Source organism: Pseudomonas sp. NPDC088444 (assembly GCF_044900175.1).
Taxonomy (GTDB): domain Bacteria; phylum Pseudomonadota; class Gammaproteobacteria; order Pseudomonadales; family Pseudomonadaceae; genus Aquipseudomonas.
Map to the genome: position 1 here is coordinate 180,077 of NZ_JBJDNK010000001.1, position 57,671 is coordinate 237,747.

At 61.9% G+C, this 57,671-nt stretch carries 30 protein-coding genes and 3 pseudogenes (1 of these 33 cut by a window edge); 10 read left to right on the forward strand and 23 right to left on the reverse strand.

Annotation, left to right across the window (positions count from 1 at the left end; translation table 11 throughout):
* Positions 1-487 precede the first annotated feature (487 nt).
* Complete coding sequence (locus ACI2KB_RS01160; protein ID WP_404631696.1) at positions 488-1,813, forward strand: MFS transporter; 1,326 nt, start codon at positions 488-490, stop codon at positions 1,811-1,813.
* Positions 1,814-2,081: 268 nt separating this feature from the next.
* Positions 2,082-2,915 (forward strand): oxidoreductase, encoded by an 834-nt coding sequence (locus ACI2KB_RS01165; protein ID WP_404630580.1) that lies wholly within the window; start codon positions 2,082-2,084, stop codon positions 2,913-2,915.
* 136 nt (positions 2,916-3,051) lie between these two features.
* Here ACI2KB_RS01165 and ACI2KB_RS01170 read toward each other — a convergent pair whose 3' ends face one another.
* From ACI2KB_RS01170 to nudK, 17 genes and pseudogenes are all read right to left on the reverse strand, one after another.
* Positions 3,052-4,401 (reverse strand): c-type cytochrome, encoded by a 1,350-nt coding sequence (locus ACI2KB_RS01170; protein WP_404630582.1) that lies wholly within the window; start codon positions 4,399-4,401, stop codon positions 3,052-3,054.
* A gap of 12 nt (positions 4,402-4,413) precedes the next feature.
* The gene (locus tag ACI2KB_RS01175; RefSeq protein WP_404630584.1) at positions 4,414-6,189 is read right to left on the reverse strand and encodes a GMC family oxidoreductase; all 1,776 of its coding nucleotides are present in this window, start codon (positions 6,187-6,189) and stop codon (positions 4,414-4,416) included.
* 2 nt (positions 6,190-6,191) lie between these two features.
* A complete protein-coding gene (locus ACI2KB_RS01180; protein ID WP_404630586.1) occupies positions 6,192-6,941 on the reverse strand; it encodes a gluconate 2-dehydrogenase subunit 3 family protein in 750 nt (249 codons plus the stop codon).
* Between the two features lie 202 nt (positions 6,942-7,143).
* Complete coding sequence (locus ACI2KB_RS01185; RefSeq protein WP_404631698.1) at positions 7,144-7,986, reverse strand: methyl-accepting chemotaxis protein; 843 nt, start codon at positions 7,984-7,986, stop codon at positions 7,144-7,146.
* A 15-nt stretch (positions 7,987-8,001) separates the two neighbouring features.
* Positions 8,002-8,826, reverse strand: a pseudogene (locus ACI2KB_RS01190) (cache domain-containing protein); the annotation flags it as partial.
* 146 nt (positions 8,827-8,972) lie between these two features.
* Complete coding sequence (gene fhuF, locus ACI2KB_RS01195; RefSeq protein WP_404630588.1) at positions 8,973-9,725, reverse strand: siderophore-iron reductase FhuF; 753 nt, start codon at positions 9,723-9,725, stop codon at positions 8,973-8,975.
* Positions 9,726-9,767: 42 nt separating this feature from the next.
* On the reverse strand, positions 9,768-10,601 hold the full coding sequence (locus ACI2KB_RS01200) for a formyltransferase family protein (RefSeq protein ID WP_404630590.1): 834 nt from the start codon (positions 10,599-10,601) through the stop codon (positions 9,768-9,770).
* 11 nt (positions 10,602-10,612) lie between these two features.
* Positions 10,613-11,599, reverse strand: coding sequence for a TauD/TfdA family dioxygenase (locus tag ACI2KB_RS01205; protein ID WP_404631700.1), 987 nt, complete (start codon positions 11,597-11,599; stop codon positions 10,613-10,615).
* A 46-nt stretch (positions 11,600-11,645) separates the two neighbouring features.
* Entirely contained in the window at positions 11,646-11,846 is a 201-nt protein-coding gene (locus tag ACI2KB_RS01210) for an MbtH family protein (RefSeq protein WP_404630592.1), read from the reverse strand.
* A gap of 354 nt (positions 11,847-12,200) precedes the next feature.
* The gene (locus ACI2KB_RS01215) at positions 12,201-14,399 is read right to left on the reverse strand and encodes a TonB-dependent siderophore receptor (RefSeq protein WP_404630594.1); all 2,199 of its coding nucleotides are present in this window, start codon (positions 14,397-14,399) and stop codon (positions 12,201-12,203) included.
* Positions 14,400-14,577: 178 nt separating this feature from the next.
* Entirely contained in the window at positions 14,578-15,987 is a 1,410-nt protein-coding gene (locus ACI2KB_RS01220) for an aspartate aminotransferase family protein (RefSeq protein WP_404630596.1), read from the reverse strand.
* Positions 15,980-32,146 carry a non-ribosomal peptide synthase/polyketide synthase gene (locus ACI2KB_RS01225; protein WP_404630598.1) on the reverse strand — a complete coding sequence of 5,389 codons (16,167 nt, stop codon included), beginning with the start codon at positions 32,144-32,146 and terminating at the stop codon, positions 15,980-15,982. The genes ACI2KB_RS01220 and ACI2KB_RS01225 overlap by 8 nt, the downstream gene beginning before the upstream one ends.
* Positions 32,146-41,877: an amino acid adenylation domain-containing protein gene (locus ACI2KB_RS01230; protein WP_404630600.1), complete on the reverse strand. Its 9,732-nt coding sequence runs from the start codon at positions 41,875-41,877 to the stop codon at positions 32,146-32,148. Before ACI2KB_RS01230 ends, ACI2KB_RS01225 begins: the two co-directional genes overlap by 1 nt.
* Before the next feature lie 118 nt (positions 41,878-41,995).
* Positions 41,996-43,321, reverse strand: coding sequence for a lysine N(6)-hydroxylase/L-ornithine N(5)-oxygenase family protein (locus tag ACI2KB_RS01235; protein WP_404630602.1), 1,326 nt, complete (start codon positions 43,319-43,321; stop codon positions 41,996-41,998).
* Positions 43,322-43,482: 161 nt separating this feature from the next.
* Positions 43,483-45,177 (reverse strand): multidrug ABC transporter permease/ATP-binding protein, encoded by a 1,695-nt coding sequence (locus ACI2KB_RS01240; RefSeq protein WP_404630604.1) that lies wholly within the window; start codon positions 45,175-45,177, stop codon positions 43,483-43,485.
* A gap of 47 nt (positions 45,178-45,224) precedes the next feature.
* Complete coding sequence (locus ACI2KB_RS01245; protein ID WP_404630606.1) at positions 45,225-45,776, reverse strand: sigma-70 family RNA polymerase sigma factor; 552 nt, start codon at positions 45,774-45,776, stop codon at positions 45,225-45,227.
* Between the two features lie 366 nt (positions 45,777-46,142).
* Complete coding sequence (gene nudK, locus ACI2KB_RS01250) at positions 46,143-46,721, reverse strand: GDP-mannose pyrophosphatase NudK (protein ID WP_404630608.1); 579 nt, start codon at positions 46,719-46,721, stop codon at positions 46,143-46,145.
* 144 nt (positions 46,722-46,865) lie between these two features.
* Here nudK and ACI2KB_RS01255 point away from each other — a divergent pair, with 144 nt between their 5' ends.
* Both ACI2KB_RS01255 and ACI2KB_RS01260 read left to right on the forward strand, forming a co-directional pair.
* A complete protein-coding gene (locus tag ACI2KB_RS01255; RefSeq protein WP_404630610.1) occupies positions 46,866-47,036 on the forward strand; it encodes a hypothetical protein in 171 nt (56 codons plus the stop codon).
* Between the two features lie 184 nt (positions 47,037-47,220).
* Positions 47,221-48,174: an alpha/beta hydrolase gene (locus ACI2KB_RS01260; RefSeq protein ID WP_404630612.1), complete on the forward strand. Its 954-nt coding sequence runs from the start codon at positions 47,221-47,223 to the stop codon at positions 48,172-48,174.
* A gap of 157 nt (positions 48,175-48,331) precedes the next feature.
* Here ACI2KB_RS01260 and ACI2KB_RS01265 read toward each other — a convergent pair whose 3' ends face one another.
* Positions 48,332-49,258: a Gfo/Idh/MocA family protein gene (locus tag ACI2KB_RS01265; RefSeq protein ID WP_404630614.1), complete on the reverse strand. Its 927-nt coding sequence runs from the start codon at positions 49,256-49,258 to the stop codon at positions 48,332-48,334.
* Between the two features lie 225 nt (positions 49,259-49,483).
* Between ACI2KB_RS01265 and ACI2KB_RS01270 the strand changes: the two genes are divergently transcribed.
* The 4 genes from ACI2KB_RS01270 to ACI2KB_RS01285 all read left to right on the forward strand — a co-directional run bounded on the left by ACI2KB_RS01270 (position 49,484) and on the right by ACI2KB_RS01285 (position 52,342).
* Positions 49,484-50,083: a DUF4157 domain-containing protein gene (locus ACI2KB_RS01270; RefSeq protein ID WP_404631702.1), complete on the forward strand. Its 600-nt coding sequence runs from the start codon at positions 49,484-49,486 to the stop codon at positions 50,081-50,083.
* Positions 50,084-50,207: 124 nt separating this feature from the next.
* Positions 50,208-50,651, forward strand: coding sequence for a hypothetical protein (locus ACI2KB_RS01275; RefSeq protein ID WP_404630616.1), 444 nt, complete (start codon positions 50,208-50,210; stop codon positions 50,649-50,651).
* A 150-nt stretch (positions 50,652-50,801) separates the two neighbouring features.
* Entirely contained in the window at positions 50,802-51,122 is a 321-nt protein-coding gene (locus ACI2KB_RS01280) for a transcriptional regulator (protein ID WP_404630618.1), read from the forward strand.
* Positions 51,123-51,166: 44 nt separating this feature from the next.
* Complete coding sequence (locus tag ACI2KB_RS01285; RefSeq protein ID WP_404630620.1) at positions 51,167-52,342, forward strand: type II toxin-antitoxin system HipA family toxin; 1,176 nt, start codon at positions 51,167-51,169, stop codon at positions 52,340-52,342.
* A 27-nt stretch (positions 52,343-52,369) separates the two neighbouring features.
* On the opposite strand, the gene dusA is transcribed toward ACI2KB_RS01285, so the two are convergent.
* The 3 genes and pseudogenes from dusA to ACI2KB_RS01300 all read right to left on the reverse strand — a co-directional run.
* The gene (gene dusA, locus ACI2KB_RS01290; protein ID WP_404630622.1) at positions 52,370-53,380 is read right to left on the reverse strand and encodes a tRNA dihydrouridine(20/20a) synthase DusA; all 1,011 of its coding nucleotides are present in this window, start codon (positions 53,378-53,380) and stop codon (positions 52,370-52,372) included.
* 40 nt (positions 53,381-53,420) lie between these two features.
* Positions 53,421-53,645, reverse strand: a complete 225-nt coding sequence (locus tag ACI2KB_RS01295; protein ID WP_404630624.1) for a hypothetical protein — start codon at positions 53,643-53,645, stop codon at positions 53,421-53,423.
* Between the two features lie 71 nt (positions 53,646-53,716).
* A pseudogene (locus tag ACI2KB_RS01300) lies at positions 53,717-54,083 on the reverse strand (Rieske 2Fe-2S domain-containing protein); the annotation flags it as partial.
* A 47-nt stretch (positions 54,084-54,130) separates the two neighbouring features.
* On the opposite strand from ACI2KB_RS01300, the pseudogene ACI2KB_RS01305 reads away from it, so the two are divergent.
* Positions 54,131-54,460 (forward strand): annotated as a pseudogene (locus tag ACI2KB_RS01305) (helix-turn-helix transcriptional regulator); the annotation flags it as partial.
* 512 nt (positions 54,461-54,972) lie between these two features.
* Positions 54,973-55,899 carry a transaldolase gene (gene tal / locus ACI2KB_RS01310; protein ID WP_404630626.1) on the forward strand — a complete coding sequence of 309 codons (927 nt, stop codon included), beginning with the start codon at positions 54,973-54,975 and terminating at the stop codon, positions 55,897-55,899.
* A gap of 211 nt (positions 55,900-56,110) precedes the next feature.
* Here tal and rssC read toward each other — a convergent pair whose 3' ends face one another.
* Together rssC and rssB are read right to left on the reverse strand one after the other, a co-directional pair.
* Positions 56,111-56,593 carry an anti-sigma factor antagonist RssC gene (gene rssC, locus ACI2KB_RS01315; protein WP_404630628.1) on the reverse strand — a complete coding sequence of 161 codons (483 nt, stop codon included), beginning with the start codon at positions 56,591-56,593 and terminating at the stop codon, positions 56,111-56,113.
* A protein-coding gene (gene rssB, locus ACI2KB_RS01320; protein WP_404630630.1) for a two-component system response regulator RssB crosses the window boundary here: on the reverse strand, positions 56,593-57,671 show its 3' portion. 103 nt of this gene lie beyond the right edge of the window; only the last 1,079 of its 1,182 coding nucleotides appear in the window; its start codon lies beyond the right edge, outside the window; its stop codon occupies positions 56,593-56,595. The genes rssC and rssB overlap by 1 nt, the downstream gene beginning before the upstream one ends.

Consider the following 57,671-nt stretch of genomic DNA (forward strand, 5'->3'; position numbering starts at 1 on the left):
ACAGAATCGGCGCCAATCAAACATCCATGGTTCGACACGCATCACTGTGGTAGCCGGCTTGCTGGCGAAAGCGTTGTGTCATTCAGCGTTGATGTGGCGGGTCCGACGCTTTCGCCACCAAGGCGGCTCCCACAGAATCGGCGCCAATCAAACATCCATGGTTCGACACGCATCACTGTGGTAGCCGGCTTGCTGGCGAAAGCGTTGTGTCATTCAGCGTTGATGTGACGGGTCCGACGCTTTCGCCAGCAAGGCGGCTCCCACAATCAACTGCCCGCCAAACGGTTCCGTTCGCCCGCCAAAATCAGCCCATTTCCCATTGCATAGCCCCCTAACGAACCGGCACTATCAGCCTTTCGCCTGCCCACGCAGACCTGCCTGCTGCTTTCCCGGAGCGTTGTCGATAATGGTCCAGCCCGCTAATCAACCCACCCCTCAAGATCCCCCGCGCGTCAACGACAAGCTCACCCCTCGCGAATTTCGCGGGATGGTGGCGATTCTGCTGTCCATCGCCCTGGCCACCCTCGACACGGCCATCGCCAATACCGCCCTGCCCGCCATCGCCGCCGATCTCAACGCCTCGCCTGCGGCCTCGGTATGGATCATCAACGCCTACCAACTGGCCGCCGTCGCCACGCTGCTGCCGTTCGCCGCATTGGGCGGGGTGTTGGGGCAACGCAAGGTGTACCTCGGTGGCTTGATCCTGTTCGTGGTCTCTTCAGCGCTGTGCACGTTTTCCTGGTCGCTGCCGACCCTGACCATCGCCCGCGTGCTGCAAGGCATCGGAGCGAGCGCGATCATGAGCGTGAACGCCGGGCTGATCAGCTCGATCTTTCCCCATGAACGCCTTGGCCGCGGCCTGGGCATGAATGCGCTGGTGGTCGGCACTTCGTTTTCCATCGGCCCGACCATCGCGTCGCTGGTGCTGTCGGTCGCTAGCTGGCCATGGCTGTTCGCGATCAACCTGCCGATTGGCGTGTTCGCGCTGGTGTTCGCCTGGAACTCCCTGCCGATGACCAAACCCGGCAGCCTGACCTTCGACCGCGTGACCGCGATCCTCAATGTCATCACCTTCGGCGCGCTGATCTTTGCCTTGAGCCAGGCCGCGCAACTGGGTTCGATGACCAGCGTGCTGATTGCGCTGGCGATCTTTCTGGTGGGCGGCGCGGCGATGCTCAAACGCGAAGCCGGGCACCCGGCGCCGATGTTTCCGCTGGATTTGCTCAGGCGGCCCATGTTTGCCCTGTCGGCCTTGACCGCGTTTTGCTCGTTCGCCACTCAAGGCTTGGCTTTCGTCTCCCTGCCGTTCTTCTTCGAAACCACGCTGGGCCGTGATCCGGTGCAGACCGGCTTTCTGATGACGCCATGGTCGGTGGTCGTGGCAATGATCGCGCCGGTGGCCGGGCGCCTGTCCGACCGCTACCCACCGGGCCTGCTGGGCGGGATCGGTCTGGCGATGCTGTGCATCGGCATGATCTCGCTGGCGACCATGCCTGCGGACGCCAGCGTGCTGTCCATTGGCGCGCGGATGATTCTGTGTGGCATCGGTTTTGGTTTCTTCCAGGCGCCGAACCAGAAAGCCCTGATGACCAGCGCCCCGAAACACCGCGCCAGCGGCGCCAGTGGCACCATTGCCACAGCTCGGTTGATTGGTCAGGCCACGGGGGCGGCGTTGGTGGCGTTGAGCTTCGGGATTTCCAGCGAGCACGGGCCGGTGTTGGCGTTGAGCATCGGTGCGGGGTTTGCGGCAGTGGGCAGTATTGCCAGTGGGTTGAGGTTGGTGACGAAAAACACCGCGAATACTTCTGTCTGAATGAGATTCTGGCATCAGACACCAAACCCTGTGGGAGCCGGCTTGCTGGCGAATGAGGTTCCTCAAGCGCAGCATCTGTCACTGACCCACCGCTTTCGCCAGCAAGCCGGCTCCCACACGAACAACGGCAGACCGAAGCTCTTCGATGCACGCACCCTCCCGACAGAATCAGGCAAGCATTGCGTAGAACCAGGCCATCGTTTTCCGGTCTGCAGTTCCTACCATGGGGGCTTCAAGTAACGGCATCACGCTTCGTGAGGAAAACGACATGAGCACGACAAAAACCCTGTTCATCACTGGCGTCAGCAGCGGCTTTGGCAAAGCCCTCGCCGCTCAGGCACTGGCCGCGGACCACAAGGTCATCGGCACCTTGCGTAATCAGCAGGCCATTGAGGCATTCGAAGCTCAGGCACCGGGTCGCGCCCATGGCGTGCTGCTGGATGTCACAGAATTCGCCGCCATCGACAACGTGGTCAACGACGTCGACACGGCTTTTGGCCCGGTGGACGTGTTGGTCAACAACGCCGGTTACGGCCACGAAGGGGTGTTCGAAGAATCGACGCTGGACGAGCTGCGTCATCAGTTCGACGTCAACGTGTTCGGTGCCGTGGCGATCACCAAGGCCTTCGTGCCACTGTTCCGTCAGCGTCGCAGCGGCCACATCATCAACATCACGTCGATGGGCGGGTTCATGACCATGCCCGGCATCTCGTTCTACCACGGCAGCAAGTTTGCGTTGGAAGGGATTTCCGAGTCGTTGGGCAAGGAGTTGAAACCGTTCAACGTGTTCGTCACCGCCGTTGCACCGGGTGGTTTCCGCACTGACTGGGCAGGCCGCTCGATGCAGCGTTCGCCACGGCAGATTGCTGATTACGACGAGAGCTTCGACCCGATCCGCAAAGCCCGCGAGGAACGCAGCGGCAAGCAGCCGGGGGATCCGGTGAAGGCGGCGGATGCGATGCTGAAACTGATCGCCAGCGACAACCCGCCTGCGCATTTGTTGTTGGGCAGTGATGCGTTGAAGTTGGTGCGCGAGAAGTTGGCGCAGTTGCAGGCAGAAATCACCGCGTGGGAAGACGTGACCCAATCAACGGATATTTGATTGGCACTGTAATTCGTCAACCGTGCGCGAAACCTGTGGGAGCCGGCTTGCTGGCGAATGCGCTGGCTCAGTCGACATTGAGGTGACTGAATGGACGCTTTCGCCAGCGAGCCGGCTCCCACAAGGGGTGTTTACATCACGGCTTGGCAATGACCGCTGGCGATGCCTTCGGCAACGTCGCCCGCAATTGCGCCACTTGCCCGGCATTCACCGCCGGGGCGTGGTTGCCCCAACTGCTGCGAATGAAGGTCAGCAGTTGCGCCACTTCTTCATCCGACATCCGCCAGGCAAAACCCGGCATGCCCAGTTGCGAAGGCGCAGTAGCCGTCGCAGGCAGTTTGCTGCCCGCCAGCACCAGACGAATCATCGACACCGGGTCTTCCGAGAGCACCGACGAGTTGCCCGCGATCTTCGGGAACACCCGCTGATAACCCTGACCGTCGGTGCGGTGACAAGCCGCGCAGTTGTCGACGTACAGCTCGGCACCCCGGCTGCCCTCCTGCCCCGCTTGCAGCGCTTTGGCGGTCGCCGGATCAGCCTTGAAGGTCGAGACCTGACGCGCCGTCGCAGGCAAGGTTTTCAGGTAAGCCGCGACGGCCTGAAGGTCGGCGTCGTTGAGGTGTTGCGTGCTGTGCACCACCACATCGCTCATCGCCCCGCCCAGCACCGCGTGGGTTTCACTGCGCGCGCTGCGCAGGGTCGCCACGATGTCGTCCGCGCTCCAGTTGCCCAGCCCGTCCGCCGGGTTGCCGCGCAGGTTCACCGCCAGCCAGCCGTCGATCACGGGGCCGCCTGACAGGAACGCCTCACCCGACTCATCCAGCGCCTTCTCCTGCAAGGTCACCGCCCGAGGTGTGTGACAACTGCCGCAATGCCCCAAGCCCTGCACCAGATAGGCGCCGCGGGCCACGTGCGGATCCTTGTAGCGCGAGGCGTCGAACGCCACCGCTTCGGGTGCAGGCGCGAAGACCTTGCGCCACACCGCCAGCGGCCAACGCATCGACAACGGCCACGGCACGTCATTGGCGCGGTTTTCGGCGTAGACCGGCGCGACGCCGTGCATGAAGTACGCATACAGCGCCCGTACGTCGTCATCGCGGGTGCGCGCATAGGCTGGATACGGCATGGCCGGGTACAGGCTGTTGCCGTTGGCGGCGATACCGTGACGCAGCGCGCGGTCGAAGTCATCCAGCGTGTAGCTGCCAATGCCGGAGGCCTTGTCGGGGGTGATGTTGCTGCTGTACAGCGTGCCAATCGGCGAGGCGATCGGCAGGCCACCCGCAAACGGCTTGCCACCCTTGGCGGTGTGGCAGGCCGTGCAATCCCCGGCGTCGGCCAGGTAGCGGCCTTTCTCGATCAACGCCGCTTGATCGGTTGAGGTATCCGCCGCGATTTTTGGCGTTGAAGTCGGCCAGAAGGCGCCCCCCAACACCACACCCAGCACAACCACGGCAATGACGAACAGGCCTGAGAGAAGCTTTTTCATGGTCGTCTCTCCTTATGCCTGAACCAGTGGGCCGGGGTTTTTCAGGTACTGCTCGCGAATCGCCTTGGCCGACCAGTACGCCAGCGCGCCGACCATGCCGGTCGGGTTGTAGCCGTTGTTCTGCGGGAAGGCGTTGGCGCCGATGGCGAACACGTTGTGCACGTCCCAGCTTTGCAAGTAGCGATTGAGCGCCGAGGTTTTCGGATCGCTGCCCATGATCGCGCCGCCACAGGTGTGGGTGCTCTGGTACTTGGTGATGTTGTAATGCTCGCCCGGCTTCTTGGCGTCGCCGGACAGGGCAGTCGGGTTGAGAATCTTCGACATCTCCATGGCCTTGCCGACGAGGAACTGCGAGGCCTTGATCTCGTTGTCGTGCCAGTCGAAGGTCATGCGCAGCAGCGGACGACCGAAGCCGTCTTTATAGGTCGGGTCGAGGCTCAGGTAATGCTGTTTGTACGACATGCATGCGCCTTGCACTTCGAAATAGAACGAGTGGCGGAACGCTTCACTGGCCGCCTGTTTCCACGCAGTGCCCCAGTTCGGCGTGCCCGGCGGCACGTTGATGCCGCGTACCGGACCTGCCCCCGGTTGACGCGCCCAGACGATGCCGCCGCCAACGAAGCCGGCCTTGGCGTTGTCCAGTTGGTTGCCGTTGAGGTTGTCCATGGTCGTGCCCGCGCCACCGATACCGATGAACTGATTGGCCTGTATGTCTTTGTTGAAAAACAGCACCACGCGGTTGAGGTTCTGATAGGAGTAGTTGCGGCCCACGGTGCCTTCGCCGGTCTGCGGGTCGTAAGGCTTGCCGATCCCGGACAGCAGCATCAGGTGCACGTTGTACAGCGAGAACGCGCAGAGCAGCACCAGGTCGGCTTCTTGCACGACTTCACGCCCCTGAGCGTCAAGGTAAGTCACGCCGGTGGCTTTCTTGCCGTCGCTGTCCAGATTGACTTTGAGCACCTGCGCATGGGTGCGCAGTTCGAAGTTCTTACGCTGACGCAGCACCGGCAGAATGCTGATGTTGGGGCTGGCCTTGGAATAGTTCAGGCAGCCGTAGTCGCTACAAAAACCACAGGCGTTGCACGGCCCCATCTGACAGCCGTACGGGTTGACGTATGGCCCCGAAGCGTTGGACGCCGGGATCGGATACGGGTCCCAGCCCATCTCGCGGGCGCCTTTGTAGAACAGCTCGGCGCCGAGGTAATTGGGGTTCGGACCCAGCGGGAATTCCCGCGAGCGGGAACCTTCGAACGGGTTGCCGCCGACCTGCTTCACGCCCTTGATGACCCCGGCCTTGCCCGAGGTGCCGCAGACGTATTCGAAGTGATCGAAGTGCGGCTCCAGGTCTTCATAGGTAACCGGGAAATCCTGAATGGTCATGTCCTGCGGGATGAATGTCGCGCCGTAGCGCTGCTCGACGTTACTGCGCAGTTTGAAGTCTTCCGGCAGCGCACGGAAATGGCAGCCCGACCAGTGACTGCCCGCACCGCCCACGCCGGTGCCCGGCTTGAACGAGCCCATTTGCCGATACGGCACAGCGGTCGAGGTGAGGTTGTGTCGCGCGGTCACGGTTTCTTGCGCCAGGCTTTGCAGGTAGCGGCGATGCACCGAACCTTCCAGTTCATCCACCACTTTCGGGTAGGCGAAATCCGGTTGCGTGTCGCGGTCCGCGCCGCGCTCCAACACCACTACATTGAGACCGGCATCGGTCAGTTCCTTGGCCAGAATCGCACCCGTCCAGCCCATGCCGACGATCACGGCGTCCACTTTCGGTTTTGCGTTCGCCATATTCAGCCCCTCCGTCCGGCCAGATCAACAGGTGGGAACGGGTATGGTTTGTCGCGCACGGTGACCCAGTCCATGTAATCGGCGCGCATGCCGGGGTAGCCGATCATCTTCCACGCGCCCATGTTTTTGTTGCCGCCATGGGACGGGTCGGCGAAATAGCCGTTGCGCACTTCGTTGAGCAGGTTGCTGAAAAACAGCTTCGAGGAGATGTCCTCCAGCGCCAGCTTGCCGCTCTCGGCGGACTTGAGCAGGTCTTCCTGTTGCGCGGTGCTCAGCTCGGCGAATGCTTTGCCGGAGAAGGTTTTCTTGCTGTACGCGTCCATGGCCTTGATGCCGATACGCAGGGTTTCCTTGAGATTCAGACGGCCCTGATAGCCAAACTCGGGCGCGGCCTCCAGAAACGGCCCCTGCATGTACCAGATACCGCCGTTGGCGTAAGGGGTCTGCATGTGGCGGTCGAGAAACTCCGGAACGCCCAGCTCGACGGCGCCCGGGCCGACGTGGTCGGACGGAATCAGCCGGTCACAGGCGGCGATCACGAACGCCCATTCTTGCGGGGTGAAAAACGTGGGTTTGTAATCGCCTGCCGAGAGCGGCGTAACGGCGGAAGGTTGGGGGGCGGCATCGCTGGCCGGGGTCTGGGCGAAGGTGCTGGAAGGAAGGCCGGTACTGGCCAGTGTTACGACGGGAATTAGCGTTAACGATTTGCGTAGAAAATCGCGACGCGCCGGGGAGGTGTCGTCATCGTACATCGTTCACTTCTCCTGAGACTGAACACGGGTGTGCTTCGTTTTTCTTGTGTTTTCTTTTTATGGCTCACCGACACTTTCCATTCATTCGGGGAAAGCATCGGCGATTGATTGCCAGCTAATCATTACCAAGCTAAGCATTCGGGCGTTACTAAAACAGCTTCCGACCCTGGGGACTACCCGTGAGATCGGGTTAAACGATTCATCAAATCTTGAACTGCCCGACCAACGCGCTGAGGTTGCCACCCAGTGCCGAGACGTCACGCATGGTGCGCGCGCTCTGTTCGGTTTCTTCGGCGAGGTTTTCCACGGCACCGGCGATCTGGTGCACGCTGCGGTTGATCTCTTCGGCCACGGAGGTCTGCTCTTCGGCGGCGCTGGCGATCTGCGCGTTCATCGCGTTGATGGTGCCGATGAGGCCCGAGATGGAATCCAGCGACACACCGACTTCGTTGGTCTGCTGGTTGGCGCCCTCGCCCGCTTCGGTGGAACGGCGCATGGCCGCGACCGAGGCATGAGTGCCGGTTTCAAGGCGGGTGATCATGCCCTGAATTTCCTGGGTGCTTTGCTGCGTGCGACTGGCCAGCGCCCGCACTTCGTCCGCGACCACCGCGAACCCGCGACCGGCTTTACCGGCACGGGCCGCTTCGATGGCGGCGTTGAGCGCCAGCAGGTTGGTCTGCTCGGCAATCGAGCGAATCACGTCGAGCACCGACACGATGGAGCGCACGTCCTGTTGCAGGCTGTCCAGGCTGGTGCCGCTCAGACGGATGTCCTCCACCAGCGAACTCATGCCGGTGATGCTGTTGCCCACGACCTTGCGCGCGGCCTGACCTTGCTGATCGGTTTCCGATGCGGCTTCGGCGGCACGTTGTGCAGAAAGGGCCACTTCTTGCGCCGCCGCCGACATTTCGTGAATGGCCGTGGCCACCTGATCGGTCTCTTCACGTTGACGCTGCATGGCCTGTTCGGAACGCAGGGTCTGTTGCGTGGCTTGCTCCACCAGGCCTGCGAGGTCGCGGGTCATCTGGGCGATCTGGCGGACCATGGCGTGAATCTTGTCGACGAACAGGTTGAACGAGGTGGCCAGGTCGCCCAACTCGTCACGGCTGGTCACGACCAGACGGTGAGTGAGGTCTCCATCACCGGCCGCGATGTCATCCAGATTGGTCTTGAGAATGCGCAACGGACGCACGATGCCATTAGCGGTCCAGATCCCGGCGGCAGCGGTCACCAGCAACAGAACGAGGGTCACGACGAACACGCTGACGAGAATCCCCCGCATACGCCGGGTGACGGCCTGCTGCTCCAGCACCATGGCCGCGTCGATGTCGTCCATGTTGATGGCACTGCCAAGCACCATGTTCCACTTGTCGAGGTACACGGTGTAACCGAGCTTGGGCACCTGCACCGCTTCGTCACCCGGCTTGGGGGCGGCGTAGTCGATGTAATGCTTGCCGTTTTTGGCGACCTCGACAAAGGTCTGGTAGTGGTAGGAGCCATCGGGGTCGCGAGTGTCCCAGAAGCTTTTGCCGATGCCTGCCGGGCTGTCACCACGGAAAACCCGCACACCCTTGGTGTCGTAGCCGAAGAAGTATCCGTCGTCGCCATACTTCATCGGCTTGAGCAGTTCCAGCGCCTTGTCCCGCGCAGCCATGTCACCCTGGGCGGAGGCATCGTGCAGTGGCTTGATCGTGGTCAGTGCCACGTCGACGTAGTTCTTCAGCACCTGGCGATTGCGCTCCACCAGTTGCTCGCGGGTGTCCTTCATTTCCTGAACAGCGCTGCTCTGCAACATCCACGCTGCCACGCCACTGAGAATCAGGGCAAAGAGCAACGCGGGGATGATGGCCAAACAGAGCAGTTTGCTCTTCACGGTAAGCTTCATGAGACGAATCACCTCCTGGTCGTGTGGTCATTCCCTATCGGCCGGTGATCGTACATCTTGAAATATTTTGATGGCAATTTGACGCCAATTATTTGGCTGTATCGTTTCACCTACTGTGAATACAGGGGTTCGCGCTCAGAATTTTTTTACTTGCGCACCGACGCGGAGCGCTTGCGCCCCGGTCTTTCAGCCAACGGGCAGTTCCCGCAGACCTCCAACCCGCCCACCCGATAACGCACGCAGCAGATGCGACGCTGGCGTTTCAATTCGGCTTGGCCGTCCACCTTTAAGTAGCGCACTGGCTGGTACAGCGGATTGCGGGTGCCGTCGGGCAGATTCAAGGCGTTGATCAGCCCGTGGCCGTGGCGCAGGTCCGCGTGAGGCAGAGCACTGGTGAGCACACCCAGCAGCCATTCGAAGTAGTTGCCCGCGTTGCTCCACAGCACTTTCGGGGAGACGCGAGACAGCTCGGCAACGCTGTCGATGAAAGGCCGCAGATGGCCTTCGAGCAGGTCGTTGAAGCGCTGAAAGGTGTCGAGGGGTTTGGATGCCCAGTGCGCGCCCGGACCGGGGAGTTTGAACGCCACGGGCATGGCGTTTTCGTCGAGCACCAGTTGCAGGTGATCGAGCTGAACGGGCAACCGGTAATCAAGGATCAGCGAAGCGGCGACCACCGGGGGAATCAGTTTGATGAAGTAATACTGGGTCCAGATCGAGGCCAGACCACGCCGGTCGCTGGCGGGGTATTGCGCGGCGAACCGGGTCAGGACGTCATCGAAGGTTTCGGGGGTCAAGAAGGCGCGCAGCGGCATGCCCGGACGCAAGTCGTCATCGAGCACGAACACGTCGCGGTAATGGGCGAAGTCGGCAATGAACAACGGCGCCAGCGCGGGGATCACGAGGCTACTCCCCCGGCTGACGCCGTCCAGGCGCAGGCGATGTCAATGAGGCTGACGCCGCGCCAGCACCCACAGGCCCTGCTCCAGCGCCGGGAACAGGCTGTTGTTGAAGTTGTTCCAGCGCAGTTCAAGGATGGTGTCGTCCGGGGCGATTGGCGTGTCGAGCACGTCGAAGATCACTTCGCCGGAATCGATGCCGTTGTCGACGTAATGGAACGACGCGCCGGTCATGTCCACCACCGGGATGTCGACGGTTTCGCGGGTCGTCCAGTCGATCACCTTCTTGCCCTTGGCGCCATAGAGCGCATCGAGAGTGGCATAGGCGCCTCGCCGTTCGTACGGCGATTCCAGGCGAGTGATGCCCGGATGAATATTGACGATGCGGCGATGGAAATCCGCCCCCGGACGCACCAGTTCGTCGAGGATCACCAACAGACCGTCGAGCACCACGACTTCGGCTTCCAGCGCGTGCAGACGCTCGCCCAGACGACGCTCGAAATCCGACTTGCCCGCTGGCCGCTGGCTGTCGCCCAGTGGCAGCGCACGGTAAGTCGACGGCACGTTTTCCAGTAGGTCAGTGACCAGACGGCCCTGCACTTTCAGGTCCGCCGGGTAGAGCCAGTGCTCGCCCTGCCCCGGACCGAAGCCGTATTCCTTGATGCTCTCGCGGTCCCGGGCCGACTCGGGGTTGTCGTCGAAAATGACGCCTTCCAGCGAGTAATGATCGCCCAGCGGCGTGTCGTTGAGCGCCTGAACCAGATGCTCCAGTGGCGATTTCATGTAGCGCTTTTCGCCGTGGTAATCGACGTACTGGCCGGCCTTGTCAGCGGCGCCGTTACGCAGCGACCAGACGTACACAAGCTTGGTTTTTTGCATGGGTTTCGAACTCATGGGGTATTGAGCAGCGTCTCGCCGCTGACGCCTTCGGCCATCGCCACGACCACTTTGCGTTCACCACTGAACGGCTTGCGCGAGTGGGCGGTGAGCATGTTGTCGAGCATCAGGACGTCGCCGGTGTTCCAGGGGAACACCACTTCACATTCATTGAGCACGCCGCGGATTTCCGCCAGCGCGTCCTCTTCCAGCGGGCTGCCATCGCCGTAATAGACGTTGCGCGGCAGACCCTCCTCGCCCACGGTGTCCAGCAGGATCTCCTGCATTTCCGGGTCAAGGTTGGAAAGGTGGAACAGATGCGCCTGATTGAACCAGACCCAGTCCTGGGTGCGCGGGTGTTGAGCCACGCCTTGTACCAGTTGGCGGGTGCGCAGGTCGCCGTCTTCGTTCCATTCGCACTGAATGCCCCGCTTGCGGCAGTAGTCTTCGACGTCACTGTGGCGCTCGGTGTTGAACACCTGTTCCCAGGTCAGGTCCAGACCGTTGCCGTAGTTGCGCACGTACATCAGACGCTTCTCTTCGAAGCGTTTGCGCAGCGTTGGGTTGATGCGACGGAACACTTCGCGGCTATCGGCAATTGGCGTTTCGCCGCCGCTGGCCGCCGCTTTGGCGCAGTAGAACCAGATGCGCATCGGCCATTCGGTGGTGTAGGCCTGTTCGTTGTGCAGCGGAATCGAGCGGTGTGCGGGGTATTCGGTGGAGGTGTACACCCCCTTGCCGTCGACCTTGCTGCGCGGGGTCGAGCCGAATTCATAGTTGAGCAGCGGATGGCCGAACGCAGCGGCAAACCGCTGAAAGCCTTCGACGCCATCGCTGTCGAAACCGCTGAACAGAATCGCGCCATCGCGTTCCAGGCACTGGTCGACGACGCCGCGCAGGGTGACGAACTCAGCCGCCAGCGTGGCGCCCGGCTGGCCGGGATAGACGCGCAGCGGGAAGCCGGTTTCGAGGTGCAGTTGTTGTGGCGTAAGCATGCGCATGTTCATGGGCAAGACGCTCCGCAAGCGTTGAAAAATGAGAGATGAATCAGGCCATGGCCTTGCGCAGGCTCAGGGGACGCATGTCAGTCCAGGTGGCTTCGATGTAGTTGAGGCAGGTTTGTTTGTCGCCTTCGACACCGACGCTTTTCCAGCCTTCGGGGATGGCCTTGTAATCGGGCCAGATGGAGTACTGTTCTTCGTGGTTGATGACTACGCGGAACTGGGTGTTTTCGCCGTCAAAACTCATGTGCAAAACCTCGTCATGTTGATTCGCCCGGTGCAGCACGGGGCCTTATCTAGAAGACGAATGAGGGGCGGGGATGATTAGTGATTCTGCTAAAAATCCGGATTGAGGGGGTCTGGTGATCTGTGGCCAAGTGCTTTTGTCGGAACGCCGCTCATGCCCATTCGCCAGCAAGCCGTCTTCCACAAAAGTCGCGTCGAATCCAAATTTTCAGTTCGACGCTGAACCTGTGGGAGCCGCCTTGGTGCGGGCGGCGTTCCGACGAATACGGTGGGGCGTCTCTTATTGGGGGCGCGTCAAACCACAAAAAAAGGGCAGTCACGTCGCCGTGCCTGCCCTTTCTTCACACCCGATCGATTACCAGCGGAAAGCCACGGTACCCAGCACGGTACGCTCTTCACCCCAGTAGCAACGGCCCGCGTTGTTGCAACCGCTGACGTATTCCTTGTCGAACAGGTTTTTCGCGTTGACGTCCACCGACCAGTGTTTGTCGATGTCGTAACCGATCAGCGCGTCGACCAGCGTCACGTCGCCGGTTTTCAGCTTGCCGTACAGGGTCGGCGACGTGTACGCGAAGGTATTGTCGAAGTAACGCACGCCCCCCCCGATCCGGAAGCCGCTCAGCGGGCCATCGAGGAAGCGGTAGGTTGCCCAACCGGACGCCTGGTTACGCGGAATACCGGTCAACTGGTGATCTTCGAACAGCGAACCTGGCGCATCCTTGGTCACCCGTGCATCGGTGTAGGTGTACGACGCTGTCAGGCTGAGGTTCTTGGTGATGTCGCTGTTGGCTTCAAGTTCGATACCCTTGGACTCGCTCTCCCCCACCTGCTGGCTGAAACCATTGGAACCCGCCACCACGTCGTGGGTCTTGGTCAACTGGAAGACAGCCGCGCTAAAGGTGGTATTCCAGCCCTTCGGCTCAAACTTCAGACCCGCCTCGTATTGATGGCTCAGGATCGGATCGAGCAGGTCACCGTTCGGCTGCGACGACTGCTGCACCGGTGTGAAGGCGGTCGAGTAGCTGACGTAAGGCGAGATACCGTTTTCGAACTGGTACATCAAACCGGTCTGCCAGCTGAAGCGATGATCCCAGCCGTCCAGATCCGCAAAGCCACTGGTGGTGCCCGCACGGTTGCGGTACATGCTGTGGACGAAGTCCTGACGACCACCCAACAGGAAGATCCAGTTGTTGTACTTGCTCTGCAACTGGCTGTAGAGCCCATACATTTGTTGGTCGAGCTGAGAGTTCTGCACGGTGAACGGTGTGGTCGGTTTCGTCGCCGGGTACACCGGATTGAACACGTTGATGGAGCCACTGAAGCCCGCGGCCCAGTCCTGGTTGAACGAGGTGCGGTCGTAGCTGGCGCCCAACAGCACGGTGTTTTCCAGCGCGCCGGAGGTGAAGTGACCTTCGAACTGGTTGTCCACCGAGTAGGCGATGGATTTGTTGTCGCGGTCGTAGTAAGTGGCCGTCAGGTTGCTGCCGAAACCGCCGTTGTTCAGGTTGTTCGGCCAGGTCTCATGACGGTCCAGACGCGATTCCATATAGCGCGAGTTCTGGCGGAACTGCCAGTTTTCGTTCAACTGGTGACTGAACTCGTAACCCAGGGTCCAGGTTTCGCGCTCGAAGTCGTCCCAGTTCGGGTTGCCGTTGAACTGGCTCTTGCCGATCTTGCCGTTGACGTTGTCCAGCAACGTACCGGCCGCCGGGTAGCCCAACAGCAGCTTGGTGCGGTCGCGCTGGTAGGACGACAGCAGCGTCAGCGAGGTGTCTTCATCGAAGTTGAAAGTCATCGACGGCGCGATGTAGAGGCGGTCGTCCGGCACCGTGTCGACCTGGGTGTCGGCATTGCGACCCAGCATCACCACACGCCCCAGAATACTGTTGTCGTCGGTCAGCGGGCCGGAGACGTCCAGCGCCAGTTGGCGGCGGTTGTTACTGCCGTAGGTGAACTTGGCTTCGCCCTGGGCGGTTTCGGTCGGACGTTTGCTGACCAGGTTGACCAGACCGCCCGGCGCGTTTTCGCCGTACAGAATGGAGCTTGGGCCACGGAACACTTCGGTGCGCTCCAAGCCATACGGCTCGGTGGTGGTGTCGTAGCGGTTGCCCTGCAGACGCAAGCCGTCTTTCAACAAGCCATAGCCGTAGTCGGTGGCGTTGTAGCCGCGAATGGAGAACAGGTCACCGGCCAGTCCGTCACCCACCGCAAACGGCGGTGCGAAGATGCCAGGCACATAGCCCAGGACGTCGGTGAGGGTTTGCGATGCCTGATCCTGCATCCGCTGACGTGTCACAACGGATACAGAACGCGGTGTTTCAGATAATGGAGTGCTGGTCTTGGTGCCCGCTGTGCTGTTTTTCGCCTGGTAACCGACATCGGTTTCAGCGACCGGTGCTTCGCCCGAAACCACCGAGTTCTGCAGTTGAATGGTTGACCCTTTTGCCGGTTTGGTCGGGGCATCCTCGGCCCATGCGACACCATGGCAAGCGACCGTTGCGACCAGCGCTGCCAAGGCTTTCACCTTGAATTGACCCTTGTTGTTGCTGACCATCCGAACTCCCCCTCCCTTTGAAAAAACGCCGGGCCCCAGCCCTTTACGTTTCGCTGACAAATGTCAAAAAAGCGAGAAAATCTAACAAATAATCTTTCTCATTACCATTGTTATTAAGAATAAAAGCGAAGTGCCATCCCTGGCTTTTTTTGCGACTTCGCCGATACATTCCAATGGATTAACGCAGGCGTACGGCAGCGCTGACGGCAGCACCGAAAATCTCGGCCACCTGATCGATCTGAATTGCGGTGATGATCAGCGGGGGCAGGAAGCGAATGACGCTGGAATGACGGCCACCGACCTCAATGATCAGCCCGCGTTGCAGGCACTCACGCTGAATCTTCGACGCCAGTTGGCCGTTCTGCGGGAAGCGGCCCAGCGTGTCCGGACGGCCTTCGGGGTCGACCATTTCCACGCCCAGCATCAGGCCCATACCACGCACATCACCCATTTGCGGGTAATCCTTCTGCAACGCGCGCAGGTGACCGCTCAGCCGTTCGCCCATGGCAGCGGCGTGTAGATCCAGTTGTTGTTCGCGCACGATGCGCAACGTGGTGGCCCCGGCGACCATCGCCAACTGGTTGCCGCGGAAGGTCCCGGCATGGGAACCCGGTTTCCAGACGTCCAGCGACTTGTTGTAGACCACCACCGCCATCGGCTGGCTGCCGCCGATGGCCTTGGACAGCACCAGCACATCCGGGACGATACCGGCGTGCTGGAAGGCGAACGGTTTGCCGGTACGGGCCACGCCACACTGAATCTCGTCGAGGATCAGCGGCACGCCTGCGTTCTGGGTGATGCGGCGAATTTCCCGCAGCCAGTTGGCGGACGCAGGCACCACGCCGCCCTCCCCTTGCAACGTTTCGAGAATCATCCCGGCCGGTGGCAGCACGCCGCTTTCCGGGTCGGTGAGCTGATTTTCGATGTAATGCAGGCCGATGCGTTCGCCCGCTTCACCGCCGACACCGAAGGGGCAGCGGTAGTCGTAGGGGAACGGCAAAAATTGCGCGTTCGAGGCCAGGCCATCCAGATAAGTCTTCGGCCCCAGGTTGCCCATCAGCCCCAGCGCGCCTTGGGTCATACCGTGATAGGCACCGTGGAACGCCATCAGGTTGCTGCGCCCGGTGGCGGTGCGCACCAGTTTCAGCGCCGCTTCTACCGCGTCGGTGCCCGCCGGGCCGCAGAACTGGATGCGCGCGTCCTTGGCGAACTCGGGCGGCAGCAAGGCGAACAGTTCGTTGATGAACTCGTCTTTCGCTTCGGTCATCAGGTCCAGCGTGTGCAACGGACGCTGACCGTCCAGCAGGCTGCGCATCGACTGCACCACTTCCGGGTGGTTGTGCCCCAGCGCCAGCGTGCCCGCCCCGGCCAGGCAATCGATGAACCAGCGCCCTTCGCTGTCCTGCACATGAATGCCCTGGGCGCGCTTGAGTTCCAGTGGAATGCGTCGCGGGTAGCTGCGCGCGTTGGACTCCACCGACGCCTGGCGCTCCAGACGCGGGGTCGGCGCGAACTGGTAGTGGGCGTTGGCCAGTGCGGCCTCCGGGTTCAGCTCGTTGATCGACGTCACGTTTTGTTGACTATGCATATTCCTGCTCCTGGAAATCTTTCGACTGAGGGCGTTCGTTGACTTGCGCGAGGGCCTCGGCAAGTTGAGTGATGAACTGCTGATCACGGACGATCGAGAGGTGGTCGGCATCGATCCAGGCCGAAACCTGCATGCGCCCACCCATGCCCTGCTCCAGTAGAGCCGGTGCGTTTTCGTTATTTTCCGGGGACCGCTCGGCCCACCAGGCGTACACCGGCACGCTGAGGGCAGGGATGTCCCGGCATTGGTTGGCCAGTTGACGCATGTGGCGCTCGACGCCGAGCAACTGCTGCCAGTGCTCATCGCCTTCTTCCGAATCCGCATCGATTTGAGGTCGAGGCGCGTTGTCCGGCACCGGTGGACGAGGCTGGCCCGCGCCCGGCACGTAGCCGTCGATCAGGCCGACGAATGCCACGCGCTTGCCCAGACGGGTCAGCAGACGAGCCATTTCCAGCACCATCGTGCCGCCCATGGACCAGCCGATCAGGCGATACGTCCCCGAAGGCTGGTGCTCCAACAGCGCCTTGACGTAATCCCGGGCCATCTGTTCGATGGAGGTGTCACGCCATTGGCCATCCAGCACCTGACGGTTCTGAATGCCCCACACGTCCCACTGCGTCGACAACCGGCGCGCCAGAGCGTAGTAACCCACCACCGTTCCACTGACCGGGTGCACGCAGAACACCGTTGGCTTCTCACTGACGCCCGTGCTCAGGCGAATCAGCGGATTCGGTGCGCCTTGGCTGCGTATGGCCTGTGCCGGTGTCACGTTGCCTACGGGCAGGCCGTCCAGCAGCTCGATCAACGCGGCGCGGTAAGCCGCTTGCAGGCGTTCGATGGACTGGCGCTGGTAACGCTGACCACTGAAGCGGAAGGTCAGCCCCAGTTTTCCAGCGAACACCTGGCCGTTGATTTCCAACTCGCGGTTCAGCGGTGTGGACGGATCCACCAACGCACCGGCGCTCACCTTCGACGGCGCGAAACGCCCATCGCCCAGATCCTGATCGAACTGGCCGAGGTAGTTGAACACCACTTTCGGCTCCGGCAGCGCCGCCAGTTGCTCGCGCACCCGCTCATGGCCCAGATAACGCAGCAGGCCAAAACCGACACCCTTGTCAGGCAAGCCACGCACCACGGCACGCACCTGCTCGACGGTCTGTTTGATGTCGCTCGCTGCCTCGACCCGCACCGGGAACAAGCTAGTGAACCAACCCACAGTGCGGCCGACGTCCAGACCTTCAGCCAACGCCTCACGGCCATGACCTTCCAGCGCCACCAAGTTGTTGGTCTGGCCAGTCCAGCCACTGAGGGCCTGGGCCAGCGCCGCCAGCAGGATTTCATCCATGCGCGCATTCAGCGCGGCAGGGGCTTCACGCAGCAGGCGATGGGTCAGGTCGGCGTCCAGCAACAGTTCGCACTGGTCGAGATCCTGCTGGGTCCCACGGCCTTGGGCGTTGTCCACCGGCCAGACGCCCTCTTCTTGCCCGATCAGCGTCAACCACTGTGCGGTTTCGGCTTCCCGTTCAGGAGCCTGCGCCGCCTGCACCAGATGCTGCGCCCAACGCTGATAGCTGCTGGATTTCGGCCCCAGATTCACCGGAGTCTCCGACGCCAGTTGCGTGTAGGCACGGGACAGGTCTTCCAACAACACGCGCCACGACACGCCGTCCACCACCAGGTGATGCGCCACCAGCAACAGGCGCTGGTTCTGGCTCTGATTCTGATTGCCAGCCATCTGCGCCAGTACCAGCCGCAACAGCGGGCCGTTCTCCAGATCGAGGCTGCGCTGGGCCTGTTCGCAGAGTTCAGTCAGCGCCTGATCATCCGCGACATCGCGAACCCACAGCCCATCCGTTGCAGGCGTTTCGCGATAGGTCTGTGCCCAGCCCTGCTCGCCTTGCGAACGGAAGCTCAGATTCAGACCGTCGTAATGACGCAGCACGGCGTCCAGCGCTCGGGCCAGCAGCGGCGCCTCCACCGGGCGCTGCACCTCCAGCAACAACGCCTGGTTGAAGTGCGCGCGGTTGGCCATCGGCTGTTCGAAGAAATGCGCCTGAATCGGGGTCAGCGCCACCGCGCCGTGCGGCGTCTCTTCGATCACTTCGGCACTGACCTCGACCACGGTCAGACGCAGCGCGAGGTCTTTCAGCCGAGGGTGGCTGAACACGTCCTTAGGCAGCAGTTTCAGACCGACCTGACGCAAGCGAGTGATCACCGCCAAGGATTGGATCGAGTCGCCACCCAGCTCGAAGAAGCTGTCGCGACGGCTGACGCCTTCAATGCCCAGCAGGTGTTGCCAGACCTTGGCCAACTGCTCTTCGCGCTCGCCCTGTGGTGCTTCGAACGCCTGATTGCCCACCTGCGGATCCGGCAACGCGTTGCGGTCCAGTTTGCCGTTCGGCAACTGCGGCAGGCGCTCCATCACGACGATATGCGCAGGCACCATGTACTCCGGCAACGTGTTGCCCAGTTGTTGCTTGAGGCTGTCTTCGTTAATGCCGCTGCCTTCGACATCGCCGCCGACATAGCCGAGCAAGCGTTTGCCGCTTGGGCTGTCGCGGACGATCACCAGCGCTTCACGCACGCCTTCGCAACCCTTGAGCGCCGCCTCGATTTCACCGGCCTCGATGCGGAAACCACGAATCTTGATCTGGTGGTCGATACGGCCCAGGTATTCCAGCAAGCCTTCGCTGTTCAAACGCACGCGGTCGCCACTGCGGTAGATGCGCTCACCCGGACGGAACGGGTGCGGCAGGAAGCGTTCGGCGGTGGCGCCGGGACGGTCCAGATACCCCCTTGCAACCGCCCCACCCAGATACAGCTCACCGGCCAGACCCTGCGGCAGCGGGTTCAAGTCCGCGTCCATCACGTAGCCTTGGCGATCACCCACCAGATCACCAATCGGCGCATAAGCGGTGGTGAAATCAGCCGTTTCCGCCGAAGCCAGCCACAACGTGGGCGTGACCACGGTTTCGGTCGGGCCGTAGCCGTTGATGATCCACAGCGGCTGCAAGTTGCGAATCACGTCGTGCAGCATTTCGCGGCTGAAGGCTTCACCGGCGAAGCAGTAGGTTTTCACCCCCGGCCCCTTCCCTTGCAAGCCCGCCCAGTCGGACAACTGACGCAGGTAGCTCGGCGGGAACGAGGCCACGGTGATGCCTTCGCGGATCAGCGTGTCGTAGGTCTGCTCCACGCTCCACAGCTCCTGATCACGCAGCACCACACGGGCGCCGTAACACATCGGCATCATCCAGCCTTCGTGGGCGCCGTCGAAGCTGATCGACAGGAAGTGGAACTTGCGATCTTCCGGGGTGAAGCGGTAGCGCTCGCCGATGGTCTGGATGTGCATCGAAATATCGCCATGGGCGATGGCCGCGCCTTTGGGCTTGCCGGTCGAACCCGAGGTGTAGATCAGATAGGCCAGTTGCTGCGGATGAATCACCACGTCCGGTGCCGTGACCGGTTCGTTGGCCACGTCCAGTTGATCCAGATTGAGCAACGGCACGTCGCCCACCGGCACGCGGTTCAGCGCAGCATCGTGGGAAATCAGCAGCTTCACGCCGCCGTCTTCGAGCATGTAGCGCAGGCGTTCGGTCGGGTAATCCGGGTCCAGCGGAATGTACGCCCCGCCCGCCTTCAGCACGGCCATGAACGACAGCCACAAATCGACACCGCGCTCCATGGCAATCGCCACCCGCACTTCGGTGCCGATGCCCCGCGCACGCAAGGCGTGGGCGAGCTGATTGGCGCGGCGATCAAACTCGGCGAAGGTCAAGCGTTGTTCGCCGTGCACCAGGGCAATCGAGTCAGGACGCAGGCGTGCGTGGTCAGCAATCAGTTCGTGAATCGGGCGATCCACGTACGGCGAGAACGGTGGCGTGTTCCACTGATCCAGCGCCGCCAGATCGGCCTCACTGAGCAACGGCAGGTCACCAATCGCGGTCTGGGGCTGTGCGCACACGGCGTTCAGCACGGTGAGCAACTGGCCGTACAGACGCTCCACGGTGGAAGCGTCGAACAGGTCGGTCGCGTAGTCGAGGTAGCCACTGATGCGGCCGTCCTGATGCTCGAACGTGCCCAGCACCAGATCGAACTGCGCGCCCTTGATGTCCCACTGCTGCGCCTCGCAGCTCAGGCCGTCGAATTGCAGCAGCGACATGTCCGGTTGCTGCTGATGGTTGTAGCTGACCTGGAACAGCGGGTTGACGCTCAGACTGCGCGCCGGTTGCAGCGCTTCCACCAGTTGCTCGAACGGCAGGTCCTGATGAGCATGGGCGCCCAGCAGGTTGTTTTTGACCTGCGCCAGCAATTGACTGAACGGCTGATCGCCGCTGACCCGCGCACGCAGCACCAGGGTGTTGACGAAGAAGCCGATCAACCCTTGGGTTTGCAGCTCGGCACGCCCAGCCACCGGCACGCCGATGCGAAGATCGCGCTGGCCGCTCAGGCGGTACAACAGGGTGTCGAAGGATGCCAGGAACAGCATGAACAGCGTGGCGTCCTGCGCCCGCGCCGTCTGCCGCAGCTTGTCGGCCAGCGCCTGTGGCAACACGAACGCATGGCGCCCGCCCTGACCATCGCGCTCGGCAGGCCGTGAACGGTCGGCAGGCAGTTCCAGCACCGGATGTTCATCGCCCAACGCCTCGCGCCACCAGTTCAACTGACGCTCACGCTCTTTACCGCTGAGCACCTTTCGCTGCCAGATCGCGTAGTCGGCGTAGTGCACGCTTAGGCTTGGCAGACTGGCGTCTTCGCCTTGAGAGAAAGCGCGATAGAGCGCGGCGAAGTCTTCCAGCATGACCTGCACCGACCAGCCATCGGAGATGATGTGGTGCATGCACAGCAGCAGGCGCCACTGATCCTCGGCCACGCGCACCAGCGCCACACGCCACGGCGCGCGCTCGGCATCCAGATCGAACGGCTGGTTCATGAAGGCATGGGCCAGTTCGCTGAAATCAGCTTCGACATCGGCACTGTCGCGCAGGTCATGCCGCGCCATCTTCACACTGCTCACCGGCAGAATGCGTTGCAGCGGAATGCCCTGCTCGCCCGGCCGGAAGCAGGTGCGCAGGCTTTCGTGACGGGCCGCCAGCGCGTCGAAGCTGCGCTGCAAGGCGTCGAGCTGCAACGCGCCGTTCAGGTGAAGCACACACGGCAGGTTGTACGCCGCGCTGTCCGGCTCCAGTTGCGCAAGGAACCACAGACGCTGTTGCGCGAACGACTGCGGTGCAACGCTCTGCTCGCTGCGGGGCAGCAAAGCTGGCAACGCCGCACGCTCGGCACGGGTGCTCAGGTACTGGGCGAGATCGGCCAGCACCGGCGCATCGAACAAGGCGCGCAACGGCAACTCCAGCGCGAGGTCGCGACGGACCTGCGCCACGAGTTGAATCGCCAGCAGCGAATGCCCGCCGAGTTCGAAGAAGTTGTCACGGCGCCCGATCTGCTCAACACCGAGCAAGTCTTGCCACAGGGCCGCCAGTTCGCGTTCGACGCCCTCCAGCGGCGCTTCGAAATCACGCTGTTGTACGTGCGGCTCGGGCAGGGCCTTGCGGTCGAGCTTGCCATTGGCTGAGAGCGGAAACTTGTCCAGCGTGACCAAGTGAGCCGGGACCATGTAGTCCGGCAGGCGCTGTTTCAGTTGGGTTCGCAGTTGCTCTTCGTCGAACGCCTCGGCAACCAAATAGGCTACGAGCTGCATGCCGGTGGCGAGTTGACGGGCGACTACGACCGCTTCGCTCACCGACGGATGATCCAGCAACGCCGATTCGATCTCGCCGATTTCTACACGCAGGCCACGCAGTTTGATCTGGTGATCGAGACGACCCAGATAGTCCACCTCGCCGTCAGCACGCCAGCGCGCCAGGTCGCCGGTGCGATACAGGCGCTCGCCATTGCCAAACGGGCTGGCGACGAAGCGCTCGGCCGTCAGGCCCGGACGCTGGTGATATCCACGGGCCAGGCCGTCGCCGCCGATGTACAACTCGCCCGGCACGCCAATCGGCTGCGGGTTCAGGCGGCTGTCAAGGATGTGAATTTGTAGGTTGGCAATCGGGCGGCCAATCGGCACCGATGCACCCGGCTCGTTGACGCAGGTCCAGTGAGTCACGTCGATGGCCGCTTCGGTCGGGCCGTAGAGGTTGAACAGGCCAGCATTCGGCAGGCGCTGCAAGGTGTCCCGTGCAAGGTCCGCAGGCAGGGCTTCGCCAGAGCAGACGATGCGTTTCAGCGAAGCACAGCCAGAGAGGTCGTCCTGGGCCATGAACGCAGCGAGCATCGACGGCACGAAGTGCAGCGTGCTGATCTGGTGTTGTTCGATCAACGCGGTCAGAAGCGCAGGGTCGCGATGGTCGCCGGGTTGCGCCATGACCAGGCGCGCCCCGACCATCAGCGGCCAGAAGAACTCCCACACCGAGACGTCAAAGCTGAACGGCGTTTTTTGCAGCACGGCGTCAGTGGCGTCGAGTTGATAAGCGTCCTGCATCCACGCCAAACGGTTGAACAGCGCGGCGTGGGTGTTACCTGCGCCTTTCGGTTTCCCGGTCGAACCCGAGGTGTAAATCATGTAGACCAGTTGCTCGGGATGAATCTCTACAACCGGCGCTGTGACCGGCTGATCATCCAATGCCAGATGGTCGAGGTTCAGCACCTGCAAGCCTTCTATAACAGGCAAGTCGCTGATCACCGCGTCGTGGCTCAACAGCAGGCCAATCCCCGCGTCTTCCAGCATGTAGCGCAGGCGATCCACGGGATATTCAGGGTCCAGCGGCACATAAGCAGCGCCCGCCTTCACCGCGGCGTACAGCGCGATGACCATTTCCACGGAACGCAGCGTCGCCACGCCCACCAGTGACTCACGACCTACGCCCTGAGCACGCAGGTAATGCGCGAGCTGGTTGGCACGCTGATCCAGTTGCTGATAGCTCAACACTTGGTCGCCGCACCGCAGCGCTTCACGCTCCGGATACAGTGCAGCCAGACGCTCGAAATGGCGATGCACGACCGGCGTTTCAGCCGACCATTCACGAGCCGTGTCATTGACCAACGCCAACTGCGCGCGGTCCTTCAGGTCCAGCACGTCGAAATCGCCAATCGCCGCATCCGGCTGTTCCAGCAACTGCGCAAACAACTGCACGAAGCGGCCATGCAAACGCTCGATGCTGGCGTGGTCGAACAGGTCGGTGGCGTAATTCCACGACCCGCCCCACGCGCCGTTGGCGTCCTCATGGGTGTTCAGCGCCAGATCGAACTGGCTGCTGCCGTCGTCCAGCGGCAGGATTTCAGCCTGCACGCCGGGCAAGGCCAGTTGGTCGAACGCGCGCTGCTGGTGGTCGTACGCCACCTGGAACAGCGGGTTGTGGCTCATACTGCGTTCAGGTTGCAGCGCTTCGACCAGTTGCTCGAACGGCAGGTCCTGATGGGCCTGGGCGCCTAGGGTTCTGGCTTTGGCCTGCTCCAGCACTTCACGGAAGGTCTGCTCTGCCGAGACTTCGGCCCGCAGCACTTGAGTGCTGACGAAGAAGCCGATCAGGCCTTCCACTTCCAGACGCGAACGCCCGGCAATCGGCACGCCAATGCGCAGATCGTTCTGCCCGCTCAGACGATGCAGCAGTACTTGATACGCCGAGAGCACCGCCATGAACGGCGTGACGCCCTGGGACTTGGCGAAGCCGCGCAGACGCTCGCTGAACGCGGCATCGAAGGCGAACAGCAGACGATCACCCTGATAGCTTTGCTGCGCCGGACGCGGACGGTCAGTCGGCAGTACCAGCACCGGATGGTCGTCACCCAGTTCCTCGCGCCAATAGCGCAGTTGCCGCTCGGCTTCCCCCGCCGCCAGCCAGTCGCGCTGCCAGGCGGCGAAGTCGGCGTACTGCACCGGCAACTCGGCCAGTTGCGCGGCACGGGCTTCCACGGCAGCGCCGTACAGCTCGCTGAACTCCCGCAGCAGCACGCGAACTGACCAGCCGTCCGAAATCATGTGGTGCAGGCACAGCAGCAGGCGCTGTTCGTTTGCCGTCACACGCACCAGCGCCACGCGCCAAACCGGGCTGTGGGACAGGTTGAACGGACGCTGGACGAAGCCTTGCGCCAGTGCATTGAACGTGGCTTCAACGTCATCTTCAGCGCTGATGTCCAGACGTTCGATCTCGACCGAACGCGCAGCCTCGATCTTCTGCAACGGAATGCCTTCACCGGCCATGAACCGGGTACGCAACACTTCGTGGCGTGCAGTCAGCGCGTCGAAAGCGCTCTGCAAGGCCGCTTCGTTCAGCTCGCCAATGAAACGCACGGCCCCCGGCAGGTTGTAGGTGTGGCCGCCCGGTTGCAGTTGGTCGAGGAACCACAAGCGTTGTTGCGAGTACGATTGCACCGCTTGCGTGGCGTGCCGCGGCGTCAGTTCAAGCTGCGACGCGGGTGCGTCCAGTTGCGCGACGCGCAGGGCGAAATCCGCCAGACGCGGCGCTTCAAACAGCGCGCGCAGCGGCACGCTGAGGCCGTGCTCATGGCGCAGGCGCGAGATCAGTTGCATCGCCAGCAACGAGTGGCCGCCAAGCTCGAAGAAGTGATCGTTACGCCCCACCGCGTCAAGGCCCAGCAACGGCTGCCACAATGCGGCGAGTTGTTGTTCCAGCGCGGTTTGCGGCGCTTGGTAGTCGCTGGAGCTGATCTGTGGATCTGGCAGCGAATTGCGGTCCAGCTTGCCGTTGGGCAGCTGTGGCAGGCGCGCCATGACGATGATGTGCGCCGGAATCATGTGCTCCGGCAGGGTCACTTTGAGCTGCTGTTTGATTTGCTCGTCGTTCAGGTCGTTACCGCCGACGTAGCCCAATAGCTGCTTGCCGTTCGCCCCGTCACGCACAATGACCAGCGCCTCACGCACGCCTTCACAGCCTTTCAGCGCCGCTTCGATTTCACCGGCCTCGATGCGGAAACCACGAATCTTGATCTGGTGGTCGATACGGCCCAGGTACTCCAACAGACCTTCGCTGTTCAAACGCACGCGGTCGCCGCTGCGGTAGAGGCGTTCGCCCGGACGGAACGGGTGCGGCAGGAAGCGCTCGGCGGTCGCACCCGGACGGTCCAGGTAACCCCGTGCCACGGCGCCACCGAGATAAAGTTCACCGGCCAGGCCTTGCGGCAGCGGGTTCAAATCAGCGTCCATCACGTAGCCTTGGCGATCACCCACCAGATCACCAATCGGCGCATAAGAGGTGGTGAAATCAGCCGTTTCCGCCGAAGCCAGCCACAACGTGGGCGTGACCACGGTTTCGGTCGGGCCGTAGCCGTTGATGATCCACAGCGGCTGCAAGTTGCGAATCACGTCGTGCAGCATTTCGCGGCTGAAGGCTTCACCGGCGAAGCAGTAGGTTTTCACCCCCGGCCCCTTCCCTTGCAAGCCCGCCCAGTCGGACAACTGGCGCAGGTAGCTCGGCGGGAAGGATGCGACGGTGATGCCTTCACGAATCAACGTGTCGTAGGTCTGCTCGACGCTCCACAGCTCCTGATCGCGCAACACCACACGTGCGCCGTAGCACAGCGGCATCATCCAGCCTTCGTGGGCGCCGTCGAAGCTGATCGACAGGAAGTGGAACTTGCGATCTTCCGGGGTGAAGCGGTAGCGCTCGCCGATGGTCTGGATGTGCATCGAAATATCGCCATGGGCGATGGCCGCGCCTTTGGGCTTGCCGGTCGAACCCGAGGTGTAGATCAGATAGGCCAGTTGCTGCGGATGAATCACCACGTCCGGTGCCGTGACCGGTTCGTTGGCCACGTCCAGTTGATCCAGATTGAGCAACGGCACGTCGCCCACCGGCACGCGGTTCAGCGCAGCATCGTGGGAAATCAGCAGCTTCACGCCGCCGTCTTCGAGCATGTAGCGCAGGCGCTCGGTCGGGTAATCCGGGTCCAGCGGGATGTACGCCCCGCCCGCTTTCAACACGGCCATGAACGACAGCCACAAATCGACGCTACGTTCCATGGCAATTGCCACTCGCACTTCGGTGCCGATGCCACGAGCGCGTAAGGCGTGGGCGAGCTGATTGGCGCGGCGATCAAACTCGGCGAAGGTCAAGCGTTGTTCGCCGTGCACCAGGGCAATCGAGTCCGGACGCAGGCGTGCGTGGTCGGCGATCAGTTCATGAATCGGGCGATCCACGTACGGCGAGAAGGGTGGGCGGTTCCAGGCGTGAATTTCGCAAAGGTCCTGCTCGGTCAGCATCGACAGCTCGCCGATGCGCGCCTCGGGGAAGCGGCAGAGGCCATCCAGCAGCGCCTGGAAGTGGCCGCACAGGCGTTCGATTTGCTCGGCGGTGAAGACGTTACTGTGGTAGTTGACGTGGATATGGGCGTTTTCACCCGCGACCACGGCCAGGCTCAGCGGATAGTGCGTTTTGTCGCTCAGTTCGACCGAGCCCAGGTTGACACCTCCAACGTGTTTTTCGCGGAGCACGTCGTCTACCGGGTAGTTTTCGAACACCACCAGGCTGTCGAACAGGTCACGCCCGGCGTGCCCGGCGTAGCGCTGGGCTTCGAACAGCGGCGTGTGTTCGTGTTCACGCAGTTCCAGGTTGTGGGCCTGCAGGTCGTTGAGCCAGTCGCCGACCTTCTGCTGCGCGTCTGGCGCCTGCACCAGCGGCAAGGTGTTGATGAACAGGCCGAGCATGCGCTCAATGCCCGGCACCTGAGCCGAACGGCCCGACACCGTGGCACCGAACGCCACGCGCTTCTGCCCGGTGTAGCGCTGCAACAGCAGCACCCACACCGCTTGAATCAGGGTGTTGGCGGTCACGCGCTGACGGCGTGCGGCGCTGTTGAGCAGCGCGCTGTCCAGATCCATCGATTTGACCAGCACCTGCGTCGGCAGCGGCTCGCCGGTAGCGGACGTTGGCGCGGTCAACGCAGTGGCCATCAAAGTCGGCTGCTCGAAACCGGCCAGATGGGTTTGCCAGAACTGCGCGCTCTGTTCGGCGTCGCGGCTCAGCAGCCATTCGACGTAATCGCCGTAATGCCCGGCAGGCATCGGCGCAACGTCGGACATCGCTGCCTGAATCACTTCGCCCAACACCGCCGCACTGCTCCAGCCGTCGAGCAGGATGTGGTGGAAGGTCCACACCAGTTTCCACAGGGTCTCGCTCTGGCGCACCAGCAATACCCGCATCAGCGGGGCGTCCTGCAAGTTGAACGGCGTTTCCCGCTCAGCGGCCAGCACGTCGGCCAAGGCTTGATCACCGTGGCGCAGGTCCAGTTCGCGCACCTGCAACGTCGCATCGCGACGAATCAATTGCACCGGTTGCTGAGTGCCGCTCAGGCGCAGGAACGAAGCGCGCAGGATCGGATGGCGCTGCACGGCGGCGGTCCATGCGGCCTTGAAGCGGGCCAGCGGCAGGTGGTCGATGTCCAGCGCGACCTGGTTGATGTACAGATCGCGGGCAGCATCCGCACTGTGGCTATCCGCAAGTTCGCTGTGGAACAGCAGGCCCTGTTGCATCGGTGTCAGCGGGTAAAGCTGTTCAATGTCGCGCGCCGCAACGGGCAGCGCGTCCAGTTGCGCCTGGGTCGGCGCCAGCGCCGGGAAGTCCGACGGGGTAACCGCCGAACGGCTGCGGCAGTGAGCGATGAGCGCGTCCAGCGCTTCGCCGTACGCGTCCAGCAGGCGTTGAATGGACGCCGCTTCGTGACGTTCGCCGCTGTAGCTGCAGGTCAGGCTGAACTGGCCGTCACGCACTTGCGCGTCGATGGACAACTCGCAGGCCATCGGCGCGTCGGCGGCGCGCTGGTTGCCGCTGCTTTCGGTCGCCAGGTTGAACAGGCCACTGCTGTTCTGCACGCGGCCCATGTAGTTGAACAGCACGCAGCCATCCAGCGCTGGCAGCGCTTCGCCGCGCAGATGACGCAGCAGGCCGTAGCCCAACCCGCCATGGGGCACGGCGCGCAGGGTTTCCTTGGTGTGTTTGAGGGCAGCGTCGAGGTCGTCATCCGCATGCAGGCTGACCGGGTACAGGCTAGTGAACCAACCCACGGTGCGCGACGGGTCGAAGCCGTCGAACAGGTCTTCGCGGCCATGGCCTTCCAGCGCAATCAACGCGCGAGGCTCGCCGCTCCACTGGCGCATGGCGCGGGTCAATGCCGTCAGCAGCAGGTCGTTGATCTGCGTGCGATACGCCGCCGGGGCCTCGTTGAGCAACGCTTGCGTGCGCTCGGCATCCAGTTGCAGGTGCAACTGCTGCACTGCGCCTTGCTGCGATGTGCCCTTGGGGTGGGTGCAAGGTAATTGGGCTGCGGCGGGCAGGCTTCGCCAGTAATCGGCTTCGGCCAGCACGGCGTCGCTGTAGGCGAAGTCCAGCAGACGATTGGCCCAGCGCTGGAACGACAGGCCCTTCTCGCCCAGATCGACGGTCAAACCTGCCTGCGCCTGAACGTAGGCGTTGTGCAGGTCTTCCAGCAGCACGCGCCACGACACCCCGTCCACCACCAGGTGATGGACCACCAGCAGCAAGCGCTCGCTGCCATCGGCCAGCGTGAAATGCACGGCGCGCAGCAGCGGGCCTTCTTTCAAATCAAGGCTGGCTTGAGCCTCGTCACAGGCTTGAGTGAGCTGGGCCGCGTTGACTTCGCGCTGCCACAGCAAGCCTTCAGCGCTTTCCTCTGCGCGATAACGCTGCTGCCAGTGGCCGTTGTCCTGCTGCACGAAACCCATGCGCAGCGCGTCGTGATGGTTAATCAGCGCCTGCAACGCCTGCGCCAGTGCCGGGGCTTCCAGCGCTTCGCTCGGGGTCAGCAGCAGCGACTGGTTCCAGTGGCTGCGACGGCGCATCGGTTGTTCGAAGAACCAATGCTGGATCGGCGTCAGCGGGATGTCACGGTTGAATTCGACACGCGCCAGGGCGGCGGTTGCATCGCGGTTGACCAACTGGACAACTTGGGCGACCTGCGCCAATTCGGCGATGGTCTGGCGTTCGAACATCTGCCGAGGCGACAGCTGAATCCCGCGTTTCTTGGCGCGGGAGATGATTTGCAGGCTGAGGATCGAATCGCCGCCCAGCGCAAAGAAATTGTCCTGCCGACCGACTTGCGCTACGCCAAGCAGGTCTTGCCACAGGGCTGCCAGTTCGCTTTCGACACCGCTCAGTGGTGCCTCGAAATCACGTTGCTGCACCTGCGGTTCAGGCAGGGCCTTGCGGTCGAGCTTGCCATTGGCTAAGAGCGGAAACTTGTCCAGCGTGACCAAGTGGGCCGGGACCATGTAGTCCGGCAGGCGTTGTTTCAGTTGGGTGCGCAGTTGCTCTTCGTCGAACGCTTCAGCGACCAGATAGCCCACGAGCTGCATGCCGGTGGCCAACTGACGAGCCACCACAACCGCTTCGTTGATCGCAGGATGATCCAGCAGCGCCGATTCGATCTCACCGATTTCCACGCGCAGACCGCGCAGTTTGATCTGGTGGTCGAGACGACCCAGATAGTCCACCGCGCCGTCAGCACGCCAGCGCGCCAGGTCGCCGGTGCGGTACAGGCGTTCGCCGTTACCGAATGGGCTGGCAACGAAGCGCTCGGCGGTCAGGCCCGGACGCTGGTGATATCCACGGGCCAGGCCGTCGCCGCCGATGTACAACTCCCCCGGCACGCCAATCGGTTGCGGGTTCAGGCGGCTGTCGAGGATGTGGATTTGCAGATTGGCGATCGGACGGCCAATGGGCACTGACGCACCCGGCTCGTTGACGCAGGTCCAGTGAGTCACGTCGATGGCCGCTTCGGTCGGGCCGTAGAGGTTGAACAATCCTGCGTTTGGCAGGCGCTGCAGGGTTTCCCGAGCGAGGTCGGCAGGCAGGGCCTCGCCAGAGCAGACGATGCGTTTCAGCGAGGCACAGCCGGATAAATCGTCCTGCGCCATGAAGGCCGCAAGCATCGACGGCACGAAGTGCAGCGTGCTGATCTGGTGATCAGCGATCAACGCAGTGAGCAGCGCCGGGTCGCGATGATCACCCGGTTGGGCCATGACCAGACGCGCGCCGACCATCAGCGGCCAGAAGAACTCCCAGACCGACACGTCAAAGCTGAACGGCGTTTTTTGCAGCACGGCGTCAGTGGCGTCGAGTTGATAAGCGTCCTGCATCCACGCCAAACGGTTGAACAGCGCGGCGTGGGTATTGCCTGCGCCTTTTGGCTTCCCGGTGGAACCCGAGGTGTAAATCATGTAGGCCAGTTGCTCGGGATGAATCTCGACAACCGGCGCGGTGACCGGCTGATCATCCAATGCCAGACGATCCAGATTCAGCACCTGCAAGCCTTCGATAACTGGCAGGTCGTTGATCACCGCGTCATGGCTCAGCAGCAAACCAATCCCGGCGTCTTCGAGCATGTAGCGCAAGCGGTCCACCGGGTATTCCGGGTCCAGCGGCACATAAGCGGCGCCCGCCTTCACCACGGCGTACAGCGCGATGACCATTTCCAAGGAACGCAAGGTGGCAACACCCACCAGCGATTCACGGCCCACGCCTTGCGCACGCAGGTAATGCGCGAGTTGGTTGGCACGTTGGTCCAGTTGCTGATAACTCAACACCTGATCGCCACAGCGCAAGGCTTCACGCGCAGGATGCAGCGCGGCCAGACGCTCGAAATGGCGATGCACGATGGGCGTTTCACCGGCCCAGTCGTGGGCCGTGTCATTGACCAAGGCCAACTGAGCCCGGTCCTTCACATCCAGCACGTCGAAGTCGCCAATCGCTGCGTCCGGCTGCTCCAGCAATTGCGCGAACAACTGCACGAAGCGGCCATGCAAGCGCTCGATGCTGCTGGCGTCAAACAGGTCGGTGGCGTAATTCCAGTTGCCCGCCAGCTCACCGGCGGCGTTTTCCCAGGTGTGCAGGGCCAGGTCGAATTGCGCGCTGCCGCTGTCCAGCGGCATCAGGGTCGCGCTCAGGCCGGGCATCAATTGCAGCGCTTCGTCCTGGCGCTGCTGATGGTTGTACAGCACCTGAAACAGCGGGTTGTGGCTCAGGCTGCGCTCAGGGGCCAGGGCGTCCACCAATTGCTCGAATGGCAAATCCTGATTGGCCTGCGCGCCTTGGGAGGTCAGGCGTACGGTGTCGATGATCTGGTTGAAGGTGGCGTCGGCCGTGACCTCGTCACGCAGAATCTGGGTGTTGACGAAGAAGCCGATCAACCCCTCGGTTTCAGCCCGTTGACGGCCGGCAATCGGCACGCCGATACGCAGGTCGGTCTGGCCGCTGAGCCGTTGCAGCAACACTTGGTAGGCGGCGAGCATCACGGTGAACAGGGTCACGCCACGCTGTTTCGCCACCTCGCGCAGGCGGGCAGCCAGCGCGCTGTCGAAGCTGAACGGCAGGCGCGCGCCGCGATAGCTCTGGCGCGCCGGACGTGGACGATCAGCAGGTAATTCCAGTACCGGCGGCTCGTCGCCCAATTGCTGTTTCCAATAATCCAGTTGGCGGTCGCCCTCACCGGCTTCCAGGCAAGCGCGTTGCCACAGGGCCACGTCGGCATAGCTCAACGGCAGCGCCGGGAGCGCCGAATCGTCGCCTTCAAGCGCCGCGCGATAGGCTTGTACGAAGTCCAGCAACAGCACTTGAATCGACCAGCCATCGGCAATGATGTGGTGCAGGCAGACCAGCAGCACATGGTCGTCCACGGCGCGTTTAACCAGAGCCACCCGCCACAACGGGCCTTGTGCGAGGTCGAACGGGCGACGGGCGAATTCATCGGCCAGGCGTTGCTGCTCAACGTCATCGGCGGCGTTCAGTTGCTCGAACGGCATCGCCTGAGACGTCAGAACCACCTGTTGCGGCGTGCCGTCTTCAGCGCTGTCGAACACCGTGCGCAGGCTGGCGTGGCGCTCGGCGACACGGGCAAATGCCCGTTGCACGGCGGCCACGTCCAGCGTGCCTTTCAGGCGCAGGGCGCCCGGCAGGTGATAGGTGCTGTTGCCCGGCTCCAGTTGTTCGAGAAACCACAGACGCTGCTGAGAAAAGGAGGTCGGACTGCGCTCGCCAGCCACACCGGACGGGATTGGCAAGGCCGACGCGTCCAGCCCCTGCTCACGCAACTTGCCCAGAAACACCCGGCGCTGCACCGCGCCGAGGCTGAGGAAGCGGGTGGCCAGTGCCAGCAGCTTGCTGTGCGAAGTCATGCTCGGTTGCGACATCAGTTGCTTTCCTCCAGCTCATTCATTAACTCGTCCAGCGCATCGAGGCGGTCGAGCGTCAGGGTCTGCCCCTGCAAGGTGTCGATCAGGGCGGCCTGTGCAGCGACGGTGGTGGCCTCGAAGGCTTGCGCCAACGGAATGCTCACGCCCAAGCGCTCGCGAATGCGCGACAACAGCCGTGTCGCCAGCAGCGAGTGCCCACCCAGTTCAAAGAAGTTGTCGTCGCGACCGACCCGCTCGACGTTCAGCAGGCCCTGCCAGAGTTCGGCGAGGATTTCCTCGCGTTCGCCCTGTGGCGCTTCGAAGTGACGCGCCTGCACGGTCGGCGCAGGCAAGGCCTTGCGGTCCAGCTTGCCGTTGGCGTTGCGTGGCAGGCGGTCCAGCAGCATCACGTGGGCCGGAACCATGAACGCAGGCAGTTCCTGACCCAACGCGGTCTTGAGCACGTCGATGGACAGCGCATGCTGAGCCTCGGCAACCACATAGGCCACCAGTTGCGGACCGTGGGCGGTGGGTTGCGCGCTGACCACGGCGTCGTGCACCGACGGTTGCGCCAGCAGCACGTTTTCGATTTCGCCCAGCTCGATGCGCTGGCCGCGAATCTTCACTTGGAAGTCGGCGCGACCGACGTACTCCAACGCACCCTCGGCGTTCCAGCGCGCCAGGTCGCCGCTGCGGTACAGGCGTGCGCCCGGCTCACCAAACGGATCCGGCAGGAAGCGTTCAGCGGTCAGGCCCGGACGTGCTGCGTAGCCACGCCCTACCCCGATACCACCGATGTACAGCTCACCCACCACTCCCGGCGCCGCCAGTTGCAGGCTGGAATCCAGCACGTACAAGCGGTTATTGTCGGTCGGGCGACCAATCGGCATGTTGGCTTTGGCAGCCGGCGCGGCGGTCAGGGTGTGCAGAGCCACGTCGTCGGCACATTCCGCCGGGCCGTAGGCGTTGACCAGCGGCACGTTCGGGTAGCGGTTGAACCAGCGCGCAGCCAGGTCCACGGTCAGTGCTTCACCGGTTGGCAGCAACCAGCGCAGCGCGTCGAGCTTGTGCGGCGCGACGGCGAGCATGCCGTCGATCACCGCCGGTACGCACTCCAGCACACTGACCTGATTGGCCACCACTTCTTCCAGCAGGCGTTGCGGGTCATGCACCACAATGTCCGGCAGAATTTCCACGCGCCCGCCAAACAGCGGTGCCGTCAGGAATTGCCACACCGAAATGTCGAAACCGGTGGCGGCGGTCTGGGCGATCACGTCGCCCTCGCCCAGACGCAGGTACGGCAGCTTGGACATCTGGTTGTTGAGCATGCCGCGCTGGTTGACCATCACCCCTTTCGGCTCGCCCGTGGAGCCCGAGGTGTAGATCACGTAAGCCAGTTGTTCGGCGCTGGCGTAGCGACCCGGATTGTCATCACGGCCGTTCGCCAACAGGTCTTCCAGAATCAGCAGTCGCGGCTTGTTGGTCTCGATCCCTTGAAGAATGGCTTCGACGTGCACGAGGCAATCCCGTGGCGTCAGCAACACAGGCGCCGCGCTGCTGACCAGCATCCGCGCACTGCGCCCCGCCGGATGACGATCGTCCAGCGCGAGGTAGGCACCACCGGCCTTGAACGCACCGATGATCATGCTCAGCAGCGGCAGGCCACGCGGCGCGAACAGCGCCACCACGTCATCGCCCTGCACACCCGCTGCAATCAGGCCGTGGCCGATGCGGTTGGCATCGCGATTCAACTGGTCGTAGCTCAGGCTCTGGCCCTGGCAACGCGCGACTTCCAGCGACGGATGCGCCTGCACGCGGGACTCGAAACGCTCCAGATAGCTGATCTCGTACCAGTGCTTCTGCACCGGCCCTTCACCGTAGCCCAGCAGTTGCGTGCGCTCGGCCTGCTCCAGGACCTGCAACTGGTCGAGGGTCTGCTGCGGGTTGTCGATCAGTTGCGACAGCAAGCGACGGAAATGCCCGACCAGCGTTTCCATGTCGGTGTCGTTGAAGTGGCGGGTGTCGTAGGTCAGCTGCAATTGCAGCGATTCGCCTGGCAGCAACACCACGGTCAACGGGTAGTTGGTGTGGGTGCGGTTGGCCAGTGGATTGATCCGGTATTCGTTCACGGCCTGCTGAACCTCGGCGCCCAACGGAACGTTTTCAAAGACGAACAGGCTGTCGAACAGCGGTTGGCCACGGGGGGTGTCGGCCAGCAACTGGATGTCCGCCAGCGACATGTGCTCGTGCTGACGCATCTCGGCGTTCTGCGCCTGCAACGCGTTGAGCAACTCCAGCGCCGAGGCGCCCATGCCCGGACGCTGAACCCGCAGCGGCAGCGTGTTGATGAACAGGCCTAGGGCGCCTTCGATCCCCTCCAGTTCGGTCGGACGCCCCGCGACCGTGACGCCGAACAGCACTTCTTCGCGGTCGGCATGACGCATCAGCAACAAGGCCCAGGCCGCCTGCACGAAGGTGTTGGCGGTCAGGCGATGCTGCCGGGCCTGATCGGCCAGTTTCGTGGTCTGCGCATTGCCGAGGGCCAGGGTCACGTCGCGCATTTGCGGCTCGCCGTGAGGGCTGTGGCGATACGGCAACGGCGTGACATCGGTAAACCCGGCCAGCGCCTGACGCCAGTAGTCGCGGCTGACGGCTTCGTCTTGCTCGGTGAGCCAGGCGAGGAAGTCGCGATACGGACGTGCGGCAGGCAGGCTGACGTGACGCCCGTCGAGGAACGCCCGGTAATGGGCGAAGAACTCGGTGAGCATCAGGCCCCGGCACCAGGCGTCGATCAGGGCGTGGTGGTGGCTCTGCACGATGCGGAAATCCGCTTCGCCGAACTTCACCAGGCGCAGACGCAGCAGTGGCGCACGGGCGAAATCAAAGCCCTGCTCCCGTTCGGCGGCCAACACTTCTTCCAACTCGGCCTCGGCGGCTTCACGGGACAAGTGACTGAGGTCGATCAGTTGCGCAGGCGACGGCACGCGGCGCATGACCACCTGACGCTGCACCCCGCTTTCCAACCCGTGGAACGCGCTGCGCAGGGCCGGATGACGTTGCACCACTTGCTGCCAGGCGAACTTGAACGCTTCGAAATCCACCGCGCTGCCGACCTCGTACTGGTCTTGCATCAGGTAGATGCCGTTGCCGCGCTCCAGCAGGCTGTGCAGCAGAATGCCCTGCTGCATCGGCGCCAGCGGCAGGATGTCTTCAATCTCCCGCGCCGGGATCGCCAGCGCGTCCAGTTGCGCCTGGTTGAGACCGGCCAGCGGGAAGTCCGAAGGGGTCAGACCGGCGTTGTGTTCGTCGCTGCAATGGGCAATCAGTTTCACCAGTTGCTCGCGATACAGCGCCACCAGTTGCTCGATGCTTTCGCGGCTGAAGCGCTCGGTGCTGAAGGTCCAGTCCAAGTGCAACTGGCCATTGCGCACCTGGCCATCGACCGTCAACGCGTTGGCCAAGAGGCCTTGCGGATCGCGCAAATGTTCGAGGGTCTGGCTGGACAGCGAGAACAGCGCACCCTCGGCGTCGTCAAAACGGCCCAGGTAGTTGAACGTCACGCCCTGTCCCACCAGTTCGGGCAGGTCAGCCTTGGACAGGTATTTGAGGACGCCGTAGCCCAAGCCTTTTTCCGGCACGGCGCGCACCGCTTCCTTGACCGTTTTCAGGGTGGCGATGGCATCGTCGCTGGCATCCAGTGCCAGCGGGTACAGACTGGTGAACCAACCGACGCTGCGGCTCAGATCCAGCGCGCTTGCGGCAGTTCCAGCGACGTTCTCACGGCCATGGCCTTCAAGGCTGATGACGTGACGACGGCGCCCGGTCCATTGCCACAACGCCTGAGACAACGCCGCCAGCAGCAGATCGTCGATGCAGGTGCGATAGGCCGCAGGCGCCTCGCTGAGCAGACGGCGAGTGTCTTGCGCATCAAGGGTCAGGCTGACGCTCTCGCTCGCGCCGATCAGGCTTTGAACCGAGGAGTCCCCCGGCAGGCAGGCATCGGCGGCAGCAAAGCCTTGCCAGTGCGGCAATTGCGCGGCCAAGGCCGGGCTGCGTGCGAGGTCTTGCAGCGCGTGCGACCACGTCTGGAAGCTCGCGGTTTTCTCGGCCAGCGCCATGTTTTGCCCGGCGGCCAGACGGCTGTAGGCGTGTTGCAAGTCTTCCAGCAGCACGCGCCACGACACGCCATCGACGGCCAGGTGATGAATCGCCAGCAACAAGCGGCCTTCGCCCGACGGCAGGCGTGCATGCACCACGCGCAGCAACGGCCCGGTTTCTATGTTGAGGCTGCGCTGGGCTTCATCGCTCAGCGACGCGAGGTCTTCTTCACGGGTCAGCTCGCAGGTCCACAGCAGGCGCTCGACGTTTTCGCTGTCGCGATAACGTTGCAGCCACTGCCCGTCGTCACCCTGGTGGAAGCTCAGGCGCAGGCTGTCGTGCTGCGCCAGCAGCGCGCTGAGGACCTGCTGCAACAGCGTGGTGTCCAACGCGTTCGGCAGGTTGAGCAACAGCGACTGGTTCCAGTGGGAACGCTGGGCCACCGGCAAGGCAAAGAAGCGCGCCTGAATCGGCGTCAGGGCAAAATCGCGAGGCGCAACCGGTGCTGCAACGGCTGCGGCAGCGGGCTTGGCTTCCGCGACCACGGCCACTTGCGCCAGCTCGGCAATGGTCTGTTTCTCGAACAATTGCTTGGGCGTCAGGCGGATGCCCTGACGGCGGGCACGGGCGATGATCTGCAAGCTGAGGATCGAGTCGCCGCCCAAGGTGAAGAAGTTGTCGTGACGACCGACCGCTTCGACGTTCAGGGCCTTCTCCCACAATGCAGCGAGGGTCGCTTCAACACCGTCGTGCGGGGCTTCGAAGCTCTGCGACACCACCTGCGGCGTCGGCAGTGCGGCGTGGTCGAGCTTGCCGTTGGCGGTGACCGGGAAAGCCTCCAGCGTCAACACGTGGCTCGGCACCATGTAGTCCGGCAGGCTGTCGGCCAGTTGCGAGCGCAGGGCCTCGCCATCGACCGATGCACCCTTGGCGATCAGCGCATAGGCGATCAACTGACCACGATCATCGACCCGCACATGGGCGTCGCGCAGGCCATCGAGTTGACGCAGACGCTGGGCGATCTCACCCAACGCCACGCGATAGCCGCGCACCTTGACCTGATCGTCGGCACGGCCGAGGAACTGAATCTGCCCGTCAGCCAGCAAACGCGCACGGTCGCCGCTGCGGTACAGGCGACGGCCATTGCCGCTCGGATCGGGGATGAACACCGCGGCGGTCATGGCCGGACGGTCGTGATACCCCCGCGCCAGACCGGGGCCGCCGATGTACAGCTCGCCGACGTCGCCCTGCACCACCGGTTCCAGTTGTTCGTTGAGGATCAACGCCGATGCGTTGGGCAACGGACGACCAATCGGCGCGCTCTCGCCTGTCGCGAAAGCCTCACCCAACTCATTGCTCAGCACGCCAACCGTGGTCTCGGTCGGGCCGTAATGGTTGATCACACGGCAAGCGGGCTTCAGGCGCTTGACCTGCGCCACCAGCTCCCATGGCAGCGCATCGCCGCCCAGAATCAGCGCGTGCTCGGGCAGCACGTCAGCGGCACGGGCGGCCTGCAACAGACCGCTCAAATGCGTCGGCACGATCTTCAGCACGCCGACGTTGTGCTCGGCCATGTAGGCGGCAAAACGGTCGGCGTCGTTGGTGCGATCCGGGCTGATGAGGTGCAGTGTGCGCGCCGAACACAACGCGCCAAACAGCACGGTATGGCCCAGATCCGCGCCCACAGTGGAGACCATGGCCATGCTCGCGTCAGCCGCGAAGTCCACGCGCTTGAGCAGGCCCTGAACGTAATCGGCCAGTGCAGCGTGACTGATGACCACCCCTTTTGGCGTGCCGCTGGTGCCCGAGGTGTAGATCAGGTACGCCGCCTGTTCCGGATGCGGACGCAGGTTCAACGCGGTGGCCGGTTGCGAGCGCCAGTGCGCATTCGCATCGACCGCAACGACCTCACCTTTGAAGTCCGCAGGCGCTGCAGCATCGCTAACCAGCCAGCGCGCGCCGCTGTCCGCCAGCACGAAGGCCTGACGTTCGGCGGGCCATTTCGGGTCCAGTGGCACGTAAGCCGCGCCCGCTTTGAGGACCGCGAGCAAGCCGACGACGAACTCCACGGAGCGCTCCAGCAACAGGCCGACGCGGCTTTCAACGCCCACGCCGGCCTGACGCAGATGCTGTGCCAGACGGTTGGCATCGGCGTCCGCCGTGGCGAAATCGATGTGCTGTTCTTCACAGCGCAACGCCAGATGCTCAGGCTGCGCGAGGACGCTGGCGTCCCACAGGCTCAGCACGTCGCTGGCCGGGAACGACACCGCTTCGGCGTCCAGTCGCGACAGCACGGCAGAGACCTGCAAGTCGGCCAGACGTGCGCTCGGCTGGGTCACTACCTGCGCGCAGATGCGCAACAAATCGGCGGCGAAACCGGCAATACGTGGCTCGTCGAACAGGTCGCAGGCATAGGTGAACACCGCTTGAATGCCTTCGGCGGTGTCGGTGATGTCCAGCCCCAGGTCGAAGTGCGCGGAGAAGTCGTCCAGTTGGTTGACGTCCATGCGCAGACCGCCCATGTCGACGTTCTGCGGCAGCGGGAACTGCTGGGTGAATTTCACCTGGCACAGCGGGTTGTGGCTGAGGTTGCGGGAAACGCCCAGCGCCTCGACCAACTGTTCGAACGGCAAGTCCTGATGGTTCTGCGCGCCGAGGGCCGTGTGTTTGACCGCTTCGATCAAGGCGCTGAAGGATTGCAGCGGCGAGACGTCGGTACGCAGCACCAGCGTGTTGACGAACAGACCGATCAGGCCCTCGGCTTCGGTGCAGGTCCGCCCTGCTACCGGCACGCCCACGCGCAGGTCGGTCTGGCTGGCGTACCGCTGCAACAGGGTTTTGTAGGCGGCGAGCATGACCATGAACAGCGTCGCGCCGTGCTGGCTGGCGAGGTCGCGCAGGCCTTGGCTCAAGGTCGTGTCGAAAGCGATGGCATAGCGGGCGCCGCGATGGCTTTGTTGCGCAGGACGAGGGCGATCGGCAGGCAAGGTCAGCACGGGTTGGGTGTCGCCCAGACGAGCACGCCAGTAATTGAGTTGACGCTCGCCTTCGCCACCGGCCAGACGGCTGCGCTGCCAGGCGGCGAAATCGGCGTATTGAATCGGCAACGGCGCCAGTTCCGGGTTACGGCCCTGAACGTGGGCGCTGTACAACGCCGCCAGTTCTTTGAGGATGACCTGCACCGACCAGCCGTCCGAGATGATGTGGTGCAGGACCAGCACCAGTTGGCGCTGATGCTCACCCAGACGCACGTTCAACACACGCCACAGCGGTCCGGTTTGCAAATCCATGGGTTGCTCGACGGCGGTTTTGGCCAGTTCGCCCAAGGCTTCCAGCGGCTGGGCGTGTAGGCTCAGGTCATGCTGTTCGATGAACACCGGCTCAGGGGCATGAATGCGTTGCACCAGCACTTCGTTGGCATCGATGGCGAAGGTGGTGCGCAGGCTTTCGTGACGGGCTGCAAGAGCGTCGAAACTGCGTTGCAGGGCGACATCATCAATGGCGCCACTCAGGCTCAACTGGCCGCACAGGTGATAGGCGCTGCTGTCAGGCTCCAGTTGCGCCAGGAACCACAAACGCTGCTGGGCGAAAGATTGCTCAGGTGCACTGTCACGGGAAATGCGCGCCACCGCTGTCGGGCGCTCAGTGCCACGGCCCTGACTGGCGACGTGGGCATTGAAGGCACCGAGCGTCGGGTGTTCGAACAGGTGAGCGGGTTCCAGTTTCAGACCCAGCTCGCTGTTGAGGCGGGACAGCACTTGCACCACGCTGACCGAATCGCCGCCACGGGCGAAGAAGTGATCACTGGCTTGCAGGTCGTCCTTGCCCAACACTTCACGCCAGGCCGCCACGACTTCCGGCATAAGTGATGCGGCATCGGCGGCGCTGTCTTGCGCTTCGGTGTCCAGCAAGCGGCCGTCCTGCCAGATCGCAAAACTGTCGAGGCTGCCGTTCTGCCAACCGACACGGCACGCCGAGCGTTGCAGCTTGCCGCTGGTGGTACGCGGCAGCGCGCCGGGCTCCAGCAGCACGATGACTTTCGGGGCGACCAAAAACAGTTCGGCCACCGCATCGCGCACGGCTTCGCAGATCATCTGCGGCTTCATCAGGCGACGCACGTTGCGGCTGATTTCCAGCGCCAGGCCCACCCCTTCGGCGCCCTGCTCGTCAGTCACCGGGAAGGCGGCAATGCGCCCGCGACGCAGCAGCTCGACGCTCTTTTCCAGCGACTGCTCGATGTCTTGCGGGTAGAGGTTCTGGCCGTTGAGGATGATCAGGTCTTTCAGACGGCCGGTGATGAACAGTTCGCCACCGTTGGCGATGCCCAGGTCGCCGCTGCGCAACCAGCGCTTGCCGTCTTCTTCAACGAAGGTCTGCGCCGTGGCTTCGGCGTTCTGCCAATAGCCCTGAGCGACGCTTGGACCGGCGATCCAGATCTCACCGACCTGGCCAGGTTGCAGCACTTGCTGGCTCGCCGGATCGACGATGCGCAGATCGTGATCCGGGCGGCACCAGCCACAACCCGGCAGGCGACTGGTGGAGTTTTGATTGGCGAACAATGCCTCGTCGGCGTCGCCTGCGGCGAGCTGGCTGCCGTCGAAGCGTTTGATGCCGAACGGCGCGTCGCGGTGGGCGGCGCTGACGTACAACGTCGCTTCAGCCAGCCCGTAACTGGGGGTCAGTGCGCGACGGTCGAAACCGGCGGCGGCGAAATGCTCGCTGAAGGCGTCCAGCGTGGCGATGCGAATCGGCTCGGAGCCAGAAAACGCCAGGCTCCAGTTGTCCAGTTTGAGATGCTTGACCGCACTCGGCTTGATGCGCTCGACGCACAAGCGGTAGGCGAAATCCGGGCCGCCGGAGAAGGTGCCGTTGTATTGGCTCATCACTTCCAGCCAGCGCGCCGGACGGCCGAGGAAATAGTTCGGCGACATCAGCGTCAGGGTGCCACCGTAGTACAGCGGCAGCAGCAGGCCGCACATCAGGCCCATGTCGTGGTAAAGCGGCAACCAGCTGACCCAGTTCTCGGTGGAGGCGTCAGTGACGAAATGCCGGGCCATGGCGATCTCGTTGGCCATGAGGTTGTCGTGGGACACCATCACGCCTTTCGGTGCACTGGTGGAACCCGAGGTGTATTGCAGGAACGCCAGCGACGAGGTGTCGATCAGCGAGGGCTGGAAAGCGCCCAGCCCGCCGTGGACATCCTCGATGGCGATGAAGCGCCCGTGCACCGGCATGAACGGTTGCAACAGGTGCTGGAATTTATCCAGATCCTCGCGACGGCCCAGCACCATGCCGGGGGCGGCGTCCTGAAGAATGCCGGTCAGGCGGTCCAGATGAGTCTGGCGGTTGTACTCGGGCGCGAACGCCGGTACGGCGATGACATTGGCGTACAGGCAACCGAGAAACGCCGCCGCGTAGTCCGCGCCGGTCGGCAGGATCAGCACACAACGTTCGCCACCCCGTGCGCCGAGATGATGCTGCAACACGCCCGCGATCGAACGCGCCTGCTGATCCAGTTGCGCGTAGCTGGTCAGGATCGGATCCTGGTCTTCCTGGACGATGTGTCGAAGGGCAATCCGGTCCGGCTGGCTCTGCGCATAAAGGCCCACCAACTCGGGAAAATGCGCGGCCTGATCTCGTATGGATTTCATTCTTTCACCTGTTTGTTTCGGCAAGACTCAACCCACAGAAGGCCGAAAGGCCTCCCGCAAGGTTGTAAGAAAGGATTGGGTGATCGCAGACGACCACCCTGTGACGGCTAAACCTGAATCAGCGCGCCAGCTTCAGCGCCACGCGCTCATGGGGCGCTGGTCGGCTCGAACAGGGCTGCTCGTACTCGGCGAAGATCGACTCCACCACCTCCTGAGAACGCACCGCCAGCACCGACAGCAAGGTGTCGCTCAGGCCGTGGCTGTCTTCACAGCAGCCCTGAAGGAAGATCCCCGCTTCACTGCCCGCACGCAGCGGCAGGCGGTAATCACGGTCGACCGTTGGGCCTTGAATGTATTCCTGAAGACCGGCCAGCAATTCCAGGTGGTAGTCGCGGCGATAACCGGTGGCCAGCACGACGATGTCGAAAGACTCGCTGTGAGTCTGGTCATGGGAGCCGTCGCGCAGGAACAGCTCGATCCCGGCGGCACCGACTTCGGCATGCACCACTTCGCGATTGGTCAACAGGTGATGGCGCTCTTCGCCACGCACTTTCTGCTGATACATGCGCTGGAAAATGGTCTCGATCAGGTCGGTGTCGACCACCGAGTAGTTGGTGTTGCGGAACTCGGTGAACAGCGCATCGCGGCGCTCTTCGCTGTGATTGAAAATGGTGTCGGTAAACGACGGGTTGAAGATCTGGTTGACGAACGGGCTGTCGTCAGAAGGCTTCAACGCACTGCCGCGAATCACCAGGCTGGCCTCGACATTGTCGAAACGGGTGGCCAGATCTTCGAAAATTTCCGCCGCGCTCTGACCGCCGCCCACCACCGCCACACGCACAGGGCCGGGACGGTTGACCAGCAGTTTTTCGATGCCGCCCCGGTAGCCCGCAGAATGCAGAACGCGCGGGTCTTGCACGCTGTCGAACGCCGCCGGCGCCTGCGGAATGCCGCCAATGCCGAACACCAGATTGCGTGCGCGACGACGGGAAATACCGCCACTCGGACCACGGGAAATCACATCCACCGCGACGAAACGACCGTCCTGAAAATGCGGCTCGACCGAGATCACTTCCTCACCGTAGTGGGTCTGTTCGTTGAAGTGCGAGGCCGCCCAGCTCAGGTAGTCGGTGTACTCCTCGCGGGTCGGAAAGAAGGTTTTGAGGTTGATGAAATCCTGCAGACGGCCCCGCTCCTTGAGGTAGTTGATGAAGGTGAAACGGCTGGCTGGATTTCGCAGCGTCACCAGATCCTTGAGGAAGGAAATCTGCATGGTGGAGCCGTCGATCAGCATGCCTTCATGCCAGTTGAACGCTGGCTTCTTTTCGAGGAAACACACTTGGGGCGCCAGACCGTTGCGCAATGCATGCTCCTGAGTGGCGATCGCCAGAGCCAGGTTCGACGGGCCGAAACCAATGCCGATGTAGTCGTAGACGAGTTCCATGTTTCCCTCTCGTTAGGAGCGATGCGCGGTCAGATCCGGCAGAGTATGAGCCGTGTCACAGACGCCTGGGGCAGTTCGCGCGCATCGAAATTGAGTAAGACTGATTATCATTACAAAGACGCCTGAGCCTTCCGGCTGTTTAGTCTTTGGCGATGAAAAACTTACAAAGCCTTTACGATTTTTCGCTGGTACGCGCCGCCGATCTCTTCCACCGCATCACGGCTGGCGTTATCGCGACGATCGCCCTGCAATTCGCTGAGCTGGCCTGCCTCCATCTTCACCAGCCGGTCCGCCAGATCGAAGTACTGATCGTCGTGGCTGATGGCGAAAACGGTGATCCCGGCCTGCTTGAACATCGGCAACAGCTCGCGGTAGAAGAACCGGCGGAACAGCGGGTCCTGATCGGCGGCCCACTCGTCGAGCAACAGAATGTCGCGTTTTTCCAGCACCGCCAGCAGCAACGCCAGCCGCTTGCGCTGGCCCTGAGAGAAACGCGTGTCGAGCAAATGCCCTTCGCCAATCTGCACCTTGTGCTTCATGTGCAATTGATCGAGCCAGTGATCGACCTGCGTCGCGTCGGCGTTCTCGCCATCGGCGCCAAGTAGTTGCGAGAACAGGTGGAAATCGGTGAACACGCTGGCGAACAGGTGACGGTAGGCGAGCCAGTCGTCTGCGCCGATGACTTGACCGTCGATCAGAATCGCGCCCGCCGACGGGCGATACAGACCACTCAGGAGGCGCGCCAGGCTGGATTTTCCGCTGCCGTTGCCGCCCATCAAAAACACCGTTTCGCCACGGCGCAGGGTCAGGTTGACCGGGCCGACATCGAAACCGGGTTCATCGCCCTGGGCCGGATAGTGGTACTCGACATCGCGCAGTTCGAGAGTCTGCCAATGGCCGACAATGTGGCTCGGCGCAACGTCGAAGCTTTCGTGATGCTCGGCCAGCGCCAGCGACTCGACCTTGTCCAGCGCCACACGACCGGAGACTTGCGCCGGGATTGCTGCCACAGCGAGCACCAGCGGCGTGCGCATGAACAGCACGGTCAGCGCGTAGGTCGCCGCCACTTCGGTCGGCGCCCAGCCCAGACCGTTCGCCAGGTAGAACGCCAGGCCGATGGTGCCCAACACCATGATGTTCGCCCAGTTACTGGCCAGCCCATGATAACGATCCGCCAGAGTGAAATGCTCGCGATAGCGCAATGCGGCGGCGTCGAAGGTTTCTTCGTAGAGACGACGGGCGCGGTCGCGGTTGAGGGTCAATTCCTTGCGACCGTCGATCACGGACTGGTAGCTCTGATAGAGCTTGTCTTCGGACTCACGCAGCGCACGAATGTGGGCGTTGAGTTTGCCGACCAGCAACCAGCCAACGCCCAGGGTGAACGCCATCCAGCACAGCGTGGTGATGAACAGCGAAGGCGACAGCCAGGCCAGATAACTGAACGCCGCAACGCTGAGCACCGATCCGTAGATCAGGTCCGGCAGTTGCACGAACGCCATGGTCACAGCGCGGATGTCACTGGACAGGCTGGCGTAAATTTTCGCCCCGCCGATGGATTCGATGCGTTCGATATTGGTGTCCAGCAAGCGCTTGACCATCACCCGGCGCAGACCGTACACGAATCGATGCCCCAGTGCCGTCAGCGACAGCGACGCGCCCGAGGCCAGCGCCAGCAGCAGCGCCAGCATCAGGCCGAACTGCCACAGCGCAGCGCCCAGTCCTTCGTGGACGCTGATCATGCGCTGATTGACGAAGGCGATCACGCCCACGCTCAACAGGCCGCTGCTGATGCTCAGCAACAGCACCATCGCGAGGGGCCAGCGGTATTGCTGGAAGACCAGACGAACTAGTTTCATGAATGACTCCGGCAGAGAAGCAAAAACAGAAAAGGGTGAAACGACGCCTAGATCTCGCCCAGCCGCGCGCGGCAATGGGACAGGGTGTCGCGCAACAGGAAATTGACCATCGTCGGTGAGGTGCCGATGACCTTGGCCACATCACGCTGGGTGTAGCCCTGAATCTGGCTGAGGTTGAAGACGATGCGCATGCGTTTGGGCAGTTCGTTGAGCGCGCCGACCAGTTGATTCACCGATTCACGCCCCGCCAGCACGCGCTCGGGGGAGACGTCAAAACGTGGCTGCTCTTCCAGCTCGGTTTCGGCGCCATGATTGCGCTCCAGCCGTTGGCGCCGCAGACGGTCGATCGAAAGGTTGCGCACCACGCGGAACATGTAGTGCGCAGGCTCAATGGAGGCGAGATCGCTTTCGAGCATTTTCACGAAGGCGTCCTGCACCACATCTTCGGCACGAGCACGGCAGCCGAGGAATTTTGCCGCCAGGCGCAGCAGGCCTTCCCGATGGGTGTGGTACGTCCCCATCAACGCGTCGAGACGCGGATCCACGGACGCACAACACCCGCCAACACCGGTGGAGCGCAGCCTTGTGGACTGGCTCATTGCAGGATGAAAATCCATCTTGTTCGACATCCCTGGTTACAAAGGAACGCGAAGAATAACGCAAACGATTCTCATTGCAATGTAAGAAATTTTACCGCTTGGTGAAACTTTCGTTATATGGATGTGGTCGTTTAGTGAGCCGACGAATGGCGGCTATATGCTGGCAAAATCGCTGTAAGCCTTTATTTTAAAAGGCTTTAGAGAGATCAGAAGATTGAGGGAGAGGCGTGGCAATACAGCCTAGACGTCAATTTTTTCTTGTCAAAAAAATGTGTCACTCATGATACAAATTCGCGACAAGATGAGAATCACTTCGCATTCTCATCTTGTCCGGCCAAGTGTCCACGTCGAAAAGCAGGACCCTTCCTACGTCATCAATCGCAGCTCCAGGTACTGCAACAACATGATGGTCTTGCCATCGGCGATCTCGCCCGTTTCTACCATGGATATCGCTTTTTCGAAGCTCAATTCCAGCACTTCGATGTCTTCCCCCTCCTCCTCCAGACCACCGCCATCGCTGACCCGGTCATCAGACCGATACTCACCGATAAAAAAGTGAATGCGCTCGGTGACCGAGCCGGGACTCATGAAAGCATCGAAGATCTTGCGCACCGATCTGACCACGTAGCCCGTCTCTTCTTCCGCTTCCAGCCGAATCCGCTCTTCAGGGCTGGCATTGTCGAGCAACCCAGCAGCGGTCTCGATCAGGTAACCGCTGTGATCGTTGACGAACGCAGGCATGCGAAACTGCCGCGTCAACACCACGGTGCGGCGTTCCAGGTTGTACAGCAGGATGGTCGCGCCGTTGCCACGGTCGTACACCTCCCGCGTCTGCGATTGCCAGCTACCGTCGCGGCGTTGCAGGTCGAAGCTGTATTTCTTCAGCACGTACCAGTTGTCAGAGAGGGTTTCTTCGGCGGTAACGCGAATGGGGTGGCTGGACATGAATGGCCTTGATGACAGGACAGTACCGGATTGAACACGGCTCCACCCTAGCAGGACTTCCCGAGCGGTGCGAGCCAGGTCCAGTGGCCATGACTTCGCTTAACACAACGGATTGACCGTCTTCAAAGGGGCGGACTATCGATTGTGTCGATAGCCAACATACCGCGCAGCACCGTTCATTTTGTCGAGGCAACACGGGATCATGGCGCCATTGACGAACCGAACAAGGATTTCCCGATGTCCATCAACATGACCATCCTGCTAATGCTGATCGTGTCCTTCTCCATCGCTTTGGCGGGTGTTGCTCAGTACTGATTCGGTACGTCGCGCGTGGGTATCGTGATGGTGATGGCGGCGGTGGACAAGCGCGCGAGCCGAGGCTACACCTGATGGGCTGTCGAGCAATCGCCGCCCGTTGCCGCCTTTCCCCCGCTTGTGGCTGTCCGGTCATTGCTCAGCGTCTTCACTTCCCGACCGCTGAATACAAGGACCTCCTTTCATGGACAGTTTCATTCTGAGCACTCGCAGCAAAGCCAATGGCGTATTCGGCAAGGACGTCGGCCCAGTGTCCTTTCTGCAAGTCCCCGCCAACGTGAACGATCCCCTGCCCAGCCATAACGTCAACTCTGCCAACCAGTGGATGAAGTCGATCCTGCAGCAAGCCAATACCGGCCATCAGGCACTGGATGTGGTGTTTTTCGTGCACGGCTACAACACGCCATCCAAGGAAGCGCTGACCCGCCAGCGTCTGATCGAGAAAGAACTGCGCGCCCGCAAGTACGCGTGCATGGTGGTGGGGTTCGACTGGCCATCGGAGAATCAAACGCTGTTGTACCTGGCTGATCGCAGCAAGGCCCAGGACTCGGCGGCGCAATTGGTCAAACGCGGCATCCTACCGTTCATGACGTTTTCCCAGCCGGACTGCCCGGTCAACGTGCACGTCATGGCCCACTCCATGGGCGCGTTCGTGGTGCGCGAAGCGTTTCGCTCGGTCGACAAACTGCGTGATTCGGGCCTGGCCAACGACTGGCGCATCGGCCAACTGGTGCTGTTCGGCGCGGATATTTCGTCGTCGTGTTTTGCGCTGGGCAATTCGGACATGATCCCGACCTTCAATCACTGCGGCCGGCTGACCAACTATTTCAGCGGCTACGATGAGGCGCTCGCGGTCTCCAACGCCAAGAACATCGACATCAGCTCCCGGGTGGGCCGCGTTGGCATGCCCGAAGATACCCCCGCAGACGACAAGGCACTGGACGTTGATTGCGGACCACGCTACCTGGCCGTGCGGAACCGCACATTCAAAACCATCGATGGGCTGGTGTCCCATTCCTGGTACCTGGAAGACAGCAACTGGTACGACGATCTGGCGTACACCCTTCAAGGCAGCATCGACCGCAACTCAATCCCGAGCCGGACACTGCTGCACAAGAATGATTTCGTGCTGAATTGAGGCGCTGGTGATCGGGATCACGACTGCCTGTAGCAGTCCAGCTTGCCGACGATGGCGTCCTGAAAATCGCTGCCGCCGGCAAGCCGGACTGCTACAGGGTAATCGCCGAGAGACTACCCCCCAAGGCAAACGAGTCTGATGTCAACAACCCGCTCAATCATTCAAAGAAATCCGCCACCGCCTCTTTGCTCCCCACAAAGAAACTGTCGGCCACGATCCGCAACGGTTGCAGGTCCAGATCGCTGCGGCCCTCGGCAATCAGTTGCGCGAAATGACGGTACATCGCCGGGTATTCCCCCTCGTCCGGCAAGGTCTGCGCCGCGCCGTCGATACTCACCACCGCACCACCGGAATCCAGACGCAACATGCCCTGATCACTGTACAACTCGATACGCCACAGTTCGTTCTCACCATGATCGAAATCGAACTCGGCCCGCACCTCAGTTTGCCCCGCGGTGCGCATGTTCAGCGATGCAGCAATGGGCGACTGGCAATTGCCCGGCACACTCAAACTCGCCGATTCGACGAACACCGCATCCGGCAGCAATTCAGTGACGATGGACAGCGCATTGATGCCCGGATCGAACACCCCCAAACCGCCCGCCTGCCAGATCCACGCCTGACCGGGGTGCCACTTGCGCACTTGCTCCTTCCATTCCACACGTACGTGTTCCAGCGCCTTGCCCTTGAGCCAGGCTTTCGCAAAGGCCACACCCGGCGCAAAACGCGAATGCCAGGCGAACAACCCGCAGACGCCCGCCTCATCCACTGTGCCGATCAACGAGAATGCCTCGCCCAACGTCGAGCACGGTGGTTTCTCCACCAACACATGCTTCCCCGCCTTCAGCGCCTGCTTAACCAGCGCGAAGCGGCCTTGCGGCGGCGTGCAGAACGCGATCGCATCCACCTGCGGCCCTCGCGCCAGCAACTCGGTCAACGAGCTGAAATGCTCGACACCGGGACAGGGTTGCCCCAACGTGGCCACGGCCACCAGTTCGAACTGCGGGTTGGCGCGGATGGCCGGTACATGCTGGTCCTGTGCGATCTTGCCGTATCCCACCAGCCCCAAACGAATCGGACGCATCGATAACTCCTGTGATCTTGTCGTTATTGTTTACAGACGCGCTTTCAGTCAAAAAGCGGTTAATGTCACGAACTGGTGACAAAACGCAGCGAAATGCATGAAATATCCCGGCGATTTGATCAGAGCCACGAGACCGTCGCAACCCTTGCGCGCAACCGCTATGCTGGTGCGCGATCAGGTCGGACGAGCGACGCCCATGGGAGCTTTCATGTGAGTGCACGAACGATGCAGACGGCCTGCAAGGCATTGTTCGTGTGCGCACTCACCCTGGTGATCAACTCTGCACACGCTAATCCCCCGACGTGCCCGACCGGCGAGAAACTGATCTGCCTCAACGGCTGTTTCTGTCTGCCCGACATCGGTCAGGTACTGGGCAGCGGCATGCCCACCGACGTCACACAGATTGCCGGACCCGCACTGTCGTTGTGGATCAGCCAGTCTCGCGCGCAAGCCGCGACCGGTCTCGTCCAGCCAATCCCCGACGCCATTCGCGAAAAGCTGCTGCGCTGGTATCCACCCAGCGTGCTGGACGCTGCGCTGTACAAGGTAGGCGACAACGGTGAATTCAGCGCCGCCAACACCATGCTGCAAAATCCCGACATTGGCGCCGTCACCCTTATCGACATCATCGTCTTTCGCACCGCCGAGGCCGCCGAAAACGATGTCGCCCTCTGGGCACACGAACTCAAACATGTTGAGCAGTATCAGCAATGGGGTGTCGACGGTTTCGCACAGCGCTACACCGAGGATTTCAACGCCGTGGAAGCGCCCGCCTACACCATTCAGACCACGGTCAGCCGCGTGCTGCGGGGGTTGGACCCGTGAAACGCGTTCGTGAGGGCCACTATCGTCCGGGCACTGAAAAGCTTGTAGGATGCCTGTCCCATGACGTCTCGCAGGCCTGGACCTGCGTCAGACCATTCCAGACAGGAAGTACGGAGTATTTGGCATGACACAGCAGTCCGTCATCAGCGTGGCGCAACGCATCACCCTCACCTTTCTCGCCGCAGCCATGCTGCACGGCTGCGCCTCGCAACCCACCGGCCGCCAGTGCCTGGACAATTTCCGCACCGACGGCAACCTGCTGGTGGGCAAAAGCTTCACCACCTACGCGTACCTGCCGGATACTCCCTACAAACGCGCCTTCAAGAACGTCAACAACGTGCTTACCACCGAAGGCTTTCAGATGAAGGTCTCGAACCCTGAGAGCGGCATCGTCAACGTTTACCAGCAAGTGGGCGCCAGCAAAGTCGCACCGCTCAACGCTCTGGTGGAGAAAGCCGGAAGCGGGTCAAAAGTGACCATGACCTTCGTCACCCAGGCCGGGCTGTACACCCCGGAAGACGAGGCGAAGAAGCATTTTTGTGACTATCTGGATCGGGTGGCGAAGTAAAAGCTGACCCATCATCGAACTTAATCCGCCCCCAGCGACTGCTTATATTGCCTAAACGGCTCATTTTGATAGGCTAGACTGCAACGCAACTAAAAATAAGCGGCCTTAATTGACCGTTTATAGAGTTTAAACAGTCGATGATGGCCGCTTATGATTGATTTTTTCCCAGTGGACTGCACCTCTACGCTGCAACGGATTGGCTTGCTGGTCAAAACCAGTCGCCTGAAACAAGGTGTTCGACAGCAGGATGTCGTGACCAGACTGGGCGTTCCAGAAAAGGTCATTCGTCGCATCGAACGGGGAGACCCGTCTGTCAGCGTGAAGTCCCTGATGCTTGTGCTTTGGAATCTGGGATTGATGGACAGTGTATTCTGCCCGCTCGAAGACAGCGCCACGTCCTTCCTCGACCTAAAAGAAGAGACCGCCGGACGCAGGGTTCGTCAGCGCCGCGCCAAAGCGGAAGATTTCTGATGCCGAACGCCTATATCTACATGGAACACCCCGAAACGGCAGAAGTGCTGACACTGGGCAGACTGACGTTACAACCGAACAAGCCCGGTGAGTTCGTTTACTCCCCCGCCGCGCTGGAAGCAAAAATCTGGGTGCCCGACCCCGTGCGTTTTCCCCTGTCCGATCAGGTTTTCAAGATCACCCGCAACCACGGTGTCCCGGGCTTCATCGACGATGCCATCCCTGATGGCTGGGGCGAACGCATGTTGCAACGCTTGCAGCGAAATCCCGTTACCCGGTTAGATCTGCTCCTGGGTTCCCCCAACAGTGACCGCTCCGGCAATCTCATGACGGGCCGAGAAAAGAAACCACCCACCGGAATCGGCCAGAAGCCCCTGCCTCGCCTATCAGGGCTGGACAGCTTTCTGGACGTCTGCGAAGTCATCTACGACCGGGACCTGAATGAAGACGCCGTCAAGAAACTCGGCGTCCGGGAGCAGCGCTCATCCGTAGGCGGCGCCCGCCCCAAGCGCACCTTTCTGGGGGAAAAAAAATTGATCCTCGCCAAGCCTCGCGACCGTTTCGATCAATTTGACCTCGCGCCGCTGGAGCATGCCTGCATGACATTTGCCGCGAAAAAAGGCATGCGTGTGGCCAATACCTCGCTCTACAACGACTCAAAAGGCACGACGCTGCTGGTGGAGCGCTTCGATCGAACCTACGTGAACGGGACATTCCGACGCATCCCCATGCTCAGTGGCCTGACCTTGCTCGACACGGACTGGAACATCCCCGACATGCGGGCCAGATCCTATGCGCGCATGGCGGACGAGATGTACCGAAGAAGCGTACCGGACGAGGACCGGCGCGAGCTGTTCGTGCGCATGGTCTACAACGCGATGGTGGGCAATGCCGATGACCATCCGCGCAACCACGCCATTATTTACGTCGCAGGCGGCTGGCGACTGTCCCCCCTGTACGACGCGCTGCCCCTGCTCGACGAAGGCCCGGCCCGACAGTTGTCGATGTCGGTCGGCATCGATGGCCCGAAGATTTCCCGCGCCAACCTGCTGAGCCAGCACTCACACTTCGGACTGACACGGGAGCAAGCCGAAACGATACTTGACGATGTTGCCGAGTGGGCCCAAGAACTCAAGGACCACTACGGCCAGTTTCTTCGGGGCGAGGAATTGAAACTCGCCCAGGAAGCGACCACGTCCAGAATGTTTTCAGGCCGATGAAGGGCGGGACCACCAGGCACAACCGACTCACCGCCCCTCCAGCAACGCCCCCGCCTTGTCCAGCAAGCCCAGCGGATCGTCGGTCTTGTGGATGTCCACCGACAGTAACTGGCGGAATTTACGCGCGCCCGGGAAGCCGGTGCCCAGCCCGAGCACGTGGCGGGTGATGTGGTGCATCGCGCCGCCGTTACGCAGGTGGGCTTCGACGTAAGGTCGCAGTTGCGCCAGCGCCTGGGCGCGGGTGATCGCAGGGTCGCTGCCGCCAAACAGCTCACGGTCCACCTCAGCCAGCAGATAAGGGTTGTGATACGCCTCACGCCCCAGCATCACGCCGTCGAAGGTGTTCAGGTGCTCCCGGCATTGCTCCAGGGTCTTGATGCCACCGTTGAGGATGAACTCAAGGTCCGGGAAATCCCGCTTGAGTTGCGCGGCCACGTCGTAGCGCAAGGGCGGAATCTCGCGGTTTTCCTTGGGCGACAGCCCTTCAAGAATGGCAATACGTGCGTGCACCGTAAAACTGGTGCATCCGGCCTCGCGCACCGTGCCGACGAACTCGCAAAGCTGCTCGTAGCTGTCACGGCCATTGATGCCGATGCGGTGCTTGACGGTCACCGGAATGGACACCGCGTCACGCATGGACTTGACGCAATCGGCGACCAGTTGCGGATGGCCCATCAGCACGGCACCGATCATGTTGTTCTGCACCCGGTCACTCGGGCAGCCGACGTTGAGGTTGACCTCGTCATACCCCGCCGCCTGCGCCAGTCGCGCACTGGCCGCCAAGTCCGCCGGATTGCTGCCGCCCAGTTGCAGTGCCAGCGGATGCTCGCTCACGTCATGGCGCAGAAAGCGCTCGCTGTCGCCATGAAGCAGCGCGCCCGTGGTGACCATTTCGGTGTAGAGCAGCGCGTTTTTCGACAGCAGACGCAAGAAGAACCGGCAATGGCGATCGGTCCAGTCCATCATCGGGGCGACAGAAAACCTCCTACATACCGGATCTACTGGGGTGGCGAGGTTTTCTGCTTGTGTGCTCTGCATATACAAAATTCTCGTTTACTGCCATTTACCCTGTGCTCGCTCACTTCCGAAGAGCCGTCGCCACGATAAGCAAGCTCGGTCGGCCGTGCAGCAAAATCAGGGCCACTGTTAGCCCTTCGCGAGCACAGGAACGATTCGTCGGACCTGCACCGCTGGAAAGGCGCGACAGTTTATCAGGAAAGCCAGACATTCGAGCCTGGGCATCGCAGGCCTCGGCCATGGCGTAGAGGAACTGTTCGACGCGGGAATGCAATTGGCTGTTCATGATCAAACGTCACGCAGTTTCAGAGCGTTTTCTTCAGCGGCCTTGCGCGCCAGGCCTTCCAGCAGGAAGCGTTGCCAGTTGCCGTCGTGGGTTTTGGCCGACTTGCCCGGCAGCACTTCCAGCTCGCCGGTCAGTGACTGGGCCACCATCATGTCGAAGAACCACTCTGGCATCGCCCAGGTGGTCCACGAGGCTGTCGGAGCCTTGCACGTCGAGGCTGATGAAAACAAAGCCTTTGTAGCTCCCGATCCTGGCTTTCTTCAGCCCGCGCGTGGCGTTGTCGAAGCCTTCCGGGTACTCGCCGGGGGGCTTGACCTTGACCAGTCGACCGTCGCTCTTGTAGCACCAGGCGTGGAATGGGCAAGTGAACGTGGACTGATTGCCCTTGCCGACGCGTGTCAGCGTCGTGCCGCGATGCTGGCAGGCGTTGATCAGCGCAAGTCAGCGCATCGATGCACCCTGTGCGTCACGGGCGATTGTCGTTAAGAAAAATTTCGCCATTTTTTGTGAAACGCACCGAGGAATACATTCTCGCCCACGCCCATGAGCCGCTGTCGATCCAGCAACTGGCAGGACTGGCGGGCGTCAGTGTGCGCACACTGTTTGCCGGTTTCAGAGAATTCCGCAACATCAGCCCGATGGCCTTTCTGTGGGACGTGCGGATGGAACGGGTGCATGGTGAACTGTGTGGGGGCACCGACTCGGTGACGGGCATCGCATTGAAATGGGGGGTTGCCCACTTGGGGCGTGTTTCTCAGGAGTACCGCAAGCGCTATGGTGAACTGCCGTCGGAAACCTTGCGTTTCCGGCGTTGAGCCCCCTCCCCAAAAAAACGCACCCCATAAAAAAACCCGCCGAAGCGGGTCGTTTTTCATTTCATGGCCATTCCAACATCCTGTCGGTAGCGCTCCGCGCAATGGCTGATCATCCTTGACCTCCGAAGCCGTTCCTGTGCTTCAGCTGACGGATCCAATATGCCGCTCAATTGTTACAGTTCATAGAGCGGGTTTTCTTTTCTTCGTGTAAGCCTTTGGCTATACACGCTACGGGAAAAACAGCCGAAACAATGGGGATCGTCAGGGAACAACCCCTGTCGCTCAGGCTCCAAGCAGTCTGGATCGAGCGTTGCCCTCCCCGGCGACCGATCATCACGTTCTCTGCCCCGCTCCTCAAAATATCCATGCACGGCGGATTGGCGGCTGAGGTACCGGGCAGTTGTTTGCGCAAACGCAGGCCACCGGAATCAGCGTGTTTGATGCGGTTGACGCCCTTGAGTGACCGGCGACGCTCGGGTAATGTCTTCAAACCCACAGGACAGAGCACGCTCATGACTTCCAAGCTGGAACAACTCAAGAAAATCACCACCGTGGTCGCTGATACTGGCGATTTCGCTGCCATTGAAAAACTCAAACCGGTCGACGCCACGACCAACCCTTCCCTGCTGCTCAAGGCTGCGTCCAGCGACAGCAACGCCGAGCGTCTGAAAGAAGCGTTCAGCGGCGCCAAAGACGACATCGGCCTGGCCAGCGACCGTTTCGCCGTGGCCATCGGTCAGGAAATTCTGAAAGTGGTGCCGGGCCGTGTGTCCACCGAAGTGGACGCGCGCATTTCCTTCGACACCAACGCCTGCATCGAGCGCGCCGAGCGCCTGGTGGACCTGTACGACAAGGCGGGCATTGGCCGTGATCGCATCCTGATCAAACTGGCTTCGACCTGGGAAGGTATCCGCGCCGCCGAACAGTTGGAGAAGAAAGGCATTCAGTGCAACCTGACCCTGCTGTTCTCCTTCGCCCAGGCCCAAGCCTGTGCCGACGCAGGCGTGTTTCTGATCTCGCCGTTCGTGGGCCGGATCTACGACTGGTACAAGAAAGCCGAAGGCAAAGAATACGTGGGCGCTGAAGATCCGGGCGTGAAGTCCGTGACCCGCATCTACAACTACTACAAGGCCAATGACTACAAGACCGTGGTCATGGGTGCCAGCTTCCGCAACCTGGGCCAGATCGAAGAACTGGCAGGCTGTGATCGCCTGACCATCAGCCCGGATCTGCTGCAAAAGCTGTCGGAAGACACCGGCTCTCTGGTGCAGAAACTCAAGCCTGGCAACGGCGGCGAGCCGCGTCAGACCTTGAACGAAGCCCAATTCCGCTGGGCCTCCAACGAAGACGCCATGGCCACCGAGAAACTGGCTGAAGGCATCCGTCAGTTCGCCCGCGACCAGGAAAAGCTGGAAGCGTTGTTGCGCGCCAAAGCGTAATCGTCCCAAACAAAAAGGGTGGCCTCCTCGCGGGTGCCACCCTTTTTTTGTGCCAGCATCACTCGCCTGTGTGGGAGCCGGCTTGCTGGCGAATTCGCCGTGTCAGGCATCCCAATGTCTCTGATCCGTCGTATTCGCCAGCAAGCCGGCTCCCACAACCATCGCAAGACCTACAGACCATTGTCATCAGACAAGGCCATATCTCAATGCGCTATTGATGCTCCAGCGCATTCACCAGATCACAGAACGCCGCGCGATTGGAGTCATTCAACCCCATCAGAATCTTGTGTGCTTCGAGCACCTTGGCCTTGACCACATCCTCGCATTGATCCTGCGATGGCAGGTCGCTCAGTGCTTCCGGACGAGGAATCGGCTTGCCTACGATGTTGAACACCTGATCGAAGCCCATCGATTGCAACAGGCGCGTGATGTCTTCGTGGGTGGTCACGACAGTCGGCAACAGCCCCGCTTTTTGACGGGACAGAATGGATAACTTGGCCAGCAAACCAAGCGTGGTGCTGTCAATGCTGCGCGTTTCGGTTAGGTCGATCACCACGGTCGAAAAATTCATCGCGGTGAAGATCCGTTCGATCGTCGCATCCAACGCCGAGCAGAGAGTCAGACGCACTTCACCCACGAACTTCAGGACGAACGTGCCGTCTTGCTCGGCAAACTGGATTCTACCGGTACTCATTAAAGGTTCCTGCTCAACACTAACAAGGCGATATCATCCGGCATCTCCCCGAGTGTGGCCAATCCAAACTTCTGACGCAGGCCATCCAGGCTGCCGCCCGCCGACTTCACCCATTCGGGCAAGCTGGCTTCTTTCTCTTTGAGTGTATCACCTGGCAACAGGTCCAGAATGCCATCAGACAGCAGAGTCAGACTAAAGGACTCCGGCAGCTCCAGCACATGGTCCGAATACGTCGCCTCATTGAACAATCCCACCGGCAGCCCGCGCCCTTCCAGGTAGCGGGTTTCGCTCGGTGTGTACAGCACCGGCAGCGGCAAATGCCCGCCCACGCTGTAGGTCAGTTGCCCGGTTTGCTCGTCGATGATCCCGCCAACCATTGTCACGTGCTTGCCCAGTTTGCAACTGATCAGGCCACGGTTGATATGGCCCAGCACGTCGGACGGCTTGAATGCAGGCAGCGAGCCGCCGCGCTTGGATTCGAACAGCAGCCGTGTGGTCATGAACTTCAGCAGGACGGTGATGAACGCTGATGACGCGCCATGGCCCGACACGTCGGCCAGATAGAATGCCACGCGGTGGTCGTCGACCCGGAAGTAATCCACGAAGTCGCCGGACAGGTACAGAGACGGGATGATTTCGTGTTCGAATTCGAACGAGTCAATAGCCCAAGGGCTGGTCGGCAGCATGTTCATCTGCACCTGGCGACCGGCGTCCTGATCTTCCTGGAGCAAATGCAGACTGGCTTCCAGCTCGCGGTTGGCGGTTTCGAGCTTCTGACGATAAAGCTGGTTTTCCTGAAGCAGACGCGCGCGATCCAGCGCCCGCTTGACCGAGTGCTCAAGCACTGCGAGGTCTTCCAGGGGTTTGATCAGGTAATCAGCCGCACCCAGACGCAACGCCTCGACAGCATCGCTCATGACACCTGCGCCGGACACCACGATCACCGGGGTTTCCGGCGACAGGCTGGTGACCTGACGGATCAGTTCGAGGCCGCCCACCTGGGGCATGCGCAAGTCACAGATCACAAGATCAGGCTTGTTTTGCTCGAATGTCTGTAGACCCTGCAGGCCGTTGCTGG

Excerpts from the sequence above, each read along its gene's own strand:
- ACI2KB_RS01245 (WP_404630606.1), bottom strand. The coding sequence starts at position 45,776 with ATGAGCCAGTCCACAAGGCTGCGCTCCACCGGTGTTGGCGGGTGTTGT.
- ACI2KB_RS01240 (WP_404630604.1), bottom strand. The coding sequence starts at position 45,177 with ATGAAACTAGTTCGTCTGGTCTTCCAGCAATACCGCTGGCCCCTCGCG.
- ACI2KB_RS01215 (WP_404630594.1), bottom strand. The coding sequence starts at position 14,399 with ATGGTCAGCAACAACAAGGGTCAATTCAAGGTGAAAGCCTTGGCAGCG.
- ACI2KB_RS01185 (WP_404631698.1), bottom strand. The coding sequence starts at position 7,986 with ATGGTCCGCCAGATCGCCCAGATGACCCGCGACCTCGCAGGCCTGGTG.
- nudK (WP_404630608.1), bottom strand. The coding sequence starts at position 46,721 with ATGTCCAGCCACCCCATTCGCGTTACCGCCGAAGAAACCCTCTCTGAC.
- ACI2KB_RS01230 (WP_404630600.1), bottom strand. The coding sequence starts at position 41,877 with ATGAAATCCATACGAGATCAGGCCGCGCATTTTCCCGAGTTGGTGGGC.
- dusA (WP_404630622.1), bottom strand. The coding sequence starts at position 53,380 with ATGCAGAGCACACAAGCAGAAAACCTCGCCACCCCAGTAGATCCGGTA.
- ACI2KB_RS01175 (WP_404630584.1), bottom strand. The coding sequence starts at position 6,189 with ATGGCGAACGCAAAACCGAAAGTGGACGCCGTGATCGTCGGCATGGGC.
- ACI2KB_RS01295 (WP_404630624.1), bottom strand. The coding sequence starts at position 53,645 with ATGAACAGCCAATTGCATTCCCGCGTCGAACAGTTCCTCTACGCCATG.
- ACI2KB_RS01180 (WP_404630586.1), bottom strand. The coding sequence starts at position 6,941 with ATGTACGATGACGACACCTCCCCGGCGCGTCGCGATTTTCTACGCAAA.
- ACI2KB_RS01200 (WP_404630590.1), bottom strand. The coding sequence starts at position 10,601 with ATGCAAAAAACCAAGCTTGTGTACGTCTGGTCGCTGCGTAACGGCGCC.
- ACI2KB_RS01225 (WP_404630598.1), bottom strand. The coding sequence starts at position 32,146 with ATGTCGCAACCGAGCATGACTTCGCACAGCAAGCTGCTGGCACTGGCC.
- ACI2KB_RS01270 (WP_404631702.1), top strand. The coding sequence starts at position 49,484 with ATGCAGACGGCCTGCAAGGCATTGTTCGTGTGCGCACTCACCCTGGTG.
- ACI2KB_RS01280 (WP_404630618.1), top strand. The coding sequence starts at position 50,802 with ATGATTGATTTTTTCCCAGTGGACTGCACCTCTACGCTGCAACGGATT.
- tal (WP_404630626.1), top strand. The coding sequence starts at position 54,973 with ATGACTTCCAAGCTGGAACAACTCAAGAAAATCACCACCGTGGTCGCT.
- ACI2KB_RS01235 (WP_404630602.1), bottom strand. The coding sequence starts at position 43,321 with ATGGAACTCGTCTACGACTACATCGGCATTGGTTTCGGCCCGTCGAAC.
- ACI2KB_RS01205 (WP_404631700.1), bottom strand. The coding sequence starts at position 11,599 with ATGCGCATGCTTACGCCACAACAACTGCACCTCGAAACCGGCTTCCCG.
- ACI2KB_RS01275 (WP_404630616.1), top strand. The coding sequence starts at position 50,208 with ATGACACAGCAGTCCGTCATCAGCGTGGCGCAACGCATCACCCTCACC.
- ACI2KB_RS01165 (WP_404630580.1), top strand. The coding sequence starts at position 2,082 with ATGAGCACGACAAAAACCCTGTTCATCACTGGCGTCAGCAGCGGCTTT.
- ACI2KB_RS01210 (WP_404630592.1), bottom strand. The coding sequence starts at position 11,846 with ATGAGTTTTGACGGCGAAAACACCCAGTTCCGCGTAGTCATCAACCAC.
- rssC (WP_404630628.1), bottom strand. The coding sequence starts at position 56,593 with ATGAGTACCGGTAGAATCCAGTTTGCCGAGCAAGACGGCACGTTCGTC.
- ACI2KB_RS01170 (WP_404630582.1), bottom strand. The coding sequence starts at position 4,401 with ATGAAAAAGCTTCTCTCAGGCCTGTTCGTCATTGCCGTGGTTGTGCTG.
- ACI2KB_RS01265 (WP_404630614.1), bottom strand. The coding sequence starts at position 49,258 with ATGCGTCCGATTCGTTTGGGGCTGGTGGGATACGGCAAGATCGCACAG.
- ACI2KB_RS01260 (WP_404630612.1), top strand. The coding sequence starts at position 47,221 with ATGGACAGTTTCATTCTGAGCACTCGCAGCAAAGCCAATGGCGTATTC.
- ACI2KB_RS01220 (WP_404630596.1), bottom strand. The coding sequence starts at position 15,987 with ATGCATAGTCAACAAAACGTGACGTCGATCAACGAGCTGAACCCGGAG.
- ACI2KB_RS01160 (WP_404631696.1), top strand. The coding sequence starts at position 488 with ATGGTGGCGATTCTGCTGTCCATCGCCCTGGCCACCCTCGACACGGCC.